Origin of the sequence: Bacteroides togonis, assembly GCF_900130135.1 — a bacterium.
Lineage (GTDB): Bacteria > Bacteroidota > Bacteroidia > Bacteroidales > Bacteroidaceae > Bacteroides > Bacteroides pullorum.
Window position 1 is genome coordinate 984,473 of record NZ_LT670820.1, and the last position, 57,671, is coordinate 1,042,143.

A 57,671-nucleotide genomic window follows, 5' to 3' on the forward strand; every position below is an offset into this window, starting at 1 on the left:
GTAGCGGGCGCACGCCCCAATTTTATGAAAATAGCCCCCCTGTGCCGTGCCATCGATGCCGCACGCGAAGCCGGTCAGGACATCAGTTACCGCGTAGTATATACCGGCCCGGAGAACGATCCGGCACTGGAAGCCTCCCTCTTCTCCGACCTCGCCATGAAGAAGCCCGACTCCTATCTGGGTGTCACTGGCAACGACCATTCGCAAGTGACGGCCGACATCATGCTGGCCTTTGAAAAAGAGTTGAACGCCCACCCGGCACAGACAGTGCTGGTAGTGGACGATATGACCGCCACCATGAGCTGCGCCATTGTAGCCAAGAAGCGCGGACTGAAGGTGGCACATGTCATTGCAGGTACCCGTTCGTTCGACATGAACATGCCGCGTGAAGTGAACCGCACCATCGTCGACGCCATCTCCGACTACCTGTTTGCAGCCAGCATGGCCGCCAACCGCAACCTGAACCAGGAAGGCATGATACCGGAGTACATCCACTACGTTGGCAATATCCTGATGGACACTATCCGCTACAACCGCCACCGCCTGCTCCAGCCCTTGTGGTTCTCTACGCTCGGTCTGAAGAAAGGCTGCTACCTGCTGCTCACTCTGAACCGACACGAGCTGCTGCAACAGCGCCAGGTCCTCCAGTCCCTGCTACAAACAATTCTCGACAGAGCCGGCGGGGTTCCCGTCGTAGCCCCCCTGCACCCATACGTACAGCAAGCCATTCAAGCCACTGGCATCAGTGCCCCCAACCTGCACATCCTGCCGCCGCAAAGCTATCTGCACTTCGGATTCCTCATCAACCAGGCACAGGGCATTGTGACCGACTCGGGCAACATCGCCGAAGAAGCCACCTTCCTCGACGTACCCTGCATCACGCTGAATACGTATGCCGAACACCCTGAAACTTGGCGTATCGGAACCAACGAACTGGTAGGTGAAAACACGTTTGCCCTTTCGGCCTCACTGGAAAAAATGCTAAAAGGTGACTGGAAGCACAGTACCCTACCCGAACGTTGGGACGGCCGTACGGCAGAACGTATCGTACAAGTCCTGCTTACAAAATAACAGACTATACCTGTCCGGAATTGAGGACTAAGAAGAGGATGAAAACTAAATAATAGTTTTCAATTTTTCCATATTTTTAGTTCTCAATTCCCAAATAATCAAAATTTGCTTCTTATTTGCTTGCAAATTACTAACTTTGCAGTTCGATTATGATAGATATGAAGCAATTATATACAACTCTCATTCTTCTGACAGTGCTCCTTTTCGTTCATTCAGCCGGAGCATCCGCCCAAATCAGAGGTACCGTTACAGACTCAATCACCAACGAACCCTTGTTGTATGTCACTGTCCAGTACGAAGGCAAAGGCGTGGGAGCCATTACCAACGGAGACGGAGAATACAAGGTAGAGACCCGCAAGGGATGGGACGAACTGACTTTCTCTACAATCGGTTACGTCACCAAGAAAGTCAAGATCAAACCCGGACAGAAAGTACTGAATGTCAAAATGTCGCCCGACGACATCATGTTGTCCGAAGTAGTAGTCAAACCCAAAAGAGAGAAATACTCCCGTAAGAACAATCCGGCTGTGGACTTTATGCGTAAAGTCATCGAACACAAGAAACAGCTGAAACTGGAAGAAAACGACTTCTACCAATACCAGAAGTACGAAAAGATGAAGATGTCGCTAAACGACGTCACCCCCGAAAAGATGGAAAAAGGACTGTACAAGAAATTCTCCTTTTTCAAGGATCAGGTAGAAACATCGCCTAAAACCGGCAAGCAGATATTGCCCATCTCCATCAAGGAGACAGCTTCGCGAACCATCTACCGCAAGGATCCACGCAGCGAGAAAACCATCATCGAAGGTATGAACTCGACGGGTATTGAAGAATTCTTCAGTACGGGCGACATGCTGGGTACGATCCTGAACGATGTTTTCTCGGACGTCAACATCTACGACGACGACATCCGCCTGCTGCAACGCCGCTTCGTAAGCCCCATCGGGCGAGGAGCCATCTCGTTCTACAGATATTACCTGATGGATACACTCATGGTAGATCAGCATGAATGTGTACACTTGACGTTCGTCCCCAACAATTCGCAGGACTTCGGCTTTACAGGCCATTTGTATGTAGTGAAAGACTCGACCTATGCCGTAAAAAAATGTACCATGAACCTGCCTAAAAAAACAGGTGTAAACTTCGTTGAAAGTCTGGACATCGTACAACAGTTCGAACAGCTGCCCGACAGCAACTGGGTACTGACCGACGACGATATGACCGTAGAACTGGCCTTGATGAAAGGTGTTCAGGGACTGGAAGTGCAACGCACGACCAAATATTCGAAATACAACTTTGACGAAATAGAACCCCGCCTCTTCCGCCTGAAAGGAAAAGTCATCAAGGAAGCCAACATGCTGGCCAAGAGCGACGAATATTGGGCTGAAGTACGTCAGGTCCCCCTCACCAAGAAAGAGAGTACCATGGACCTCTTCATGAACCGTATCGAACAGATACCGGGATTCAAAATCATCATCTTCGGCGCCAAGGCACTGATCGAGAACTTCGTGGAAACCGGTAGTAAAGACCATCCCAGTAAGTTCGACTTCGGCCCCATCAACACCATCATCACCAGCAACTACGTGAACGGAGCCCGTTTCCGTCTCAGTGGTATGACAACCGGTAATCTGCATCCCCACTGGAACTTCAGCGGATATGGTGCGTATGGTACACGTGACAAGAAGTGGTTCTACTCCGGCCAGGTGGCTTATTCGTTCAACAAACGCGAATATGTGTTGTGGGAGTTTCCTAAACACTATCTGTCTTTCAAATACACCTACGATGTCATGTCGCCTATGGACAAATACCTGGAGACAGACAAGGATAACATGTTCGTAGGCTGGAAATGGACAACCGTCGACCAGATGTCCTATATCCGTGACGCTACCCTCAACTACGAATTGGAAACAAATTCCGGTTTTTCCGTCAAAGCCATGCTGCGCCACCGCAACGACCAGCCGGCCGGCATCCTGCAATACTGGCGCAACGACGGTGAAACTCCCGGTGTATTGGGCGAAAACAATACGCTGGTCCATGATATCACCACTACCGAACTGGGTGTAACCCTGCGTTATGCCCCGGGCGAAACATTTGTCAATACCAAGCAGCGTCGTGTACCCGTATCGCTGGATGCTCCTCAGTTCACCCTCTCGCACACAATCGGCTTCAAAGGCATATTGGGAGGTGAATACAACTTCAACCTCACGGAGATAGGACTGCGCAAGCGTTTCTGGTTCGGTTCCTGGGGAAAGATAGATATCACAGCCCGTGCGGGTGCCCAGTGGAACAAGGTACCATTTCCGTTCCTGAACCTGCCCATGGCCAACCTGTCATACATCACCCAGCACAACGAATCATTCTCGCTCATCAACAATATGGAGTTCCTGAACGACCGTTACGGTTCGCTGGCCCTGAGTTACGACATGAACGGCAAGCTCTTCAACCGCATCCCCTTGCTGAAGAAACTGAAATGGCGTGAGATGTTCCGCATCCGTGGCTTGTGGGGTACACTGACCGATAAGAACAATCCGTACAAAAGCAACGATCCCGACCTCTTCCTCTTCCCGACCCGCAACGGTATGCCTACCAGCTACGTCATGGGAAAGACGCCCTACGTGGAGGCCAGTGTAGGTATCTATAATATCTTCAAGTTGCTGCACATCGAATACGTGCGGCGTCTCACCTACACCGACATTCCCGGCGTGAAGAAAGACGGTATCCGCTTCATGATCATGATGATATTTTAATCTATAGAACAAACGTGCAACCACTGGCAGAAAGGCTTCGGCCCAAGACATTAGACGAATACATCGGCCAGAAACATCTGGTCGGACCGGGAGCAGTGCTCCGCAAGATGATCGATGCAGGACGCATCTCCTCCTTCATCCTGTGGGGACCTCCGGGAGTGGGTAAAACGACGCTGGCACAAATCATTGCCAACAAGCTGGAAACCCCGTTCTATACGCTGAGCGCCGTGACCAGCGGTGTGAAAGACGTGCGCGACGTGATCGACCGTGCCAAGAACAACCGGTTCTTTTCCCAGGCCAACCCCATCCTTTTCATTGACGAAATCCACCGTTTCAGCAAGTCGCAGCAGGACTCGCTGCTGGGTGCTGTCGAACAGGGCATCGTGACACTGATCGGCGCCACCACAGAAAATCCCTCGTTCGAAGTCATCCGCCCTTTGCTGTCGCGCTGCCAGATTTATGTATTGAAGTCTCTCGAAAAGGAAGACCTGCTGGAACTGCTTCAGCGGGCACTGACAACCGACCATATCCTGCGTGAACGTCACATCGAGCTGAAGGAAACTACCGCCATGTTGCGCTACAGCGGAGGAGACGCCCGTAAGTTGCTCAACATATTGGAACTGGTTGTCGAGTCGGAGACAGACGACACAGTCGTCATCACCGACGACATGGTGACCGAACGCCTGCAACAAAACCCGCTGGCTTACGACAAGGACGGCGAGATGCACTACGACATCATCTCCGCCTTTATCAAATCCATCCGTGGCAGCGACCCCGACGGAGCCATCTACTGGCTGGCCCGCATGGTGGAAGGCGGCGAAGACCCCGCTTTCATTGCTCGCCGCCTGGTCATCTCCGCTTCGGAAGACATCGGACTGGCCAACCCCAACGCCCTGCTCTTGGCCAACGCCTGCTTCGACGCCGTGATGAAGGTAGGATGGCCCGAAGGCCGTATTCCCTTGGCCGAAACCACCATTTATCTTGCCACCAGCCCCAAGAGCAACTCAGCCTACATGGCCATCAACGACGCCCTGGAGCTGGTTCGACAGACCGGCAACCTGCCTGTTCCCCTTCATCTGCGCAATGCCCCCACCAAACTGATGAAGCAGTTGGGCTATGGCGAAGACTACAAGTACGCCCACGACTATCCGGGCCACTTCGTCCGCCAGCAGTTCCTGCCCGACGAACTGAAAGACCACAGCATCTGGCATCCACAGGAGAATGCAGCGGAAGCCAAACATAAGGAACGGATGCAGGCGCTTTGGGGAAAAGAACGCTTTTAATTATTAAGTATAAAGCTGAAAGATTTTATTGAATACCTATGTTAAATATAAAAAATATCATATGAAAATTGTAGCACTCGACGGCTATGCCGCCAATCCCGGAGATCTCTCCTGGGATGAAATGAAAACCTTGGGCGAATGCACTGTCTACGACCGCACTGCTCCCTCGGAACTATTGGAACGTGCCAAAGAGGCCGACATACTCCTGACGAATAAAGTCGTCATAACAGGTGAACACATGGCTGCCCTGCCCCGGTTGAAATACATCGGTGTCATGGCTACCGGATACAACATCGTTGATACGGCAGCTGCCAAAGAACGCGGCATCATCGTCACCAACATTCCCGCTTACAGCACCGACTCTGTCGCTCAAATGGTCTTTGCCCATCTGTTGAATATCGCCCAACAGGTACAACATCACTCGGAAGAAGTGCACAAAGGCCGCTGGACCAATAGTCCCGACTTCTGTTTCTGGGACACACCGCTCATCGAACTGGCCGGCAAAAAGATAGGTCTTGTCGGCTTAGGCAACACCGGCATGCGGACCGCCCGCATTGCCATCAGCTTTGGTATGGAAGTTCATGCCTTTACCTCCAAATCACACTTCCAATTGCCACCCGAAATCAAGAAGATGGAATTGGATGAACTGTTTGCCGAATGTGACATCGTCAGCCTGCACTGTCCTCTCACCGAGCAGACCCGTGAAATGGTCAATGTCCGCCGCCTCAGCCTGATGAAACCCAATGCGATCCTCATCAATACGGGTCGCGGTCCGCTAATCAACGAGCAAGATCTGGCCGACGCACTGAACAGCGGACGTATCTATGCTGCTGGAGTGGATGTCCTTTCACAAGAACCTCCTCGTGCCTACAATCCGCTGCTCACCGCTCGCAACTGTTATATCACCCCGCACATTGCCTGGGCAAGTACAGCTGCCCGCCAACGCCTGATGCAAATTGCGCTGGACAATCTGAAAGCTTATCAGGCAGGCAATCCCATTAATGTAGTAAACAAATAAGCAATTGTATAAAATAATAATCCCTGGCATCCTTTCTTATTCAAGAATGCCAGGGTATTTCAATAAATACAATTGTTTCTATTACCAAGCCCAGTCTGCTTCCTTCCATATACTTTCGACAACATTCTCCACATTGTCAGGTAGGTTACAGAAGAAATCAAGACCTGTATTCTTTTCCAAATCGTCGATGCTAAGGGCATATCCCTTCATAACATCCGAAGGAGCAAAGTTATTATATTCATAACCATAGTCATCACGGTGTTCCATCCAAAAACCTACAGCATGGTATTCACCTCCTTTTTCACTAAGAATGGCCATAAAATAGTATTTTGGACAAGCCAATCCTTTTTTAGTAAAGCCATTGGCATCGGTCTGAGGGAGCACACCATCATTTCCCCTGCGTGTACCCGTAAAGTTCACAAGCAGTTGATCCACTGTCCCCCCTTTCACTACATAAACCTTATCGTATTCTCCCGAACGTGCCCATTTCTGCACAAGAATCTCGAATGAAGCCCAAAATCCGCCATTAAACGAACTCATCTGTGGACTCATATTACTATAAAAGAAAGTCTGCTCATTAGCTTCCTTCGAATATACACGATCTTCAGATGCACACAAATGTCCTTTGTCGAACCCGTCACTTTTGTGGTTGCTTTCTTCGGGACACCAGCCTCCTGGCAGTTCCAAGTCTGTGGCCCATGCATCCGAACGGCTCACATTCTTCTGTGAAGTCGTTTCATCAAAGCTGAAAGCAACCCACGCTGTATGTTTCTTGCTCTCTACCCATTCATAAGCATAATTCAAGATCCTCTTGCCTCCATAAGTTACCGTATGCTCCACATAATAGTTCTCAGGATTCAAATAGGGCATGGAATAATCTGTCACAAACGATTTTCCTTCTATCGGATCATTAGCATTGGCATTTTGAATCTCTTCCTGAATATCTAATTTATATTCGACACCGACTTTATCCATATCCACAAAAGCAATCCTTAATCTCAGGAAAGTACGGGAAGTTGGAAGAGTATAAGATACCCAATATACAGCTCCATCCTTCAACTCAGCTTTAGAATCCCAACCAGACATACTCTCCCATGCAGGCATAGCCGATAAACTGCTAACTCCTTCACAAACAGCAAATGAATAATTTTCACCAGAAAGAAAATTGTCCATCTTTATAATTGGAGACGAAATGGTTTGAATACTCAACTGAGACACATCTGACGTAAACAAAAAAGCAGAGCTCCCTTCCAACGTCTGTTCAATATCCTCAGCTCCCAGTCTCTCAATAACATCTGAAACTTTATACTCTACTCCAACTTCATCTCCAGAAATATAAGCAATCCGAAGTTTCAAATAACGATACTCCGCATCAGTTGTATAACGTATCCAACACGTCGTACCCTCTACGATCGATAATGTATTTTTCCAATCATGCATCGTATCATAATTAGGCATATCCACCAATTTCCGGGCAGCTGACGAGGCAAATACACATGAAGTTCCTTGCAAACTCTTATCCTTTATACCGATTGCAACAGGAAAACCTTCCGGTTGTAAAGCTCCTCCATCAGTTGCCTCGGTCTCATAACCTTTCATTACATAAGTCAAGGAACCCTCTTCCGTCAGTTCAATCTCAGGTTTTACCGGCTGTTCTGGATCTTCAGGCTGTTCCGGCTCAGGAACTTCTGGTTCTGGAAGAATACTCCCACTATCATCTCTACCACATGAAACGACAGTCAAACATACAAACAGAAACAGTATTTTCCAATATTTTTTCATAAGCATAATTCAAATTAAAGCCAAGAAAGGGTGACGAGTTACGTCACCCTTTCTTCTCAGATTAAAACAATCGCAATTTTATTGAGCAACTACAGTACCTGTCCATACATACTTAGCTGTTTCATCATCATATGTAAAAGACATCGCATAATCACCAGCACCGCGGCCTTGATATACAGTATAAACCACAATATAACTCAAGCCTGAATTAGGAACTTCTACGCGTCTTGGCAAAACAATCTCGGCAATACCAAATGCCAAACGCTCATCCATAATAGCTTGTAATTGTTCATCAGTTAAACCGTCATATTCACCACCAACATTATAATACTTTCTCCAAGTATTATACGCATTGTTAATGTTAGGATAATATGTAGAAACACCAAAATAGTATTCCTCTGTATCATACTGTGTACTCTTATATTCCGGCTTATTCTCTAATGACCACTGAAGCAAAGCTTCATAATCACCCTGTTCGAAGTTCAAGGTCAAACTACCGCCAACCAAACGATCCAATACCCAAACAGAACCGTCAAAGGTCATTTCTGCAATCTTTGTTTCAACAGTTACAACATCTTCATACGGATTATAAGGCGCCCAAATTGTTCCATTAAATTTATAGAAAGCATCTTTATCTGACGTACCTCCACTATAAAATTTATATGTAACTTTGCATGTTGTTCCTTCAGCTGCCCAATACGGGAAATTCTCTTTCAAGAATATCGGAAGATAAAAGTCAACATCCATATTCGCATCAAAATTGTCATACTTTCCAGGTTGTCCACTTTCTGTTCCCATACTGTCATAATCTTCCTTAGCCAAGGTGTATTCCTTATCAGCTACAAACGAAGCAATTTCAACAGATTCCCAACCATTCTCTACGCGTTTATAAGATTTCGTTTGATTAGTTGTACTGCCAGAATAATATTTATACGTAACAGAAATAGTTTTCCCAACAGTCATATCAGCATATTTCCCATCCAAAAACGCACGAAGATAAGCATCAACATCCATTCCCGAATCAAAATTATTATACTTTCCGGGTTCACCGTCTCCAGTTCCCATACTATCATAATCATCGTTTGTCAACGTATAATTCACGTCAGCACTTTCAAAACCAGGAGTAACAGTACCACAAAGCACTGATATTTTAGCAGCAGAGCCTTTGTCTGAACTGTAAAACAATTCTGACAGCATGGTATTCAAAGCAGAAGTTAACTCAGCTTTACCTGCATCATCAGTCAGAAAATAGCCATCTGACGGATAGGTACCAGTAAACTCTCCTTCATATTGAGTAACATTTCCGATAGGATTATCATCAAATCCCTCAAAGTTATCTTCATTATAGTCGCAACCTGTAAAAAATAACAGAGAAGCACACAATGTATATAATAAATTCTTTTTCATATTTCAACTATTAAACGTTTAATACGATTAGAAAGCAACTTTCAATCTCAAAGAATAGGTTCTGCCAAATGCATAAAAGACTTCATATGCATTTTCCCATTTACCAGTACCACCATCAGTAGCGTCAACAATATAACGCTGATTGAACACATTTTCCACGTTACCATATAAAGTAGCCTTACATTTACCCAAGGGGAAAGTGTAACTTGCGTTCAAATCCAATTGTCCACCTGACGGTATTTCCCACGGCTGATTTACTGTAACATTGCCACTTGGAGACAACATACTTCCATCCAAATCATAATCAGAATAGTTCTTTGCAAACCATGTATAAGTCAAACCACCACGAAACCCAGAGAAATGAACTTGGGCTCCCAATGCTGCAGTCAACTGAGCAGAACCACCGACCTTTACACCTTTTAAGTTTACAGTAGACTTAGCATGATCTTCAGCCTGAATACCTGAAGCTAAATCACCTTGAAGGTTCTTCAACGGTTGTCCCAAGCTATTATAATAGTAACCGGTAGAATTACTATCCCATTGCCAATCACCCAAAGAGAACATTCCATTGATATCCAACCAGCGAGTAGGATTTGCAGTCAAGTCAAGTTCTACACCCATATGACGTGCATCCACACCCTGCATATTAATACTATAACGATCCACAACTTCATTGTTCTTCACAATATCACCACCTTTGGTCATTGTCTTATCCATCCAACGTGTGTAATAAGCATTCAAATTCACTGCCATAAAACGAGAACGATAACCATAACCAAGTTCTGCCGAGAAGATCTTTTCATTTACAGCATCCGGGTTTGTTGCATTACTTGTTGCTGCCGAAAGGAAAGCTCCATAAGAGAAATAAGGAGCACGACTAATATAACCAATATTTGCAAATACATTATGATTGTCGGTTATGTTAAAATTGGCACCACCCTTAGCTGTGTAACCAAGGAAGTTCACCTTTTCAGACTTGGCATGAGCTGCATCATAATAGAAACGGTCATAACGCCAATATGTTGTATTTGAAAGAGAACCGGCAACAAAGGCACTTAGTTTGTCGCGGTTGTATTCAGCCTGCGCAAAAGCACCTTCTGACACCGTATATCCATCATAATCGCGATAAACAACATCACCGACCGTCAGCTTCTGATGAACGAAATTAGGATCTGAAGCAGCAGCATTATTCGCAACCTTCACACTCTCACGAGAGTCTACATCCATAAAGAACTTACCACCAAACAAATCGCTGATTTCGTTTGTGTGAGTACCTTTATAGTAACGGAAGTCAACTCCACCATAAAAATCAACATATTCACCAAATTTAGTTGTATATGTAGAAACTAAGCCATACCAATTATGATAATTCTTAGAGATAGACATCGCATACAATGAACCATTCATGCTTTGTTCATTCAATTCTTCCATCTGATCGTACGCAAACGTGCCATCCGCATTACGGAATTTGGTAGACAAAATACCTTTATTGGCGGCGTACCAATCTGAACGACTTGCACCAAGCTCTGTATTAGCTTGACCACTCGTACCGTAACCACGGCCAATAGACACATAAGCTACAGTACTCAAAGAAGACTTATGGTCAATCTGCCATTGGTGATTTAATGAAATCTGAGGTTTATTATATTTGTTTTGGTTCTGATTAAAAGCTACTCCATTTTTTCTATATCCAAAAGAAGGGTTGTATTGATAAATATCTTCAGGATCTTCAACATATTGTTTCACTTGCTGCCAACCACTAATAGTCAAACCATTCGCATTGTTTCGCTGATTATGCCATTGTGGAGCTCCAAAAGCTGTCAAACTCAACTGATGATTTTCATTGAAACGTTTGGTCAAATTAACGAACCAGTTATAAGCTTCAAAATCGGTGCTCTGAACATATCCGTCACCCCAAGTCTTGGCACCCAGCAAAGTCAAAGCCCAGCCCGATTTACTCATACCCGTAGAAAGAGAGAACAACATCTTATTGTAACCGTTATTACCCATCGCGTATGAAACCGTACCACCTTTTTCAGCATCAGCACCTTTTGTTACAATATTAATAGAACCACCGACAGAAGGAGCAGAAACTTTAGAAGCACCTAAACCACGCTGAGTCTGCGTACTACGAGTCACATCAGACAAACCAGCCCAGTTAGACCAATATAAACCACCCCATTCCATATCATTCATGGGAACACCATTAATAAGCACGGCAACGTTCTCGCTCTTGAAACCACGCATTCTTAATTCTGAGTCACCAAAAGCACCTCCTTTTTTTGTAGCATAGACACCCGGTGTCGTTTTCAATATTTCCGGAAACTCTTGTGTACCTAAACGTTCTTCGATAAAGGCTGGAGTCACCGTCGACACAGCTACTGGAGTCTTGCGGGCAATAGCTACAGATGAAGTGATAACCACATCGTTTAGCATCACAGCATCCGGCTCCATCTTGATAACGCCCAAATCTACAGAAGCACCCTTACGAGTAACTTTCTGTTTCAGGTCCTTGTAACCCACATACTTGAAAACCAAAGTCGCATTGGGAGCAACCGCTTGCTTGAAATAACCGTCAATGTCGGTCACTGAACCTTGCGTGGTACCTTCTACCATAACGGCAGCACCAACCAACGGCTCGCCTGTCTCAGAGTCTACAAGCTGACCTTTCACTGTAGTGGTCTGAGCAAAAGCAGACATACTGCACACAGACATTACTGCAATCAACAGGAAATGAATTAGATTTCTTTTCATAATTCCGTTTTTAGTTAATAGATCATGTTAATTAAACATTAATTTATGTTTCTTCCTGCAAATATAATGAATATAATCCATATAAATATTACATCTACACTACATTTTTTCAAGAAGAGAAAGACTTTTTTAAAGAAACATGGCTACAAACATCTACAACTAAAAACGAAACGGCACGAACCCCCAAATAGAAAATCTATTTATCAGGGCTTCGTGCCATTCAAATTCGAATATAATACTGCAAACAGACGATTATAATCAGTCTTCCATCAGCTTACGATAGCGCACGCGCTTAGGTTCTTCCTTACCAAGGCGCTTCTGCTTATTCTCCTCGTACTCCGAATAGGAACCTTCGAAGAAGAACACATTCGAATCGCCTTCAAAGGCCAGGATATGCGTACAGATACGGTCGAGGAACCAACGGTCGTGACTGATGACCACGGCACAGCCGGCAAAGTCCTCCAAACCTTCTTCGAGCGCACGAAGGGTGTTGACATCGATATCATTGGTGGGCTCGTCGAGAAGCAACACATTACCTTCTTCCTTCAGTGCCATAGCCAGATGCAGACGGTTACGTTCACCACCAGAGAGCACACCACAAAGCTTTTCCTGATCGGCTCCCGAGAAGTTGAAACGAGAGAGGTAGGCACGGGCATTGATATCGCGACCACCCATGCGGATCAGCTCGTTACCACCCGAAATAACCTGATAAACACTCTTGTTGGGATCGATATCCTTGTGCTGCTGATCCACGTAGGCTACCTTCACGGTCTCGCCTACCTCGAATTCGCCCTTGTCTGGCTTCTCCAATCCCATGATAAGGCGGAAGAGCGTAGTCTTACCTGCACCGTTCGGACCTATGATACCCACAATGCCATTAGGTGGAAGCATGAAGTTGAGATCGTCGAAGAGCAGTTTATCGCCAAAGGCCTTGGCCACGTGCTTGGCCTCAATAACCTTATTACCCAGTCGCGGACCGTTTGGGATGAAGATTTCCAGCTTTTCTTCCTTCTCCTTCACATCCTCGTTCAGCAATTTATCGTAAGAATTCAAACGGGCTTTACCCTTAGCCTGACGGGCCTTGGGCGCCATACGCACCCATTCCAACTCGCGCTCCAGCGTCTTGCGGCGCTTGCTGGCCGTCTTCTCTTCCATTTCCATGCGTTTGGTTTTCTGTTCCAACCAGCTGGAGTAGTTGCCCTTCCAAGGAATACCTTCACCACGGTCGAGTTCCAAAATCCATCCGGCCACGTGGTCGAGGAAGTAGCGGTCGTGCGTCACGGCAATCACCGTACCCTCGTACTGCTGCAAGTGTTGCTCCAGCCAGTCGATAGACTCGGCATCGAGGTGGTTGGTCGGCTCGTCCAGCAACAGGATGTCCGGCTTCTGCAGAAGCAGACGGCAGAGAGCCACACGACGACGTTCGCCTCCTGACAGATGTTCCACCGACTGGTCTTCGGGCGGGCAGCGCAAGGCGTCCATGGCACGCTCCAGCTTGCTGTCCAAGTTCCACGCATCTGTCGCATCGATGATATCCTGCAGTTCCGCCTGGCGAGCAAAGAGCTTGTCCATCTTCTCCTGATCCTCGTAATACTCGGGCAAGCCGAACTTCTGGTTGATTTCCTCATACTCTGTCAGCGCATCAACAATGGGCTGAACACCTTCCATCACCACTTCCTTCACAGTTTTGGCAGGATCCAAATAGGGCTCCTGTGCCAGATACCCGACGGAATATCCGGGTGAGAACACCACTTCGCCCTGATAGGATTTATCCAACCCGGCGATAATCTTCAGCAAGGTAGATTTACCCGAACCGTTCAGACCGATAATACCTATCTTCGCTCCATAAAAAAACGAAAGATAAATGTTCTTCAGCACCTGCTTGTTGTTCTGCTGAATAGTCTTGTTCAGACCTACCATTGAAAAAATAATCTTCTTATCGTCAACTGTTGCCATAGAATGATATGTATATATTAAATAAGTATAACTATCCAAGCTACTCCGCTCCATAATAGGCAACGGAAGAAAACTCCTGTGCAAAGATAAGAAAAAAAGAGAAAAAAACTTTGTTTCTTCAAAAAAACTCCCTATCTTTGCACCCGCTTAACAGCAATAAGGTTTGATTCGCTAGCTCAGCAGGTAGAGCACAACACTTTTAATGTTGGGGTCTTGGGTTCGAGCCCCAAGCGGATCACTGAAAGAAGGGACTTGAAAAAGTCCCTTTCTTTTTCCAAACTCCTCATCGCCTTTGACTATCAAAGGGTTAGAAATCAGAATCAGGTTTTTCACTTAGAGTGTGGCACCAATAAAAAAAAGAGAAAAGGTGACACCGTTGGACATAAAAAGCCACTTTAGGACGGTTTTTGTGTTACAGCAGTTGTGTTACACTTCTCACAAATGTGTTACACTATGAACAATAGAGTTCGAACAGTTTTCAACAGACGAAAACAAGCAAGTGATACCACTTGTGCAGCCGTAGAAATCGTTGTCTGTCTGGGTCGTGAACGTTTCTACTTTTCAATCGGTATCTTTCTGAATGCCACTCAATGGCTGGATGGTAAGGTAATCAACCATCCCAAGGCAGCCATTTTCAACGAACAGATTCAAAAGAAGGTAACGGAGTTTGAACGTATCATCATTGCTATGGAAGTAAATGGTGACGATATGACCACCCAACAATTCAAAACCTATCTGTCATCAGATGGCAGCAACCGACGCAACTTCATGGCATGGATGCGCGAACGTATTCAATCCCGCAAAATGAGAGAAGGAACGCGCAAGGGACATTTGACCACTTATAAAGCCCTTCAGCGTTTCGGCAAATTCAAGACATTCGATGATGTAACCCTTACTCACATCTATGAATTTGATATGTTCATTCGTGAAGAAGAGACTTACACATCTACAGGCAAGCTCATTGAACGTAGTCAGGCAGCCATCCACAATTATCACAAACGATTCAAGAGTTACGTCAGCGAAGCCTTCCGTTTGGGGCTTATCAAAGAGAATCCATACAACCGCTTCCAAGACAAACGTGGTGAGAAGGGCAAACGCCCACATCTCACCAAAGACCAGATAAAACGGTTGATTGCCATTCGTGAAGAGTCTGCAGACAGAGTAGCCAATAAATACCTTGACTTCTTCCTCTTCCAAATTTTTACGGGCATGGCGTATAGCGATGCCAAGTCGTTCGACTATACCCAGCACATCATCACGGTAGATGGGCATGCTTACATTGATGGGCATCGAATGAAAACAGGAGAGGAATTCATCACCCCAATCCTTCCCTATACCCAAAAGATTTTGGAACGGAACGACTACAAACTTCACATCACTTCCAACCAAAAGTACAACCAATTCCTGAAAGGTGTCGGTTTGGCTCTCGGTTGCAGTTTTCTTTTGACCACCCATGTGGCCCGCCACACCTTTGCCTGTACCATCAGTTTAGGCGAAGGAATCCCTAAGGAAGTTTTGCAGGTAATGATGGGACATTCTTCCATCAGAACAACCGAACTCTATGCCAAGCTTCCCATGGAGTTCGTCACCCGTAATCTTGACAAAAAGCTTTTCCATATTTGGGGATAACACTTCCTATTAAGCGTAAGAAAAGCCGCATTGCACCACCTGAAACGAGAGGTCAATGCGGTATCTCTTTTTCCATCCCATTTCTACGTTCGGGCTTGCCCGTTATCCACACAAAAACATAGTTGGGTAGCCTAATTCCCCGAAGTGATAAATCACACGGGTGGAGTGTACACTGGAATCAGCAAGCTGAGTAGAGGATTATGTAGACAAACCATCTATAAACATCGAAAAGAAGGTCATAAAAAAGGTCATCACTGTGACCTTTTTTTGTGACCTTTTTTAATCTTGCTTATTTTCAGCAATCACTCATTACCATTTACAATTTTCCAATGTCCACCTTTGGCAGCACCCTCACGTTGTATAAGTCCTAATTTCTTTAAGCGATCAAGATTATACTTGATACCATCCTCTGTTGAATTATCTATATGTAAGGCCAAATCTTTACGAGATGCAGCAGGATTTATCGCCAAGTAAGCCAAAATATCTTTCTGCATCTTGGAAAGTTTCTGGGTAGTTTTCTGGGTAGTGTCTAAGTTGGTGTCTGAGTTAGTGCCTAAGTTGGTGACTAAGTTAGCAGATGCATTAGGTCGTTTGAATGTAATCTAAACAAGTAAACCATCCGTTCTATATTCAAGTTCTGAAATCTTTTCATGTAAAATCGATGTGTGTTATTACGCAAAGAAATGTTTCTTGAAAAAGGCAGATATTTTGTGATTAGCTCTAAATAAAATAAAAAACGAAAAGAAATTTACCATATTATTTGTTGTGTTGAAAAATATATCTATCTTTGCACAAACTTAAAATAAGTGAAGCATGAAACTCAATAAAATAAAAATTTCGGGTATTTTCAATCTGAAGGATGTCGAAATATCTTTGGATGATTTAAGTGCATTGATTGCGCCTAACAATTATGGCAAAAGTAATGTGCTTCGTGCCATTGATTTCGGTGTCTTTTTTATGGAGGCTTCTTTAAAGAGAAAGTTATCATTGATGCGCAATCGTTCTCTCATACCCATTAATACAGCTTTGGAAGGTACTCCGTTTTCTTTTGAATTGGAAGGAGAATTTTCTAATGGAGAGAAAACATTCAGCTTTGTTTACGGCTATTCTTTTGAGTGGTGGAAGACCTCAAAAGATGATGGCGCCAGAATTATAGGTGAATACTTAAGAATGAAATCAGATGATGACTTGAAGTTCAGAAGTTATATCAATCGTGAAGATACGAATGTTGCTTATTATTTGGCTTCACCAACTGGCCGTTGTTCCAAACAACTTCTTGTCGATAACAATATATTGGCATTAAATAAATTGGCTAATTTTGATGACCTTTTCTATATTGACTCTATTCGTCAATTGAACAGATTGGATGTTCGGGAAATAGGCACTTTGCAACATCCGGATAGCTTGTTTAACATGATAGCACCGGACGATGATGTGAATGAGTTAAGTTTGGATTATCCTCGTGAGTCCAAAGTTGGCTATTATCTAAATAGTTTGAAAAAACTTGCTCCCAATAAATACGAATTACTGAAAGATGTAGTAACGGGACTATTGGTAACAATTGAGGATTTTGAACCTGTACAAATAGATTTACGTAAAGATGTAGAAGAGGAGGAAACGAAAGATTTGCCTTTCCGTTTACCGGAAACCTTTTACGATGTTCGTGTAAAGGAAAGATACAATAACCAATATACTTCCATCAGTCGCATTTCTTCAGGGTCAAAGAAAATATTCTTTATCCTAACTTTGGTGATAGCTGCGGAAATAAATAAGATTCCATTGCTTTTGTTGGAAGAGTTGGAGAATTCCGTACATCCAAGACTATTGCAGAACCTGTTAACGGCAATTGTGCAATTAGCGGGCGATACCAAAGTGCTGATTACAAGCCATTCACCTTATTTGATTAAGTATTTGGAGCCGACTAAGATGAAATTTGGTATTCCTACCGAATTGGGGGTTGCCGATTTTCGAAGCCTCAAACCCAATAAGGTAGCCAAGGTATTGAAGAATGCATCAGCGGAAGAAGTCTCTGTGGGTGAATATATGTTTGAGATGTTACTTGACATGGATTGTAACGATGAGTTGATTAACGAATATTTCAAGTAATGGGAAAAGGACAATCAAAATCACATATAGTTATATTCGTCGAAGGAGACACGGACCAGATATTCTTCGAAGGCCTGTTGGAATACTATCGGAATCATTCTTCTACTCCCGTTCATTCATGTGAAGTGAAGAATTTAAAAGGTGTGTCCCGATATACAAGCAAGGTTATAGGCAAGCTTAAAAATGAGATTTGTCCTAAGGCTCGCAAGAAAGGTATGGAAGTGAAAGCAGTTTGTTGCAGCTACGACACCGATGTCTTTGAATTTGCAGAACGCCCCATCGTTGATTGGAAGAAGGTGGAACGTGAAGTAAAAGCATTGAAGATACAGAACTTCTGCCAGATTAAAGTGGAACGTATGATAGAGGACTGGATTTTGGATGACATAGCAGGACTTTCCAGATATTTGAAACTGAATGAAGTTCCAAAGTTATCAGGTGATAATGCCTTTAACAAAATCCAAACTCTGTTCAAACGGGCTAACAAAGTTTACTTGAAAGGCATAAGTATAAAAGGATTTGTTGGAGAAATGGATTTTACACCAATCCGCAAATGCCGCAAATCAGCATTGAGTGAACTTGAAACATTGTTGAACGTAAATATAGATTAGGCCGATGAAATAGTAGTACTGTGACTATAAAAAAGAAGGAGAAAGCACCGCCAAGTAACCTCTCCTTCCAGAAAATTTAATATGGTTGTAATATTTTCCGACAGAATAGTCACCTGTCGTTCTTACAAATACGCTGCAAAGGTAAGGCTTTTATTTGGTTTTTACAAATTTCAGCCTCCTTTGTTGCCTATCTACAACCCTCCGGCAAGTTCTTGTCGCCGTATTTCATTAACAATTTATTAATGCTAAAAGTTTTCTTATGATAAAGAAAAATCAGCATGTTGTCCCCGTTGGTACTAAATGGGGAGTGAAAGGGGAGGGTAATTCTCGATATACAAAGGTTACCGATACTCAGAGAGAAGCTATGGTTGTAGCCCGTACGATTGCACGGAATATGCAATCAGAGTTAGTAATTCATGGAAAAGATGGTCGTATTCGCCAAAAGGATTCTTATGGCAATGATCCGTTTCCACCAAGAGGGTAAATATATGAAATTAGTAGTATTTAATGTCGGAAGCGCACTTTGTGTTTATGCGGAACATCAAACAACTCGAATAGTATTTGATATTGGGAAAGGAAATAACTTTTCACCAGTTAATGATTTTCTTTTACCTTTATATGAAAAAAGAGGAGAGCATAGATTGAAAAATAGAAATAATAGATATGGTATTAGTCAATTAATTGTTAGTCATCCACACAAAGATCATATTTCTGATATACAGGAATTTGATAAAAATTTTTATGCACATTTGTTGACAACGCCCAATTCTAAATCACCGAATGGAAATCCTCAAAATATTAATTGGAGAAAAATTACAACTCCTGACGATCCTGATGTGAAATATTTAAAACGAATGAAGATAGGAAGAAATTTACCGTTAAGAAGTTTTGATAGTGAACATCTTAAAATAGGTTATTTATGGCCATTAGATGTTGAAAACAACTCAGAACTTCTCAATGAGAGTTATACAAATAACGTAAGTATAGTATCCTTCTTGTCATTCGGGAATTATCGTGTTTTCTTACCTGGAGATTTGCAGAAGTTGGCAATGGGTGAATTTCTTAATAAAAAAACATCCATAAGAAATTCTTATGCAGAATCCATTAGAACAGAGTTAGCAAATGGAGTAGATTTTCTTATTTGCCCTCATCATGGTTTGAAATCATCCTTTTCTGTTGATTTGTTTTCATCGATGAAGGATGGAAAAACAAATAAATTGAATATCATCCCCGAAAAGTCTCTGTCAAGCGATGATGTAAGAACAGTTGATAGTCGCTATAGTACTTCTGAATATTGTAAAGGTAACAATAATCTATCTACTAAAGATAAACCTGTTTATCAAAGAAAGACTAGTAATGGTCATATTTACATAAACGAGAATGGTGATGTTGAGGTGCTAACTGATATAACTGATGTTATAAATCGTTTTTTATCGTAATTTGTAAAGCCGCTCTAAACTATGCAGAGCGGCTTTTATCTATTCGGTCACTAATTTGTCGAATTTTCTTTTTATAGGAAAAAATACAAATGAAAAAAGCTATGACATAAAACAAACATTCTGCAACTATCATAGATATATATATTGAAACGTATTTATCATATAAGAGACATATGAAAAACACGAATATGGCCATAGCAATATTTCTACAAACATTAGCTTCCTCCAAAAGAATAGGTATTTTTGCATCTTTAAATGATGCTTCCAAATATTCATTTTTATTTCTCCATTTTAAGAACTTCTTATTATTCCAATGAAGCCGAATAAGAAGTGGTTCCAAAAAAAGAGATGCTAATTTGGCAATAAATAATCCCATCACATAGCACACAATGAGAGTCTTTAAAATACTCTCGTCCACATATCCAAGTTGGGTATAATGGCATAATAACATATTGTATACAAAACCTACAAGAAGATAATTGTATAAATTATAAGACGATATTTTAGACAATAGTTCGCTCATTTTATTAACGTTTTTATTCCTCCTCCAACTTCAACCCCAATTGTTGGGCAGATTCCTTCACTACTTTATAAATCTGTGCAGATTCATCGAGCGGTTTGGATGAAGTTGATTTTGCTTTAAATGAAACTTCTATTTCCAAATTATTTTGGCTTAATGGAACAACAAAACTAGAGAATAGCTGCGTCCATTGCTCAACAGGTACTTTACCGGAAACTTTGATAGATTTGAACTTGCGAACAATAGGAACTGGCGTCTCGCCTGATTGTCCTTCCGCAGTATCAGTTGCGGGTATTTCACTACCCGTAGAAGTGTCAGCCTCAGTGTTAGATAATTCTTCATGCTTAGGCATAACGGATTTATCCACCAACCAATATTGACGGTCTTCAATATTCAATCCAAAGACATCTTCACGATGATAGATGCGTGAATAGTTTCCTTCTTCACCGAATGCTACGTTGAATTCCCCATTGTAACAATACTTTTGAATCGTGTTGACAACAGCATCACGACTTGTTATCATTGGTTTATCATCGTATTGCAGGAATGCTTCGTACAATGCTGTTACATTGATTGGGCTGTCGATAGTCGGATACAGACGATTCGTTTTCAGTGTTCCTATACCTATAGAACGTATCAGCCATTCTTCTTCAATAATGGCATCCAGCAATTTTTCAGTGATTTGCGTTTGCATATCGCGAGCAAAGTCACGCAATTCAACAGCTTCCAATCCGTCTGTCACTGAGTAGCGCATGGCTATGTTATAGACAGAGATGAGCTGTGCATTGGCTTGTGCATTGGCTTCGTTCTTCTTATCTGCAATGTCCCGTTTCTGATCTGTATCCAACTGACCACTGTATTCGTGTTGCACCCGTTCACAAGCCAAATACTCTGTCAGCTTGGATTGCAACAATCCAAGTTGGCTTTCCGAACAAGTCAAATAGAAAATGGTGTTGCGGAAAATACGTTGACTTGTACCTTTCTTCGTAGCTATCTGCTCTACATGGTTTTCAACCTTCTTGCTGATGGAAGTCGCTTGTGTGGCATAGTCAGGACTCAATATGACCAATGTCAACGTCTTCTGTTCAGGAACATCACTGGACGGATTTATCAATACTCGAAGTTGACTGTTTCCATTGATTTGGCTATTCAAGCGTTTCAGTATTTCGGCCTTTACATCGTTGGCAGAAACTTCTGACTTGGCACTATTAATTAATATATTAATGTTAGGCTTGGCTTGGAACCAATAGCTCTTAGTGCCAACGTTTGTGGCATATAAATAATAAGCGACTCGCTCCAATTTGTTGAGTGCATTATTAATTTCACTATGCTGGAATGCTGATGGACGAAGCATACAAAGTTTTAATTGTTCGATGCTTAATCCTTTGCTTTGTGAGCCACCGATGCTGCCCATTAATAGTGTTGTTGCGATACCTTGTGCTAAATTGTATTTGAAAGTATTGCTTTGTGGATCTTCATTGTCAATTTTATACGCATTGCTTGATGTTCCGATGATATCAGCATGCATCACCGTTTCCCACTGGCTTCCCATCAAGCTGGTAATTGTACTCGTCAATGTAGGCAGATTGGTCAAGTTGACATCAGAAGTATGTATCAATGCTTGTGAACCACTCAATGAACCTCTGCGATTCCAAAGGTCTTTGATGATAGACGCCAACAAGCGCAACACACCACGAGTTCGTTGGAAGCGCGAGTCGTTACCCCATTTCAAGCGGAACATATCTATCAGTTCGGGATGGAACGGGTATGCCTTGCGCATTTTGTTGATGTAATCCGTGCGGTCTGCTTCGACTGGTAAGTCCGAACGTCTGTTATGATACGTATTCTTATATCGTGTCAATACCTGTTCTATCACCTCTGGATTACCAACGTTTTCAAATAGGCGACGGCGAACCACTTCAAAGATTTCTTCGTCATCTACAGGTTTTATACCAGTACCCACACGTACAATGCGGTTTTCAAGGGACGAAAGAATTTGTTGTCCGATTTCTGATGATGCCACTTCAGTTGCACTGGCTGGCAGGGTTGCTATTAATACACATTTGGGAACTGCTGCAACCGATTCGGTCAATGTCTGCAAGAAACTTACAGTCTGTGTATAAAGTGTTCCTTTGCCCACAATCGTTCCATTGGCTTTGTTGCAATAGTCGGCCAGCTCATCCACCAATATCAGCGAAGGAGTATGCTGTTCTAGGATAGGTTTGAAAATGGAAGATGTCGGAGCCGTCCTGCTTTCATCATTGGCACGTACCTTATTATATCCTTCCACTCCTCCCAACTGATAGGCGAGTTCTCCCCATAGGGTATAGATGGTGATACCTTCGTTGGTAGTGCGCCCTTGTACTACGTCGGTTGTATTGTTCGTGAATACAGCAACCTTGGCGTTATCAAAATTGGGAACTACACCCTCTTGCAACAAATTGGCAGTATAGGCCGAATTCAGCAATGAACGTCCTGCATTGGCTATATGAAAGAGTGAAATCAAGGTATGTGTCTTACCACCACCAAAACCCGTTTGGAGTGATACAACCCGGTTTTCACTTTCTTCACCATTCAAAGCGCGAATAACCCGGTTTGCAATATCGCGAAGTCCGGCTGTAACGTAAGTCTTTTCAAAGAACATAGTAGGATTGCTATAGACTTCCTGACCGATTCCCAAGGCCACTTCGCTCAGGTTTGCTGCAAATACCGATTCATCCAAAGCACTGTTACGAATATCATAGTGAGGATATACGTTGGTAAACCAGGCTGGGATAGGTGCATCCTCACGCAATGCATTTACCTGTATGTTGGTGACAGGTTGAGGTATAGTCGCGGTTGGTTGGACTATCGTTTGTGTCTGTCCCTTGATGTTATCTATCTCCGTCACCAGTTCGTCCATCTTCATTAACTTGGCGGCTTGTTTGATGTAGAGATAGGCACCTTCTATCTCTTCGTTGTCCAAGGCTTGGTAATGGTTACACTTGTTACGGATGTCCTTTAGTTCTTGCAAATAGCTGATGAACTTGTTGGCTTTGTCGAGATTTTCAAATTCCAATCCTAATTCCCGTTTGAATCCAATGGCGAAATCCGGCAAGTTGTTGTAGTCAATGAAATACATGCACGATTGGTTTTCGCCTTGTGCTCTCATGGCTTGGTTCCAAGTAGTTTGTCTTGCCGGTTTTAATCTGGCAAAAAACAATCCTTCCCATGGTTCATTAGGGAAATGTTGCTGTAAGAAACTTACCACAAATGGACGCATGGCATCCAAAAATATGCCTAATGCTTTATGTATCTTGTCATTCATAACTTTCAGGTATTAACGGGTTATTCAAATAATGTTCCTTGGGTATAGGTTATTTCGTCACTACAATGCTGTATCAAGTCGGCAGAGTTGGAAATCAATCCTTGTACTTGTGTCAAATCATCACCTTCGGGAAGCAGTTCTTTCAATGATGCCAATACTCGCCAGAAAGGACTGCTTGCTTCGCTGCCAACTATCTTGATGTGTCGTAATATTTTGCCTCGGTCACCACTATGCCAATTGTCCATAGCCCGGTGTACTTGGTCAATCAATGGGTCGCTGGCTTCTATACCGAGTTTGTCTTTCACTACACGCTCTTTGTAGGTTGCTAAATGTTGCTTGTTGCCTGTACGGATAAGTAGATGCTTGTCAAAGATGTCGCTGATATTTACGCTCATTCCCACACGAGCAAATTTGGCGGCATCGTCAAAATCTGTATCGCCCATGCCATTCATCTGTAGCCAACCGATGTAGAAACGGGTGTATTCATCCAAACCTTCGAAACCTCGCAAAAGAGCATTGAAAGCGGATAATTTAGCAAGTTCTAATAACTCACCCACTGTAACTTCACTGCCGTCAGCTTTTTCTACTGTTTCATATTTACCAAATTCGCTTACAGCTTGACCAAAGCAAGCGGTAAGCAAGTCTGCACCACGGAAACCAAGTTCATAAAGTGCATTTACTTCTTCGGTAACTTTGGCTTCAATAGCTTTTTTTACTCGTTTAAAACTTTCAAAGCCATTGCGTTCAGAAGGACGACATGAAACCGTGACAGAACTTTCCAGATAAGCCATTTGCGATTTTAATGCTCCTGTCATTTCTGTGTCCATAGGCCAACTTCCCGTTATATTCATCTGAGAACCAATGATGGAATTACATAAAGTTGTCCATGCTTCCGTACTTTGATGAGCAAACATAATGCTCACAATATCATTCGTTTGATATTCTATAGTTCTAAATATATCCGTCAGTTTCCTTTCAAAATGTTCTTTTGCCTTGTCAATGCTATTACCGTGATGATGCTTTAAGGCCGTACATTCATCGGTTTTGGGAGTCTGAGGAGTTGCAAAATTTAAAGGATACAAAGTTCCTAATGTTCTTTTAAGCCATACATAGAAAAATTCTGATATATCAGCGTATGCTATCGCATCGTAATAAGGCGGATCAGTTACGACTGCATTTAATGATTTTTTCTCAAATTGTGATTTCTCTCCACTAGATGCATTTTTCAAAATAGCGGCAAAAGGATAATCACACTCAGATTCAATATAACGTGTTAACCATTCTAATTGATTCAATGCACTTCCAGAACTAGAACAAAAAGGATTTGATTCTGGATAATCAAAAACCATTGGAATAGCTTGTCTTCCCATTGGACGTTCTAATTTTTCACCTCCTATATGCCACACACCAAAAGATGTGTTGGCTATAGCTATTCTATCTACAAAAATTGCTAATAGAGTGGCTAAAGCTTTATCGTAAGATGTGTTTCTCTGTATGGATAATAGTTTTATTTGACGAACTAAATTGTTCAAGAAAAATATTTGTCTTTCAGAAAACATTTCACCATACAATTCAATTCCCCAACCAGGAGTATTAAAGTTTCGATTATTACCAACCTCCATACGTTCTGTTGGCCGTTCTTGGTTCTTAGGAACGTACTCTAGAGATTCAAATTCCGCTCTGTTAGGCAAACGATAATCTTTTCCTATTGGTGATTCAGTTATAACGGCAAGAAGTCTTTCACGTGTCTTTTTTGCCTTGAACTGTTCTTTCAATTGTTCCGTTGTAGTAACACTTCCACAGCAAGGACAAGTTAAAACACAACGATTATTCCATCCAGGTAAATTTTTCTCATCATATTTCCCATGCTTTATTTCAAATTGAATGTCCGTTCCATTGATAATAGGATTCAGATATACCTTTTTTGACTTGGTATTGGCCAAATAGAATTGTTTCAAAAGAGGCACCTCTGCCCTACAAGATGGATTGGAGCAAGTAGCAGTACGTGCCCAATAATAAGCGACAGGTTTATTACCCTTTTCATCTGCAGGATAAAGATGACCTACTTCAGCCTCTGTCGTAGCCAATAATTTCTTGGCATAAAATTCCACATCAAACGAAAGGCGGTTTGGTATTTCCACATTACCTGTAGGCATAACGCCAAACTTCTCTGTATAAAGCTTTACTCCTTCCTTACCGTAAAGAGCCATAAACTCTTCGTGGGTATAAGTGATGGGCTTGCCATACTTTTGCGGGAATTCTACAGAACCTTTCTCTATGATATGTGCCACCGGATTAATGTCGTTACCATACGAACAACATCCCAGTCGGGCTGCTTCCAATGGGATGGCACCACCGCCAGCAAAGGGGTCGAATACGCTTGGCATCCGATTTTGGAAACTCTCTATAGCGGCTTGCAAGGCCGTTTCTTTAACTTCTACATCTGCCGAAGCAAGATGACGGTTAGGGGTGTTATACAAATTATTTTCAGCTTCTTTGATAGCATTGAAAGCCAAATCAAACTCTGTGGCCAGTTCTTTGTAAGATGCCTCCGGATGACGCTCGGCATTATAAGCCACCCATATCAGCAAACGGGCCAAGCGAAGCACAACTGGGTCGTTCTTGCTTTCCCATTTGATCAAACAGCCTTCTTGTATTTGGTCTTTGGATGGTGTTGATTTTCCAGCCAACATATTCAGTTGACACTGGTGTGAGAACTTACCAATAAACATCAATAGACGGTTGCGAAGTGTATCCGGCATCGGGTCATAGATGGCAGTATAAGGAATATCAGGATAAGGTGCATAGAGCAAATTGTTTGCCAACATATCTTGTACGGCATCACAAAAAGCTTTCGGACAGTTGGCGTCCAAAGGGTCGGGTACCAAGCTGGCAAATATGACCGCACGACATACAGGCAGTGGACGGCGTGCCCACCACAGGTGCAAAGTTGATATATGTCCGTGACGGATAGATTTGTCTCGCACGCTCTCTGCCGAGATTTCCTTAATCGGCAAGGCAACTTCTATGAGTTTTTTGGCTTTTGTCATAGTATGATGTTTTTCTTTTATTCCTTTATGTATTTTTGTTGCCACTCTTCCAATGGCAAGTAATATTGAACTCCCTTCGACATCTTTTCAAACGATAGACGTTCGGCCGGGTTCTGTATGCGATATAGTGTAGGAGTGGTTTTGCAATTCACGACAATGTAGAGCCATGCTTTGTTTCCCAATTGAGCCAAACGGTTCCATTCATTTTCAGAAAGTATGACACCATCGGTAGTTGCACGACCTTTCACCTCGATGTAGCGTTTCATTTCGTAAGCATCGATGCTCTTGATGTCGTAGCCCAAATTCTGTTCCGACACATCTTCGGGAGTACGTCCTTGACTCGTTTCATATTCCATCGCAAATTGCATGGCAATAGCTTCTACCTCTTCATCACGCTTCATGTGGAAATGTTGTTCGTATTCCACTTGCGAAAGCGGCACCACGTAGGCACATCCAATAATTTCAGGTTCTTTGGGTGATACCTCGGTCATCTGACCCATTTCCGCAATACGCTCTTCCCGTTTGTGCATCAACTCCTTTTTCCGCTCAATCTTATGCTGTAACTTTTCTTGCAACTTCATATCCCCCATGAATGCCTTCATCTGCATTTCATTGATGGCAATATCCAAGTCCATGATGATTTGACTGAAAGCCGTTCGGAGGTATTCCTGACGTTTGGCTGAGTCTTCCCCAACCTTCACTTTCGTTTCTTCAAACAAAGGTAAGGTAATATTCTCGAACGCCCAACTCATCACTTCATGACTTTGTACTGTTTCGGGTGGCAATATCTCCTTGGCAAATTGCGATGGAGCATGCAAATCGAGGAACTTGGCCGGAGAAGTGCTATGGTAAGAACCGTCAGTCGTCTGATAAATGAAGCTTAACAGTTCGTTGGCAATACTGTCGTCTCCCTTGTTGGGACGATTGTCTGTAATCTGGTTCTTGACAAAGAAGGCAAAATACTCTTCGGTGTCTTCCGGTGACACCAATATGGTACCTTTCAGCATCTCTTCCTTGAATTCCTTACGCACACAATCCACCAAAGCATCAAATAGAGCATTACCTGGATTGATGTAATGTACTTTGCCCAAGATGGCAGCCGTATTCTGATAGTCAAGGAATATCTGTTTGTCGAAACAGAATAGCAGCTGGCTGAGATTATCGGCCAATATATTGTAACTTTCCTTCAACTGTTTGCTCAAGATGTCAGGAATGGATGTTATCTTGTAGATTCCTTTTTGCACAGCTTCGTATTGACCACCTAAATAGCAGAATGCCCGTTCAAAGAACAATTGGATGTAGATAGGTTGCAACCGTTTTTCATCAGAATCCTCTTTCAGTATGCGGGCATCCTTGTAATCGACTTCACTATGTGCTATGGCATTCTGTTGCTCTTCGATGCGATTCTTGAACTCAGATTCCAATTGTTGATTGTTCTGATTCAGGAATAGGTCGAGGTCGGACTCCTTACCATCGAATACAGAAGAAATGATAGCTTCAAGGCTTACATCTTTCAATACATCTTGAATCACATCATACACACGGTCATCTCCCATACTCTCACGGATAACATCCAGCTTGGTAAGCAACTTGGAGAGCACTTGACCTTCGCGTGTATTGTCTGCAACCATATTGAATACAAGCACATCCTCCTTTTGTCCATAACGATGGATACGTCCCATACGCTGCTCCAAACGGTTGGGATTCCATGGTATATCCCAGTTGATAAGCAATCGACAGAATTGCAAGTTGATACCTTCGCCGGCAGCATCGGTTGCAATCAATATCTGAGTATCGGGTGCCATGAACTGCCATTGTGCGGCACGGCGGTCATCGACCGACAAACCTCCATGAATGACTGCCACCTTGTAGCCGTTATTGGTGAGGCGTTCTTGCAAATAGAGTAGCGTATCTTTATGCTCTGTAAAGATAACGAGTTTCTGTCCGTCAATGACACCTTGACTTTTCAGCAACTCTTTGAGTTGAATATATTTCTTTTCTTCTTGATTCTGATTGTAAAGTTGGTTGGCAATATCATACAGACGTTTAACCTCTTGGGCTTCATTGGCTATCTCAATCAAACTCTTTGATGTCGTAAAGAGTTTGAACTTCTTCGGATCAGAAAGAATGTTGTCAAGTGCATCCTTTTCATCATCTTCCAAGTCATCGTACTGGTCCATGTTATCCACATCCACCAATTCCAACTTCTGACGCTGCTTCCAAATGTTCGGATTCTTGTTGACTTCATCCACAATACCCTGCAACGCATTCCAACGTTTGAAAAGTGTGTTTTTGATGGCAAAGATGGAACTGACCAAACGGCGTTGCATCACGGCCAAGGCCAAAGTTACATGAATATTCTTTTCCTCGGTGGCTTCTTCCTTGCGTTGTGTCAAGTAATTGGTCACTTGGTCATACAGGTATTTCTCTTCGGGAGTCAGTTGGTAAGAAATGGTTTTGGTAAAACGATTCTTATAAAGCGGATTACCATTCCAGTCTTTCATATCCTCCTTCAAACGACGAATGAAGAACTTGTTCAGTCCATCCTTGCTAAGTTCCTTTACACGTTCTGTTGCCACATCGTCTGTAGCAAATATATCTTCATCCAATAACTGAAGTAACTTTTTGAACGTATCGGTACGTCCTCGGTGTGGAGTAGCAGTCAGCAACAACATGTGCTCGCATTGTTGAGAAAGTACGTAAGCAGCTTCGTAGCGTTTGGATTTATAGGTTTTCTGTCCATATTCGTAAGCCGACAATTTGTGCGACTCATCAAAGATAACCATATCCCAACTGGTATTGCTTACTACAGAAAGTACATCCTCCCGACTGATAAAGTCGATAGAAGTAACGATTTTGTTGGCTGTACGGAAAATATTAGGATCAGCAGTAAACAGACTGCGATTGACAAGTGTGAAAGGTATATTGAACTTGACACCCATTTCGTCTTCCTGCCATTGTTTGGTCAAGCCACCAGGAGTAATAATCAGAATACGTTCAACAATACCACGCATGATAAGTTCCTTCAAAAGAAGGCCTGTCATAATCGTTTTTCCTGCACCGGTATCGTCAGCCAACAGGAAACGAATCTTAGGCTGGGGTAACAAGAACTTGTAAACAGCTTCCACCTGATGGGGAAGAGGGTCAACCACACTACAGTTGATGGCAAACAACGGGTCGAACTGATATGCTGAATGTATACGCTCGGCCTCAGCAAACATCACAAATTTTTCAGGATTACCCTTAAAGTTAAATTCCCCTTCGGATGTCAATACTTCCAAATACTCGAACTGCTCTTTGGTAATCACTTTGGTACTAGTCTTGTTGGTAGTAACACCCGTGTATTTGATAGAATACATGTTTCCCAGTGCCTGTACTTTAATGACAGTTACAGGCTCAGTTGGTATCAGATTCTTAATGATTTGGTTGACTTCTATCATAATTATTTCTTCAATTCAATATTATCAACCAATAAATCCTTCGCTTCAACCCCTAAAAGGGAAGCAATCTCATACAATAATTCAATACTTGGCTGTCTGCGATTACAGACATAGGCATTGGTCTGGCTAAAACTTTTGCCTATCTTTTCTGCCAGCCAAGTTTGTTTAATGCCTTTTTCTTCAAGTACTTCTTTTATCCGATTCATATTTATTACTTATTTGTGAATGCAAAAATATGAAAAATAATGCGATAAAAAGAAGAAATGAGAGAATATGTTATATTTGAAGTATCATTTTATTGAATATCTATGTTTATATCCTTCTCATACTTCCCCCTCAACGACTTCTCTCGAATAACCACAACATGCATGTTGGCTCTTAGACGGTCAAAGGTGCGAAGTCCGTATTTGGTTTTGATTTCTTCCAAAGTCAGGTTGGTATTGGTAACAAGTAGAGTCCCGTGTTTCTCTATGCCATCGACAATTTCGGAAAAAACGATGTGAGAATTTCCATAATCGTAGAATGTTCCTTCAATACCGAAATCGTCTATGGCAATGAATCGTTGACGCAAAGAACTACGATATGTCGCTTCGTTGCAAAGTTCTGTTGCTTGGTATCGTGAAAAGACTTTGTGTAATGCCATTCGGAATATTAAAGGGATAACTTTCATACAGATTTCGGATTTCCCGACTCCTGGTGGACCAATCAGCAATAGACCTTTTCCTTGATTGTCAGTTAGCCAATTTACTATTTGGTCATAATCAGCAAGCCATTCCACTTTGTGGTGCATGACTTCTTCAAGTCCAGCAATTAAAGCTTCTTTGGCATTAGGGATTCCAAAACGAAAAGGTATTGATGCATAGTCATCATCATTCTTCCGTGCCTCTGAAATAGCATGTTGAAAATCTTCTCTTGTCAATCTCATCATTGCCATTGTTCGATAGGTTTGTATTTATCTAATGAATCATCTGCAAGTATAAGTCCCTGTTGCGACGTGTTTTTACGCAGCGACATAGACGGCTTACAGTTTCCTTGTTTGCATACCCAATTAACGAAATGCCGTTTGGTGTCTTCCTCTGTTTTTCGATTGACACCACTTGCGTGAAGATAACGAAAGAATTGTGCCAACAAGGTTGCCATATCGGTTGATGATGCAACCATATTTTTACCAGACAAGTATTCTTTTACTTTTCCCTTCCATTCCATATCAAGCGAAAGCACTTCTTCCAATTCTTCAATAGAAAGCATAGAATGTTCTTCGTGTGTGCGTTGACTTATAACTTCTTTGTCTATATCTACTTCTTTATTATTGAGGGTCAAGTCTTCCGTCAAGTGTACAGACAAGTCCTCCGTCAATTCAAGTAGCAAATATTTGGACGGTTGAAAGCGAGTTGTTCCATTGGTAAAACTTATCAGTTTTCTTTTCGCCAATCGTTCTCTGGCTGTTACCAATGTTTGTTTCGACATCCGAAGTCGGTTGCAAACATGAAAGGTAGGGCAAGAAAAAGGCATTTTCCAATGAAACTTGTTGCACTCGTTGACAAGAAAGGCATAAAGAGCGACTTCGCTTGCAGCAAAGGATTCGTAGGCCGCCAGTCGCCAAAATTGGTTCATGTAGTCAATATACGTCATAAGCAGACCCTCTTTTATGCAAACTTTGTCAACAGTTCACGGTCAAGAATTGTATCGTCAATCTCCATCCGACTAAAGTACAACCGACTGGCACTTCTATGAAATGGAAGCTGTCCCCGTTGACATCGCTTGCGCACGGCATCTGTAGATATGCCAAGATAATCGGCAACCTGTTTTATATTCATCACGTAATCTGCCTTCCGTTGTAAAAGGATGGCAGCATCATCTACAATGCGAGAGAAATTCTCTCCATTCGCTTCTTTTTGTTTCTTCGTCAATGTCTTCATACGCTTAATTTTTGAAATTTTGTGTTGCGAAGTTACAGACGAAGACACAAATGGACGAAAGTACAAAAGAAAATCAGTCAGAATTTAGGTTTTATTGTGTTTGGGCGAAAAATCATACTCTTATTTCATACTCGTAAAACAATGAACCAACCCCAAACAGCCGTTTGAGATTGGTTCGATTATTACTTTTAATATGCAATTCAATTATTGCAAGGGTCTCTATAAAAATAGGTTTCCCCATTTTGATTTTCGACAATTTTAGAATAAGAGTATTTATCTATCATAATCGTATAACAACTATGAAGACTCAAAACTGCATCGTTTAATGAAGGGAAGTCTTCCAAATCAATAATATTTAAACCGACTTCTTTACAATCATCTTTTGATAATCGTCTTGCATGAGAGCAGGTCGTTTTATGATTTAAAAACTTGTCTCTAATTTTTTCTATATCTATATTTGGATATACCTTGGGAATCCATTTATCCATTAATTCATTAGACCACCTAATCGCATTTTCACATTCATGAATAATCGTAGCACCTGGATATTTTGCAATGAGAGTTTGCCACAAACCTATGGTATTTGGATTTTCTGCAATTTCTTCTTTTGCTTTTTCAAACTCATCAATAATGGCTTGGCATGCGACACCGTTATATTGAGGATCAACAGGCCCCAAGCAAGATTGTTCTCCCATTAGTATTGCTTTAGAAAATAATGCAATCATAGTTCCTGCAGACATTGCAATTTGTGGAATAATAACACGAATATCTCCATTAAAAATTTTATGTAGATAATTAATTAAATTTTCCATTACAGCCAAATCACCTCCGGGTGTATGTATTATTATGTCTAAACCCATACCTTTGTCTAATGAATGAGTTATAGACATAAAAGCATTTTTATCCAATTCATCAATCATGGTATGAACTGTAGGTTGTTTCAGCCACCCAGAATAATAAGAAATCACATTACGGCCAGTCTCACGATGAATAATCTCGAAATACTCTTTACGCATTCTATCAAGGGCATTTACTTGGTTTGAGGCTTCAACCTCTGTTAAGATTTTGTTCCAGTTTGGCATATCTATTCTTTTTAAAAGTTAATATTATATCTGGTTAACAGAATAATTACTAAAATGTTCATCAAATAAAACATTTATTGCATTTGTAGATGTTTTATTCCATTTGTTGCTCATGAGTAGAATTTATTTTGTACCTTTGCATTGTGGTTAGGAATAACATCGAAACCACATGCGAGTTAATTAATGTGTTACACTTTTTGTGTTACATCCTAATAATGAACCCTTTTATGACAGGGCATAGGGCCTTGGAAAAGAAACAGATAACGCAAGGAAATAACCGAAAGGTACAAAATCCAAGCGGATCACTCAAACAAAAGCGATTATCTCAAAAAAGATAATCGCTTTTTTCGTATTAACACGCAGCTCTGCACTTCTAATGTAAGCCAAAATGCAAACCCATAAGCCAACCTCTACACTACAACGCTAAACCTCAACTCCAGCTTCGTAAAGTACCACTTGGGCAACAGAGAATAGAGCTCTGTGGCAAGCAAAATGAAAAGTACCGTTTTCCAATGCGTAAAACACTGCTTTCTGCATCGGAAAACAGTGCTTTACATAAGAGAACTTCCCCTGTGCCTCACAGAAACAGAGAAACCCTCAGACAAACAGTGAAAAAATCTGCTTGGCCCGAACTCTGATTTCCGCAAAAATCAATATCTTTACCCTGAAAATAATAAAAAGACAAACCATGGCAAAGAAAGATTACATACAGGCCAACAAAGACTGGCTTGCGGCCAAAGCAACGGAAGAGGGCGTCAAGCCCCTACCCAAAGGCATCTATTACAAAGTATTGGCAACAGGAGCTTCAGACGGCAAGCACCCTACTCCGCGCAGCATTGTCACGGCCCACTACACAGGGTGGACCATCAACGGCAAGAAATTCGACAGCAGTCGTGGCGGCACACCTGCCGCTTTCCGCCTGAGCGACCTGATAGAAGGATGGATAATAGCCATGCAACAAATGTGCGTGGGTGACAAATGGGAAATCTACCTTCCTGCCGAAATGGGATATGGCAAGTTCTCGCAACCAGGCATACCCGGCGGTTCCACACTGATATTCGAAATCGAACTGCTGGGCATCGGCTGACACTCCCCCTGACAGGCATGGTTATCACCACACTTCTCATTATAAATATTTTCACTACTATAAAAACATTTGTCGCAAGAAGTTGCTACATTTGTAGCGACAATCATTTTATATTTTATATTAAACCTCTAAAAACAGAAAAAAACGATGCTTACACAGATTATAAACGGACGCATATTCACGCCACAAGGATGGCTGAACGAAGGTTCCGTACTGATGCGTGACGGAAAGATATTGGAAGTGACAAATTGCGACCTGGCCCTCATCGGTGCCAAGCTGATTGATGCCAAGGGAATGTACATCGTCCCCGGCTTTGTATGCATGCACATACACGGAGGCGGCGGACACGACTTTACCGAATGCACGGAGGAAGCTTTCCGTACAGCTACCCATGCCCACCTGCTCCATGGAGCCACGACCATCTTCCCCACCCTGTCCGCATCGCCTTTCGACAAGCTGCATCAGGCAGCCGCCCTCTGCGAAAAGATGATGCAGGAGCCGGGCAGCCCGGTAGAAGGCCTCCACATCGAAGGTCCCTACCTGAACCCCAAGATGGCAGGCGAACAATTTGCCGGACAGGTGAAAGCCATTGACGAAAAAGAATACAAGGAATTGCTGGAAAGCACAAACTGCATCCGCCGTTGGGACGCCTCACCCGAGCTGCCTGGCGCACTGGAGTTTGCCAAATATCTACGCGAAAAAGGAATTCTGGTAGCCGTATCACACACCGAAGCCGAATACGATGAGATCAAAGCTGCCTACGAAGCTGGATTCACACATGCCGCCCACTTCTACAATGCCATGCCCGGTTTCCACAAACGCCGCGAGTACAAATATGAAGGTACTGTAGAAAGCGTCTACCTGACCGACGGCATGACCATCGAACTGATAGCTGACGGCATTCACCTGCCTTCTACCATCCTGCGCCTGGCCTATAAGCTGAAAGGAGTGGACCACACTTGCCTCGTCACCGATGCCATGTCCTGTTCGGCAACTGCCGGCAAGGAAATCAACGATCCTCGCTACATCATCGAAGACGGTGTATGCAAGCTGGCCGACCGTTCTTCCCTGGCAGGTAGTATCGCTACAGGCGACGTATTGGTACGTACCATGGTGAAGGCAGGTATTCCGCTGGGCGATGCCTTACGCATGGCCAGTGAGACTCCGGCACGTATCATGAACATATTCGACCGCAAAGGCTCTCTGCAGAAAGACAAGGATGCCGACATCCTCGTCATGGACAAGGACCTGAACATACGTGCCGTATGGCAAAACGGTCAACTCATTGAAGAGACCAATACGTTATTCTGAGAAAGAAAAACCTAATCCTAACTTTTAAAACAGAGAAAAATGAAGAATGTTAAGTTAATGAGTGTAGTGCTCAGCATGGCCATTTTGGCCGGCAGTTGTGGAACAATGAACAACACAACCAAAGGGGGCATCATCGGCGGCGGCGGTGGCGCCGTAGCAGGTGCAGCCATTGGAGGTCTGATCGGTAAAGGGAAAGGAGCCGCCATCGGTGCAGCTGTAGGAGCTGTAGTAGGTACCGGCACTGGCGTTGTCATTGGTAAGAAGATGGACAAGAAGGCAGAAGAAGCAGCAAAAATTGAAGGTGCAGAAGTCGAAAAAGTAACAGATACCAACGGACTGGCCGCTGTCAAAGTGTCGTTCGCATCGGGCATCCTTTTCGGGTTCAACTCTTCCACACTGAGCAACGAAGCCAAAGCTTCTCTGCGCGATCTGGCACAGATATTGAGAGACGATCCGACCACAGACATCGCCATCATTGGTCATACAGACAAAGTAGGCACGTATGAAGCCAATGTCAAAGTATCCAAAGATCGTGCCTATGCGGTAGAGAACTATTTACAGGATTGTAATGTATCTCCTGCGCAATTCAAAGTCGTCAAAGGTGTAGCCTACGATGAATACGACGAGAGCAAGTCGGCAGATGAAAACCGACGCGTAGAAATCTACATGTATGCCAGCGAACAGATGATTCAGGAAGCTGCACAACAGTAAGAAAAGATACATGCGAATACAAAAGAGGCGCGGATGCTATGCGATCTGCGCCTCTTCTTTTTTATATTCACAGAAGATTATTTGACCAACTGCTCGTATTCAACAGAAGCTAGAATAAAGGTACCGACCGCTTTCCCTTCGTTCTCCACTACCGTCACATCCTTACCTGCCAGGTAGTAATTGACAGTTCCCGTACGAGACGGATCTTTGGCCGGTCCCAGACCAGCCGATGCACACGTCTGCACCACGTCCAACTTACCGTCTTCTCGCTCACGAATAAAGGTCTTAAGCAAACCTTGATACGCCTTTTCAGCTACTGGAAGATAAATCTCGCGATCAAGCAACCCTAAGCGGATTCCCTTCAGATAAGCATACGTAAAAATGCCGGATGCAGATGCCTCCAGATAATTGGCCTCCGTTCCTACATTATATACTTTCCCATTAATTGTATCTCCTTTGCCATCGGCAGCCGTTTGTGCATCGTATTGAAGCAACTGATACCACACACCAGAAACCGGATCTTGCCAACGTTTCAGTCCAGCTGCCACCTGATTGAAGATAGCCAACACGTCAGGATAGTCTACATGATCTTTTGGCATATACTCGAGCACATCGGCCAAAGCCGCAAAATACCAGCCCATGCCACGCGCCCAAAACTCTTTACTACATCCTTTGAAAGGTTCTTCCTGATTGGCCCAGAAAGAATTTTCATCCTCGGGAGTAGCCGACCATGCGTGATAGTTCAACTGCTTGCCTTCGTCATAGGTATATTTATTGATAGTCTTGAACTGTAAAGCAATGTCAGCCCAACTCTGTGCATTGTCCTCAGCATCATCTTGTCCGAACACATGTTGCCACTGAGCATAAATCGTAGAACCCATATATAACCCATCAAGCCACATCTGATTGGGATATACAGCCTTGTGGAAAAATCCACCTGCCCCAGGGAGTCCTTCTGGTATACGGGAATGATCATACTTCAATTTGTTACGGATAAGCGAAGCTGCGTTCTTATACCGATTGGCATCTTTCGTATTTCCTTTCTTCAATTCCTCCTTATAAAGAGTAAAGAAAACATTACCCGCAGGCAAATCATCAATATTGCTTGGACGAAGTGCCGACTCTCCCTTGGCATTCAGGATAACAGAACCATCGGGCGTCGTGCTGTTGTCAGCAAAAGCTTTTACTACATCGTAATATTCCGTTTTTTCGGGATAAAGTGTCCATGCTTTCAGCACAGCATTCGCAACCAAACCAGACACATAATCCCAAGATGCACTGTCCAATTCCGTCTGATGATGACGGTTGCAATAGAAATCTACCAGGCCGTGAGATTCCACCATCCGTTGCGAATACTTTTCCGATTGGGAAACCTTCTGCCCAGAACCACAGCTTACCATCAAACACATGGAAGCTGCCAATAAAAGATAATTTTTCATGCTATTATAATTTTACATTCAAAAAACATTCGTCAATAAAGAAACAGCATTCACCTATCAGAAAGAGATACCGTGTTCGCTAACGGTGCAAATATAGCATTCCCCATCCAAAATAAAAACTTTTAGAACACATCTTTACAGGCACAATCCCCCACATATCGAGAAAAAACCTATTTTTGCACTATCATTAAACAAAAAAGACAACTCAACCATGAAATTCAAGAACAAAGTTTGCATCATTACCGGAGGAGCGGCAGGTATCGGCAGATGTCTGGCCGAAAGTTTCAGCGCTGAAGGAGCCCGTGTATATGTCATAGACAAGGAACAGGCCACAATAAAAAATGATCTGATCCATTTTTTCCAAGGTGACATTGCCGAACAGACTGTAATAGATACTTTCGTCGACTGGATACTTGCACACGAGCAACAAATAGATATCCTGATAAACAACGCATGCCTAATGAAGGGCGGTATCCTGTCCGGCTGTACATACGATGACTTCCTGTATGTGCAACGTGTAGGCGTAGCAGCCCCCTTTTGGCTGACCAGCCGGCTAAAGCCCCATTTTGCACTGGGAGCCAGTATCGTCAACCTGTCATCTACCCGTGCTTTCCAATCGCAAGCAAATACAGAAAGTTATTCGGCTGCCAAAGGTGGCATTACGGCCCTGACCCACGCACTGGCTATCAGTCTGGCGGGTATTGCACGCGTCAATTCCATCGCACCAGGATGGATCGAGACAGCCCGTTTTCACGAAGGAACAGACGTACCTCATTATACAGAAAGCGACCTTCTACAACATCCGTCAAGACGTGTAGGCGAGCCGGAAGACATCGTACAGGCAGCATTCTTCCTGTGCGACGAACGGAACAGCTTCATCAATGGTACCAATTTAACCGTAGACGGCGGCATGAGCAAACTGATGGTTTACCACAACGATGAAGGTTGGACCCTGGACAAGTGACATCTTTGCCGATAAAACGTCATTCTGACAGACAGGACACTTTCTGTCAGAAGCCCCAAAAGCCAACAAAGTATGCAAAGTTTTAAAAGAAAGAGATTGTTGATTAAAATTCTTTTCACAAGTTAAAAAGCGCCGAAACCTAAACTGACATTTCGGCAACCGGCACAAAGTTTGCAACTCCTTATGCGAACAACGAAACCGAAAGGTGGAGGAGTTCAGAGAAAAATGATAATAAACAACTTAAAAATAGGAGATTACAACTATGATGCCGATTAGAAAGTACAACAATCAGAACTGGTTACCGAGTATCTTTAACGATTTCTTTGATAACGATTGGATGGTAAAAGCCAACGCTACTGCTCCTGCCATCAATGTAATAGAAAACGAAAAAGATTACAAAGTAGAAGTTGCTGCTCCGGGCATGACGAAGGAAGACTTCAACATCCATCTGGGCGAAGACAATGAATTGGTCATCACAATGGAGAAAAAGAACGAAACCAAGGAAGAAGACAAGGAAAACAAGAAGTACTTGCGTCGTGAGTTCTCTTACTCAAAATTCCAACAAGCTTTTGTTCTGCCTGAAGATGTCGAGAAAGACAAAATCAGCGCCAACGTCACAGACGGTGTGTTGACCATTGAGTTACCTAAACGCACACCCGAAGAAAAGGCTAAAATCAACCGTGTAATTGAAATCCATTAATTGCACAATACCTTGTAGTAATTTGTCCAAGGCTGCTTTCCCCGCGAGGGAAGAGCAGCCTTTTTTTATGTTTTATTCCGGTTGCAACTCGTTGGCAGACGAAGGCAATTGCTTCCACCCTTCGCCAAAAGCATCGTAAGCATCGGTCACTACTACAAAAGCACGAGGATCCACTTCCTTTATCTTCAGCTTCACGCCCGCCACTTCTTTATAGCTCACCACGAGGAAAAGCATTTCTTTATCAGTGCCCGTATACAGTCCACTGCTCTTGATACACGTAGCAGTACGATCCAGATCCTCAAGGATGTATTTGTGCAAGTCAGTCATCTTGATATCGCTGATGACGAATATCAGCTTGTCATTCTTCGACCCGTTTATCATATAAGCAATGACACGCGAATAAATGAAAATGGAAATCAATGAATAGAAAGAAAGAAACAAGGCCGGTTGCACCATATCTTCAGCACTTCCGATGCCAAAACCGATCACAACAAGACCGAAACACACCACCACCCCGTCGGCCAACAGAATGGCTCTCGAAAAACGGATGTGGCAATACTTCTGCAACAACATCCCCACAATGTCTGTTCCTCCCGTAGTAGCCTGATTACGAACCACAATACCACCACCGATACCGATAAGCGTAGCACCGATAACTGTCGTCAGCATCAGATGATCGGACAAGTCCATACAGCCTCCCAGCAGTTGCGTAGGGTCAAGTGCCTCTAGCGCTTCCTGTGTAGGATAGGCCACCCGCGACAGCATATTCATTATAAAAGGTGTAACCAAGGCAGCCGCTATGGTACGCGACCCCAGCTTGGCTCCGAGCAAAACGACTGAAAGGATAAGCAGCGGGATGTCGAACATATAACCGAACGTACCCACCTGAATGGAAGGGAAAAGATTGTGAAGCACAATACTCGCTCCATACACTCCTCCCGGAATGATATTATAGGGGTTGATAAAAAACACAAAACCGGCTGCAAGAATGGTACATCCTAACAGGATGCTAATCCATGAATAGATTGTTTTCTTCATATAGTATTATTTTTATGCAGCAAAAATACAGAATTCCTACGGATAAACCGCAACAACCCCTGAGAAAAATCTCATTTCTCCATTACCTGGCTCCACATCTTCCGGCTACTTCAATCCACGGGCCTTATAGATGCGTTCCTTCGCTTCGTTGATTTCCTGGAATTTCATTTCGGCAGCCTTACGGATATCCTCACCCAGTGCCGCCACCTTGTCCGGATGATGCTTCAAGGCCAGACGACGATAAGCCGCACGAACTTCGGCATCCGTAGCTTCGGGAGAAATTTCAAGCACCTTGTAGGCATCTTCCAGCGAACTGCCACGCAGGTTGAGCATTGACTCTACCTCTTTTACCGACAGTCCCATGGCTACAGCTACCTCCTTCAGCGCTTCGATCTCGGCTTGGCAGACATTTCCATCGCTCTGCGCTATCTTCACCAGAAAATCCAGCATTTGCAAACGCTGTTCGTAGGTCAGGTTGACAGCTATCTGCGCACCACAGTCGTGGATCGTATTCTTGAATGCCATCGGATCGGTCCGCTCCATCTGCTTCCGCCGTTCAAACAGGTTCAGCAGAATCTGTTCACCTTCAGCCACGGCACCTTCACCAAAGTTTACCCGCAGGAAACGGCGCACAAACTCCATCTCGCTGTGCATGATACGCCCGTCGGCCCGGATAATGTACGAAGCCATGACAAGCATAGCAAAAAGGAAACTGTTGCGCTGCCCAATGTCTTCGCACCCCGATGAAGTCGGCCCATAATATTCACGTCCTGTCGCACCCTGTGCTTCCACGTCCGTCGCCTTATCGAACAGTGCTCCTATCGCATAACCGGCCAGCGCCCCCAATGGTCCCATGGCCATAAATCCAACGACACCGCCAATCCATTTTCCGTATCCCATGACTCTATAATTTTATCCTATATAAAAAACAAATTTTCACAAAGGAACGCATTTTTCAGCTGTTTGCCAAAATCGGAAACAACAATTAAAACAAAATCATATTTTTGTAACAAATCGAAATAAACAAAACCAGCCTTATTTGCGATTATAATATGCTATTAACCAATAATAAACAAAAAACGATTGTATGAAACATCCTAAAGATGATTTTATCACCTACATGGCTGCCGTAACAGACCGACTCCAAAGTCAGGAGCGCTTGGGTACGGCACATGTCTATCGGAGTACACTCAACCGTATCAATGAATTTATGGAAGGAAAGCATTTACCATTTGAGGACATTACCCCTTCATGGCTACAGACCTTCCAGAATTACCTGCTGAAGCAGATGCTCAATTGGAATACGGTTTCCACCTACATGCGCATGCTTCGCGCAGTCTACTACCGTGCCGTCGACGAAGGCCTTGCCCCCTTCCGTCCGCGGCTGTTCAAAGGAGTCTACACCGGTACACGCGTCACGGTGAAGCGTGCGCTCGACGAGCAGGCTCTCCGTCAACTGGAGAAGCCTCGCCCTCTGCCCGACCGTCTGGAACGTACCCGCCTCCTTTTCATGTTGCTCTTCATGCTGCGCGGCATTCCTTTTGTCGACATCGCCTACATGCGCCGCTGCGACCTGAATGGCGACGTGCTGACCTACCGCCGTCGGAAGACCGGTGCCTGGCTGACGGTACGTATCGAACCCGCAGCCATGGAACTGATTGAAAAGCTGAAAAGCCACGATCCGGATTCTCCCTATCTTTTTCCCTTCATCAAGTCGACCGGTGCCGAAGGGTATAGAGAATACTGCAATGCACTACGCCGGTTCAACTACCAGCTGAGGCGACTAACGTCGCAAATAACAAGCGATGTGAAACTGAGCAGCTACAGCGCCCGTCACAGCTGGGCCACTCTGGCCAACTACTGCAACTTCCAGCCCGAGCTGATCAGCAACGCCATGGGGCATTCGTCGGTCAAAGTCACCGAAACTTACTTCAAACGCCACACCGACGACCGCATCAACGAGATGAACCGAAGCATTCTCGCGTACTTATTTATATAAATAAGGGAATAAGAAAAAGAAAAACACATCCGTTACTTTGTAGGTAACGGGAAGTTGGTCGTTTATGGTTGCAAAGAACGTTTTTTTTTACATAAAAACCAAATATCTTTATAAATTTAACGCTAAAAGAAGAGATTTTTTTTATTGTACTTTTTCTTTCGCTTGCCCGAAAGAAAAAGATACCAAAAAGAAAGGGCCCCGTCTGCACTTCCGGGGCTGCTCCAGACGACTTTCAGTCTAAAGGACAGAAACTCGCTACGCTCAAACAGTCTGTCCTTCTTCACGCCTGAAATTCGCCTTCCACTTCACGCCCCTACAGTGAGGCCGGATAGCCATGCGGACTATGTACGCAGATATCTAAAATTCAGACACATACAGATTCTCCTTTCAATGCGCAGCTCGGGCCTAATCGGAGGGGCGTAAAGCGAAGCCACGCTGTTTGCGTAAAAAAAGGCAGGCTGTCTGAGCGTAGCGAGTTCCTGCCTTTTAGCAAACAACGGGAGCGAAGTAGCCCCAGAGGTTCAGCCCTTGATTTTTTCTTTTGGTATCTTTTCTTTTGTATCAAGGCAAAAGAAAAGTACATCCGTTACCTACAAAGTAACGGAGTAAAAAAAATAAAAACCATCGACATCAATCAATATGCATCGGATTCGACACTTTTCGCTACTCTGCCTGCTCGCCTGCTGCCTCTCTGCGGGGATGCAAGCCCAAACAAAAGGGGCCAACGAAACCGCTCCCTGGTCTATCAAAAGCAACCTGCTGTATGACGTCGCGCTCATGCCCTCGCTCGAAGTGGAATACCGCTTCAGTGAACACTGGTCCGCAGCCGTCGAAGGAAACATGGCATGGTGGACCAACGACAGCAAACACCGCTACTACCAGCTGGCCACCATCATTCCCGAAGCCCGCTGGTGGTTCCGTCCGCAAGGCGAACGCAAGGGACACTATCTAGGTCTCTTCGGTGGAGGCGGTTGGTACGACCTGGAAGATGGCGATAAAGGCTACCGCGGCGAAGGCGGTATGGTGGGCCTCAGCTATGGCTACCAGTTCCCCGTCGGACGCCACTGCGCCTTCGAAGCAGGCATCGGCGTAGGCTTCATGACCACCAAATACGACGAATACCTGCCCATCGACGGCCACTACGTCTACCAGCAGACCAGCCGTTTCAACTATTTCGGCCCCCTAAAACTGAAATTTGCTTTTGTATGGAACATCGGCCGCGGCGCGGAGAAAGGAGGAAACAGATAATGAAGAATGAAGAACGAAAAATGAAGAATATCGCACTGGCCGGAACCATGCTGTTGGCGGCAGTGCTAACCACCGGTTGCCGCAAAGACCTGTGCTTCGACCACGACGAACATGCCCCGGCCGTCCGGACCGACGTCCAGCCCGACTGGATGCAAGAATGGGAGAACCCCTATCTGGGAGGAGAAATCCAGTTGGACTGGGAAGCCATCTGGGAAGAACAAGGCTGGCCCCGCAGCTACGACGAATTCCGCCCCGAAGTGGCCGACGGCATACGCTCCATCGTCTACAACACCGACGAACAACCGTCCGTCAGCAACCTCGAAAGCGACGGCGGCATCATCTCCATGAGCCAGGGAACCCACTCCATCCTGTTCTATAACAACGACACGGAGTACATCATCTTCGACGGGACAGATAACTCCGCCTCGGCCACGGCCAGCACCCGTACCCGCACCCGAGCTGGCTACCAGGCACCCGAGCCGCATCAGGACGAGCGTACCATCACCACGCCCGACAATCTGTATGCCTCCTATGTGCCCAGCTACGAGGCCCACAAGTCAATCACGCCCGACGTCCTGCCCGTCACCATGTTCCCCCGCACCTATACCTACCTGATACGCTACCGCTTCAAGTCCGGCTTGCAATACGTGGCCCAGGCCAAGGGCGCCCTGGCCGGCATGGCCGAACGTGTGTTCCTGAACGACGGCCACACCGACGCCGAAGCCGCCACCCTGCTCTTCGACTGCAAGGTGGACGAAAAGGGTTGCACAGCCGAAGTAAGCTGCTTCGGCGTACCCAACTTTGCCTACAAGACCAACGAGTACACCGACGACCCTGCCAAGCTGCACTGCGTGCTCAACCTCGAAGTGCTGCTCAACAACGGCAAGCGCCTCACGTTCGACCGCGACGTCAGCGAAGCCATGCGCTTGCAGCCCCGCGGCGGCATCCTGCTCTTCGACGATATCGAGATTTCCGATGAAGACGGACTGGAAGGCTCAGGCGGCTTCGACCCCGACGTCGAGGACTGGGGCGACGTGATAGAAGTTCCCCTGCCCATTGATTGAGAATGGAAAATTGATAATGAACAAATAGATTAACCAACTTTATTTTTTAACCCTTTAATTATTTACGATTATGAAGAAAGGTTTAATGATGCTGGGCATAGCAACCATGATGCTGGCCAGCTGTACAAACGAGGATGTGCTGAATGTATCGGACAGCCGCGCTATTGGATTTAATACTTTTGTAGGCAATACCACAAAAGCAATTATGACAGATGATGGATTCAGAGAATTTTCTGTTTTCGGCGGTTATGATGGTGATTTAATGAATGTATTCGGCGAAAATAAAGAAGGAGACAATGTTGGCCAATCTGTAACCTCCACTGATGGAACGACTTGGACATACTCTCCTACCAAGTACTGGACAGAAGGGAAGCAATACACATTCCAGGCCTATTCACCTTCTACTGCAAATGGTGAACCTTCAGCAACAGGTGTAAATATTAACGGCTTTACAGCTGACGGTGGAACTGACCTGCTCGTATCCAACGTTGTTTCTATGAATGGTTCATCTCCTTCTGAAATTTCACTGACATTCCGCCACATCTTGTCATTGATTCAATTCAAATTCAGCACAACTATCAGTGGTGCGAACGTTACGATCAACGATTTACAGGTAAATGCCCTGCCTAACACAGGTAATTATACTAATGCAGGAGAAAATGGAACTTGGGCAACAAGTGGAAATGCCAACTATTCCCTGACTGTTGCAAATGCTGTAACTACTGATGCAGCACAGACAAGTACATATGCCATGATATTGCCACAAAATCCTAAAGACATTACAGTGACATTCAAAGTAAGTGCTAGTGGAAGTATTGAAATTAACAACGCTGAGCACACCGTTAAATTACCAGACTTGACTTTGACTGAAGGCAACCAATATACGTACACTGCTGAAATTACAGCGCAGAACATCGACCCAGAAAATCCGTTGGAAGAGATTGTATTCGGCGACCCGACTGTAAAGGATTGGGAAGAAGATACAACTGGACATCCAGTTGTAGAATAAGAAATAAAACTATAACAAACTTTATCCCTCAGCCCGGGCAGGCCTGACCGCCTACCCGGGCACAACGCAGCCCCGCGCTGCACAAGCAAACCTGAACATTGACCCATTAAAAACCGAACGATCATGGCACAGAACCAATTCTCAATGGACCTCAACCTGAAGGCCTACCCCAACCAACTGACACCCGACGTCGACGATGACTACACCGTCCGCGTCGACACACAAAGCACCCCGCTCAATCTCGACGACATCGCCCGTGCCGCCGCCGGACGCCTCGGCGACGAAGAAGTGAAGGTGAAAGCCGCCCTTCAGGTGGGCATGGAAGTCATAGCCCAGGCCGTGGCCAGTGGATTCTGCGTCTCCACCCCCCTGTGCTACGCCCAGCCCATGGCTAGCGGCGTGGTGATGGAACACGAACTCTCCCTGCCCGTCGACCGCGAAAAGATCCGCGTCTACGCCTCCTTCCGCCAGGGCACTGCCATGACCGAAGCCCTGAAAAGCACCAAACTCCGCCTCTACCTCCAGCCCGCCGCCACCGGCCCCTACATCGCCGGCATGACCAGCGCCTACACCGAACAGAAGGAGAAGAACGGCGTCCTGACCGACGTCCCCCTGCCCATGGCCGCAGGCGACATGGCCGTCATCACGGGCGACAACCTCAAAGTAGTGGGCACCGACCCGTCCGTGGGCATCACCCTGACGAGCGTCGACAACCCCGACACCTCGTTCCACATCCCCGCCGCCAAGATTTCGCCCAACACGCCCAAGAAGCTCCAGTTCAACCTGCCCACCGGCATCACCGACGGCGCCTGGACGCTGACCGTCACCACCCAGTTTGCCGGCGGCAACTACCGGACCAACGAACCCCGCAGCTTCACCCTGAACAAACCCGTCTACATAGGCGCCGCCCCCGAAACCGGAAGCGAAACCGGCGATGGCGGTGACGACGGCGAAGGAGGCAGCCCGCTGTAACAAGCCCCGCTTAACGGACCATTAACCGTCCACTTAACAGGCCATTAAGCGTCCACTTAATAGGCTATTAAGCGGCTATTTAATAGCCTATTAAATAAAAATCTTGACAAACTAACCAACGAACAGATATGAGACTCATTTCAGCAAAAACAATCCTCGGCCTTTCCGCCCTGCTGCTTACGGCGGCCTGTACCGACGAGCTGGCCGAAAATCCGGCCGATGGTGCCCGCCCCATCTCCTTCACGCCTGCGGCGGAGACGCGCGCGGCGGTGGAGGGAACTACACTACATGCCGATTTCAACGTGTGGGGCGGATATGACAACAATGCCACCAATGTATTCAACGGTGTGACCGTCCAATTCCCCAACTGGACCTATACCGGCGGCACCCAGTACTGGATTCCGGGGAAAACATATAATTTCTATGGAGTGTATCCGACCGGTGTCAATGCTTCATGCGCCACGGACGGCACGCTGACCGTCAGCAGCTTTGACTGCTCCAAGACGGGCAGCGAGGCGGTAGACCTGATGACAGCCAGCCGGACGGGAATTTCTTATACAGCAGAGCAGACGCCGCAGCCGGTGGATATGCAGTTTGGGCATGAGCTGGCGAGGGTGAATGTGGTGGCTACCGTGGAAGGTGGCGATGCCACAGTCACCAACATCACTTTTGCAGGTATGGCAACCAAGGGTGATTACAGCAGTACCGGCGGATGGAGCAATACGGCGGCGGGTAGCTTTGCCAATTCAACACACCAGACCTTGAACACGGAAGGAGTTGATTTGCTGGGCGACATGCTGCTCATCCCGCAAGCGGTGTCGGGTTTTACCCTTACGGTAGATTATACTGTGGGGGGGATAGCCCAACCTCAGAGAGTGATTACTTTGCCAACCACCATTTCCCAATGGGACAAGGGAAAAAGCTATAAATATACGCTGTCCTTTAAGCGCAACACGCTGACAGTCACCGTAAAGGTAGTGGACTGGAATGAAGAGGATACCTCCGTGTCGTGGGGATAATAGAAAGGGAACAATGAAAAGAAACAACGATATGAAACACTTATCTTACCATTACATCGTGGCCTTGCTGGCCGCCTGCCTGCTGTCGGCAACCTTTGCCGGTTGCACCCGCGAGGCCGACGAGCCGGTGGCCGACGGATGCACGGCCACCATCAGGCTGGACATCCCCATGCTCGAAGCGACTACGCGCATCACGACGCCCACCAAGGAGCAGGAATCGCAAATCAATCTCCTGCGCATCATCATCCTGTCGCAAGGGGCAACCAGTATCAACCAAACATTTACCGCTAATGACCTTACGGGCGGCAGCATTACGATAGACAACGTACCCGTGGGACCGGTGCAGATGTATGTTATAGCTAACGAGGCGAGCTTGGGCAAGGACTACAGCGACCTGAAGACATTGCAGGCCGATATTGAACAGGAAACCGGAAAGGTGCACATCCATGACGACAAGCGCGAACACTTCCCCAAGCGCGGCTCGGCAACGGAATTTCCCGCGAAGGGACTGCCTATGAGTTGGATGGACAAGAACCTGACCATTGAGCCGCCTACAGCCGGTACGCCGCAGACTGTTTCGGTGAATTTGGTGCGCACGGTGGCCAAGCTGAACATACTGATGAGCAATGCCTTGACCGACGCAATCACTATCGACCAGATGTTGTTCGGTCCGTTTTTTGGCAATTGCCTCTACCTCTTTGCCGAGCAAAACCTCGATGTGCCCGACGATACGGGCTATGACTCCAAGCAATACACAGGCTTGAGCATCGAGATACCGGGTGGCGAGACCGCGCAACTGACGCTCTACATCTATCCGTCGTTTGCATGGACCGACCCAGAGGCTGTTTCGCCCTACACCATTGGGTTTCATACGAAGGCAGGAAAAGAATATTTGCCCCAATCTTTTGTGGACAAAAACGGTGCTATCAACTCCATAGCCCGCAACACGCAGGTCAACATACATGCCACGCTCAGCACGCCGGCCAATGTGGAGATAAGTTTTGAGGTAGTGCCTTGGGCAGAGAAGAACGTGGAGGTTCCACCGTTCAATTGATAAATGTACAGTGATTAATATACAGATATGAAAGCAAGCAAGTATTTACAGATGATAGGCCTGATGCTGTCATTGGTGGCGGTGTCGTGTGTGGACGATACGTTCGTAGACAACCGTACTCGCGTGGAAGAGGGACTTCCGGCCAGCGTGCAGCTCGGTTTCCAGGCCGAGGAAAGCTCGGTCATCACCCGTGCCGAGCAGGATGCTGAATATGAAAACCGGGTGGATAATATATATGTATTGGTGTTCGACGGAGCGGGCGACCGTCATTTTGGCAAGTTCTGTACCGATGGTGACGGGTTGAGCTATGCCGACGGCACTACCGGGCACAATTCGGGAACCGTCTTCTTTGAGACTACCTCGCTGAACGATGCCCGCATCGTGGGCATTGCCAACCTGACGACTGCCACTACTTCGACGGCATACAGCATCACGAAAGAAACACTCGATGCCATCCAGAACTTGACCGAGCTGAAGGCACTTGTCATGAAGATGAAGAGCGAGTCGGTCTACCGCGGCGCCCTGTTCATGATGACCGGTTATGCCAAGGACAAGGACAACCCCGACAGCGAAGTGGTGACCATTCCCGGCGGCGAAGGCAGCACGCAAACCCTGAATGCTACCCTCAAGCTGGAACGCACCGATGCCAAGGTGAAGTTTGTAATCAAGACCAGCCCCAATCCTCCCGACGGAAAACAGTGGACAGAGTTTTCTTTCCTGCCCAAGACATGGACGGTGAAGCGGGTGCCCATGCAGTCGTATGTGTTGAAGGCCGAGACCGGCGACTATGACGATGCTGCGGATGCCACCTATTTCAGCACCCCGGCCATACCGTTCGAGGAAATCACCCGCAACGCGACCGATGCCAACCTGTACGACGGCGGCAGCTTCGTGTTCTACATGCCCGAGAACAAAAAGGCGCCCCTGAAAGAAATAGCCTCCACCGGCGACGCTAACGCCGATTATGCCGCACGTGAAGCCTGGAGCGGTGAAGATGAGAAGGGCGACAAGAAGTTTACGAATGCCAATGCCAACTCTGCCTACGTGGAAATGACCGGAACGCTTTCCTACAAGGACAACGACGGGCAGCAGGTGAGTGCCGACGTGCGCTTCACGGTGCACCTGGGCTATGCTTCGGGCAATGCCAACGACTACGACACCGAGCGCAACGGATATTATACCTATACGATAACGGTAAGGGGAATAGATGATATTATTTTCGAGGTGACTTATCACAATGACCGCCGCCCGGGCTACGAGGGAGACGTGGTATATAGCAGCGACCAGATATTTGAGTTTGACTCGCACTACGACCGCCGCCTCATTACGCTGAACAAATCGGACATCAAGAACGACATGAAGTGGAGTGTCAACACTCCCTTCAGTCGCGGCATACACGAAATGAAAGATGAAATCCCAAAGGAGATGCGTGACTATCGCTGGATTAAGTTTGCCGTAAATGCCGATTATGGGGTAGGTGCAGGCAGTTACGTGAAGTATCCGGGCGACCAGAACTATAATGACCCGTACCCGATGGATGCTTCGAATAATAATTTGCCGTCGCCTTATTATCAGGCCTTGGGTTATGGGGATGCCCGCCTGCGCGACATTGACCAGCTGATAAAATACCTGCAAGAGGAAGCAGCCAAGTCCAACTCTCCCATCTTTGACACCCAAGGCAATGTGGCTATTACAGTCTTTGTAGATGAGAACCTGTACTTCAATCACCCGCTTACGAACGAGCCGGGCGAGAATAACCGCTCGTTGTGGAAGCTGACAGCCGACAAGGAAGACCGGCAGATGCACATCATAGCAGGCGGTTCGGAGTATAGCGATGACGGCAATTCGAGCATTGTTCACTCCAAGTTCTCATTCAAACAGCGCACCATCCGCACCATCTTCAACGTGGACAAGGAAGGCCTGACCACAGCCTGGGGACTGGAATCGACCATGGAAACGGGACGCTTGGCAACCGGCGATGTGTCGCAAGGTACAGACACCCGCAACGGACGTGCCAACTGCCTGAAGTGGCTGGTAGGGAAGCAATGGACACAGGTGCTCAGTACAGCCGACCATTATAAACTGAACAGTGGTTATGACAATGCTGCATACGCATGTATGTTGCGAAACCGCGACTTGAACGGAGACAACATCATAGACGCCAACGAAGTCCGTTGGTATCTGGCCAGCATCGACCAGCTGACCGACATCTATCTGGGTGAATATGCCTTGGACGAACAGTCGCGCCTGTATCCCAGCAATGCGGCTGACAGGGAAGGTAAGGTACGTTGGCATTATACCAGCTCGTCGGCTTATGACAATAACTCGTGGATACTCTGGGCCGAAGAAGGGGCATCGCGAGGTGGTTCGGGCGGCTCTATTGATGATGATGGAAAAACAAATACATTATTCTCTTATCGCTGTGCCCGCAACTTGGGTCTTCCGCTTGATAAACCGGAGGAACTGCCTGCCGACTTGGTTTCTGTAACAGAGGAGGCCGATGGTAGTTATCTGATTGATATGACCAATATGAGTGTAAAGGCACGTCGCCCTAATTATGAGGTGAATCGTCTGCCTGCACACAACGAACGCGATGCTGATAACAGGCCGTATGCCAAATTCCGGGTGCATAAGGATTGTTATGCTTATCCGTTGGAGGTAGTAAATGGTGACCATACAGGTCCTTATTCAGCAGCATCAACAGAATATCAAGCAGGTTATAATTGGATAGATAAGCAGAATTGGCTCTATTATCAAACAGTAGACCCCAGCCCGGAAGGCTATCGCATACCGAACCAGCGCGAGTTGCTGATTATGTCTTCTCGCTTGACGGCTGATCAATGGCCTGTATATTCGGTTACTGCAACATATTGGGTAAGAGACTCTGGTTGGGGTAATTGGAATCATAAGGAACATCAGGAAACAAAGACATTTTCCGATTTAAAGCCCGACCGTTATGTGTGCCAGACAGCTTTTTCCTTGAATGGAAATTCACCCTACACTTCATTGCGTGAAGGTTTTCTTTGGGAACCAATAACTGGGGTGTTCTTTTTGCAGAATAAGCGGGATGAGACCGGCTGGATTCGCCCTGTTCAAGACGTGCAGTAACCCATACATATATCCCCGCCGCGAGGCGGGTCATCCTCTTCCGCTTGGCGAAGCAGAGTGGATCTTAAGCTTATTATCGCAATAAGCAATTGTTTGTTTTGTTTGTCAAGCCATGCGGCCACGGGTCGTATGGCTTGTTTTTTTACAGGCCCCAATTGTTCATACGAATAGCTTTTGCTATATTTGCGGGCTTTAAATTCAAATTTTCCATTATCAATTATCCATTCTCAATTCTATGGCCGACAACTATCTGGAACGCCAGCGCGATGCCTACGAGGCCCGCAAGGCGGCATGGGAAAAGAAGAAGAAACACGCGGCGGGGCTGAGGAAAGCCGCCACACGCACCACCGACGACGGGGCGGAGATGCTCCACCCGTTCGCCTCGCCTACCGAGGGCATCGAGCCGCCCCGGCGGTTCACCTATCCCTTTGCCTACACGCCCCACCCGCTCTGCCTGCTGGCCGCGCACGAGGTGCAGCAATACCTGGCGGCGCAGACGCAGTGGCACGACGAGCTGGAGCGCGGCAAGATGTTCGGCGTGCTGGTGGTGCGCACCCGCGAGGGGAAGCTGGGCTACCTGGCCGCCTTCTCGGGCATCCTGGCGGGGCAGAACCGCCTGCCCTTCTTCGTGCCGCCCGTCTACGACCTGCTCCGGCCCGACGGCTTCTTCAAGCAGGAGGAAGAACAGATTTCCGCCCTGAACCGCCGCATCGCCGCGCTCGAGGCCGACGAGAACATGCGTCTGCTGAAGGAAGAGCTGGACGATATTCAGCGCCAGGCAGACGAAAACCTGGCCGAAATGCGGCGTCTGATGAAGGAGGCCCGCGACGCACGCCACCGCCTGCGCCAATCGGCCAACCTGACGCCCGATGAGGAAGCCGCCCTGACACGCGAAAGCCAGCACCAGAAGGCCGAATACAAGCGCACCGAACGCGCCTGGCAGGCCCGCAAGGCGGCCTTGCAAACCCTCTTCGACAGCCTGCAGGATCCAATCCGCAAGCTGAAAGCCGAACGCCACCGCCGCTCCGCCGCTCTGCAGATGCGCCTCTTCTGGCACTTCAAGATGCTCAACGCCCGCGGCGAGGCGAAGGACCTCTGCACCATCTTCGCCCCCACCCGCCAGGGCACCCCGCCCGCCGGTGCCGGCGAATGTGCCGCGCCCAAGCTGCTCCAGCAGGCCTACCTCCACAAGTGGAAGCCCCTCTGCATGGCCGAATTCTGGTGGGGCCGCTCGCCGGCGAACGAGATACGCGAGCACGGCCGCTTCTACCCCGCCTGCACGGGCAAGTGCGGCCCCATCCTGAAGCACATGCTCCAGGGCCTCGACGTAGACGACAACCCGCTGCNGCTGGCCGACGGCCTGGCTGTAGGCGGGCTCCAGCGCCTCGATGTGGAGTTCGGCAGGCGTGGTTTTGGTGATAAGGTCGAGTGCGTTGTTGTGGAACTCGCTGCAAGAGCCGATGGTCATGCGGCTCATGCCAAATGATTTGATTTGTGTTGCCATAACGTTAAAATTTTAAGGATTAATAGTGTATTTGATTGGTTTCAGTTTGCCGACAGCTTTCCGCGGCTCGCCGAAGGGCTTCAGAACCTTGCCGACAGCTTTCCGCGGACTTCCGTAGGGCTTCGGAACCCTGCCGACAGCTTTCCGCGGACCTCCGAAGGGCTTCGGAACCTTGCCGACAGCTTTCCGCGAACTTCCGTAGGGCTTCGGAACCTTGCCGACAGCTTTCCGCAGACTTCCGTAGGGCTACGGCGACTTGCCGAAAGCTGTCGGCTGATTCCGGTTTACTGCAATACGGGTTCTCCGCCGTCATCTTCGTAGCCGTTATGTCCGGCTTCGACAGGACTCGGTTTAACAATGGTTGTGACATTACTGTTTTCATCTGAATACATGTTTAACATCCTGTCCCAAAACTCCTTCTTGGTGTCCCACAATGTCAGGGTCAGTTGCTGATTATCTTGCTGGTTCCCGCACTTCAAATCCCCCAAATATGCGTTATTGGTTATATCGAGAGCCGTCATCTTGTTGCCATGACACCACAAAATTTTAAGCTCTTCCAAAGTACTGACATCCAACGAGACAAGTTGATTATCGCTGCACTCCAAATCCGTCAGACTGGTCAGCCCGGTTACATCAAGGGTAGTCAGTTGATTACCGCTGCACAACAAATTCTTCAGACTGGTCAGCCCGGTTACATCAAGGGCAGTCAGTTGATTATCGTTGCACACCAAAAACATCAGTTTGGTCAGCTTGGTTACATCAAGGGTAGTCAATTGATTACCCATGCAATCCAAAGTCTCCAGATCGGTGAAGTACTCAATGCCGGCAAGGCTGGTAATGTTTTTATTTTGCAAAGGCAAGAAAGGTCCCCCATTCCTTATTATTTGCAATTTGTTATACTCATCCAGGGATACGGTGCCATCGGGGTTCGCCCTCCATTGGATATTTGAGTTGAATTCTTCCACGGCATTGGCAAACGCCGCATTGAGGGCCTCGGTGAAATTGGCGATATCCAGTACGCCCAGGTTGGTAATCCTTCCGGCGGTGAAGGTCACCTGTTTTGTGGTGGTCTTGACGTATGTCTTGCCGCCTTCACCCATATAGTTCAGGGTAATGCCGCCCGTCAGCGTGCCGGGAGCCACGACGAAGTAGTACTCCTCGCCTTTCGTGAAGGTTCCCGTCAGCGTTACCGACCGGGAAGCGCTTCCCGTGGCGGTCAGCGTACCATCGGCGATGGTATAGGTCAGTTCGCCTGACAGTGCGTCGCTTTCTTGGTTGGCGGTCAGGGTAACTTCCGTCACACCCTCTGCGTCCACGGTGAACTTGGCCAGGGCGCAGAGGTTCTGGAACGTCAGATTTTTGCTGCCGTCAGTCGCCTGTGCCCACGAGGGGTTCAGCCCTTCGGCAAAGCCGCCTGCCGTGGCTGTCTGCGTGGCGGGCAGGGTGAAGGTGATGGCAGTGTTGTCGAGGGTCAGCGTCCCGTCGTCGGTGTAGGGATAGAAGGCGGTGTAGGTATCGGTCACTTTGGCCTCGCCTTCCAGGGTGGCGGTGCTGCCGCTGACTTCGGTTGCTTCAAACTTGCAGATGGTTTCCGTTCCGTCGTAGATGGCTACCAGGTCGCCCTGCGTCCAGTTGACGGCATGGCCGTCCTCGCCCAGCGAGGTACGTGTCTGCGGCATTCCGGCGGTGAAGGTCATGTGTACCTTCCCCGTGCTGCCGCTTTCGTTGTTCTCAATGATTTCTTCGTTGCCGCAGGCTGCCAACAGCAGGGCCAGTGCGGCGATGGTCATGTTTTTTGCTTTCATTGTTATATTTATTTGTTCAGAATTTACCAAATCTCTTCGTCGCTGTCTTCAAAACCACGGTGTGTGGCTCTGTAATCGCTGCCGCACAGCACGCCTTCATTCTGTATTTCAATAATCTCACATTTGGGAGCTTCGTAGGCCTCGCGGCCATTCGCCGCCTGTTGTTTTTCGTTCATTGTCTTCATGTTTTCGTTCATTTTAACGGTTTATAATATGGATGTAATCTCGTCGGAAGTCAGTTTCCGGTAGCGGCGGATGAGGCAGTCTATCGTCGAGGCCGACAGGCTTTGGAGCATCAGCTTGTGGGCCAGGGCGTCGAAGGTGTTGTCGAAGCGGCGGCGGTACACCAGTCGCTCGCCCCGCTCCAGCCGCGGACGCAACAGGGCGTCGCGCTCGTCGTCGGTGCAGAACAGGATGCGGCGTCGGCGGCCGTCGTCGGTGATGTACACCCAGCAGATGTCAGTGTCGAAAAGATTCATGCGTCGTTACTCGGTTTGAATGACGGCGCGAAAGTAAATAAACGGGGAGAAAAGGAATTTCGTATGCGCAATTTTTAATTTCGTATGCGCAAAACGTTGTTTTTCAATGGGCTACAAAGGCTTTTTTTTTCTTTTCATTGTCTTGAAGACGAGAATTTGCGGTATTCGCCGGGCGTTATACCGTAATGGTCGCGGTAGCAACGGATGAAACTGCTCTGCGACTGGAAGCCGCAGGCATGGCCAATTTCGCCCAGCGACAGTTCGGGGTGGTTGTCTATCAGGTAGCGGGCACGACGGACACGGACGGCTGCGACGTACTGCGACACACTACAGTGTTGCTCGGTGCAGGCGGCCACGGCATCGGCCACGTAGGTACGGTTGGTGCCCAACAGGTCGGCCAGCTCGTCGCGGCCCAGGCGGGGGCGGCGCAGCACTTCTTCGTCGGCCAGCAACGCTTGCAGGCGACGGAAGAGCTGCATCTCGCGCGACAGTTCCGCAGGACGTCGGCCAGCGAACGGTAGTAGCGCGCCATGCGGGCCTGGTTGCCCCGGCTGCGGCTGTAGTCGGCCAGCAGGCGCAGGATGCGTTCGGCCTCGGCGTTGTTACCGGCCAGGCGTTCGTAGCGGGCCAGCGTATATTGCAGCTCCTCCTGTTGCGAGGGGTCGGCATACATCTTATTATATAGCAGCATCGTGTCGCGCCAGGCGGTGGCGGCGGGCAGGTCGGCACGGCTGATGAGCACCTTGAGGCGGTACATGGCGTTCTGCACCCGCAGCACGGGATTGACAGCGATGCCTTTCATCACCTCCCACTGGCGGATGTAAGCGGGCAGCGAGTCGCTCAGGGCCAGGGCCTCATCGTAGCGTCCCCAGTCTTGCAGGATGTTGACAAGGTTGAAGCCGCTGCGGGCTGCCAGTCCGGGCGAACCGTAGCGGATAGCCCCGTCGAGGGCCTGGCGGTAGTGGCGGGCGGCCACGGAGTCCTGGCCGTTGCTCAGGTAGCACTGGCCGAAGTAGAAGTCGGCGTTTATCTGACCGAAGGGATGATGATGGTGGCGGGCATAGTCGGCCATGCCGCGCAGGGAAAGGACGGCATCCACGTAGTCGCCCCACACGAGCAGGCGGTCGGCACGGCGCGCCCAGGTGGAATAGAGCAGGGAGTCGTCGGCCTGTGCCTGGTAGTAGGCTATCAGTTCGTCGGCGGCGCGCAGGAAGCCCGGCTTGTCGCCCATCGCCTCGTAGCGCGAGAGCATGGCCGAACGGAACACGTAGTCGAAGTGGGCATTGCCGGTGGCCACGGCGCGTTCCAGTCCGCGCCGCTGCATGTCGAAGAAGGCAGGCGACCGGAGGCTGTCGAACATCTGCATGGACAGGGCATAGAGGGCGCTGTCGCCGAAGTAGCCGTCCTGCTTCTGCGCCCGCAGGCTGCCCGCGGCGAGCAGCAGGACGAAGGCCAGGAGCCAGACGGCCGGGCGGCCCTGCCACAGGGAGTGTGTATGGGAATGGTTCATCATTTCTGTATCGTGTTTTCGCCGTCACCGGCCGTTCCGTCGGCAAAGGTACGCTTTTTCGGGCAAAGGCCGGTCTTCTGCTGTCCGGAATTTTTCCTCTCTGCCTCCACGGCTCAGAATTCCACCGTCAGGCCGATGGTGGGCAGCAGAGTGCCGCTCTCCTGCTTCAGGCGTTTCATGACGTAACGCTGCTCGGAGGCGGGGGCTTCGGGATTCTCGACGACGCCGGTGCTCATCAGCACGTCCTGCTGGCGGAGAACGCTCTTCGTGACGTTCTGCAGGTCGAGGTAGATGCCCGGCGCCACGTGCTCGATGCGGAACTGCCCCAGGCTGTCGGTCGAAGCGCCCTGGCCGGGATTACCGTAAAGCGACACGTTGGCGTAGGGCACAGGCTGGCGCGAGAGTTTGTCCACTACCCTGCCCCGGACGGTGAAGCCCTGGGCCATCAGCTGCAAAGGCAGCCACATGCATAAGATGGTAAGAAGAATGCGAGACATATCAGTTTGAATAGATTTTGCATTACACATTTCAA

At 46.5% G+C, this 57,671-nt stretch carries 43 protein-coding genes, 1 tRNA gene and 3 pseudogenes (2 of these 47 running past the window's edge); 24 read left to right on the forward strand and 23 right to left on the reverse strand.

Translation table 11 applies throughout. The annotated features are described in order from the left end of the window. The 4 genes from BQ8005_RS04305 to BQ8005_RS04320 form a co-directional block, all read left to right on the forward strand. On the forward strand, window positions 1-1,071 hold the 3' portion of the coding sequence (locus BQ8005_RS04305; protein WP_021847733.1) for a UDP-N-acetyl glucosamine 2-epimerase. It extends 15 nt beyond the left edge of the window; 1,071 of the gene's 1,086 nt are visible here — the last part of the coding sequence; the start codon falls outside the window, past its left edge; its stop codon occupies window positions 1,069-1,071. A gap of 158 nt (window positions 1,072-1,229) precedes the next feature. Next, a complete protein-coding gene (locus tag BQ8005_RS04310; RefSeq protein WP_075318930.1) occupies window positions 1,230-3,818 on the forward strand; it encodes a DUF5686 and carboxypeptidase-like regulatory domain-containing protein in 2,589 nt (862 codons plus the stop codon). A gap of 14 nt (window positions 3,819-3,832) precedes the next feature. Then, complete coding sequence (locus BQ8005_RS04315) at window positions 3,833-5,101, forward strand: replication-associated recombination protein A (protein WP_021847735.1); 1,269 nt, start codon at window positions 3,833-3,835, stop codon at window positions 5,099-5,101. A 61-nt stretch (window positions 5,102-5,162) separates the two neighbouring features. Continuing rightward, window positions 5,163-6,119 carry a D-2-hydroxyacid dehydrogenase gene (locus BQ8005_RS04320; RefSeq protein ID WP_075317180.1) on the forward strand — a complete coding sequence of 319 codons (957 nt, stop codon included), beginning with the start codon at window positions 5,163-5,165 and terminating at the stop codon, window positions 6,117-6,119. Between the two features lie 81 nt (window positions 6,120-6,200). Here BQ8005_RS04320 and BQ8005_RS17625 read toward each other — a convergent pair whose 3' ends face one another. From BQ8005_RS17625 to ettA, 4 genes are all read right to left on the reverse strand, one after another. Next, window positions 6,201-7,901 (reverse strand): DNA/RNA non-specific endonuclease, encoded by a 1,701-nt coding sequence (locus BQ8005_RS17625; RefSeq protein ID WP_234983995.1) that lies wholly within the window; start codon window positions 7,899-7,901, stop codon window positions 6,201-6,203. A gap of 78 nt (window positions 7,902-7,979) precedes the next feature. Next, a complete protein-coding gene (locus tag BQ8005_RS04330; protein WP_075317181.1) occupies window positions 7,980-9,308 on the reverse strand; it encodes a hypothetical protein in 1,329 nt (442 codons plus the stop codon). 27 nt (window positions 9,309-9,335) lie between these two features. Further along, entirely contained in the window at window positions 9,336-12,062 is a 2,727-nt protein-coding gene (locus BQ8005_RS04335) for a TonB-dependent receptor (protein ID WP_075317182.1), read from the reverse strand. 258 nt (window positions 12,063-12,320) lie between these two features. Then, a complete protein-coding gene (gene ettA / locus BQ8005_RS04345; protein WP_075317184.1) occupies window positions 12,321-14,018 on the reverse strand; it encodes an energy-dependent translational throttle protein EttA in 1,698 nt (565 codons plus the stop codon). Between the two features lie 165 nt (window positions 14,019-14,183). Here ettA and BQ8005_RS04350 point away from each other — a divergent pair. Together BQ8005_RS04350 and BQ8005_RS04355 are read left to right on the forward strand one after the other, a co-directional pair. After that, window positions 14,184-14,256, forward strand: a tRNA-Lys gene (locus BQ8005_RS04350). Window positions 14,257-14,471: 215 nt separating this feature from the next. Beyond that, on the forward strand, window positions 14,472-15,647 hold the full coding sequence (locus tag BQ8005_RS04355) for a site-specific integrase (RefSeq protein ID WP_075318934.1): 1,176 nt from the start codon (window positions 14,472-14,474) through the stop codon (window positions 15,645-15,647). A 302-nt stretch (window positions 15,648-15,949) separates the two neighbouring features. Here BQ8005_RS04355 and BQ8005_RS04360 read toward each other — a convergent pair whose 3' ends face one another. Further along, window positions 15,950-16,141, reverse strand: coding sequence for a putative DNA binding domain-containing protein (locus BQ8005_RS04360; protein ID WP_050505491.1), 192 nt, complete (start codon window positions 16,139-16,141; stop codon window positions 15,950-15,952). A gap of 319 nt (window positions 16,142-16,460) precedes the next feature. Here BQ8005_RS04360 and BQ8005_RS04365 point away from each other — a divergent pair, with 319 nt between their 5' ends. From BQ8005_RS04365 to BQ8005_RS04380, 4 genes are all read left to right on the forward strand, one after another. Next, window positions 16,461-17,753 (forward strand): AAA family ATPase, encoded by a 1,293-nt coding sequence (locus BQ8005_RS04365; protein ID WP_032953485.1) that lies wholly within the window; start codon window positions 16,461-16,463, stop codon window positions 17,751-17,753. Next, complete coding sequence (locus BQ8005_RS04370) at window positions 17,753-18,361, forward strand: hypothetical protein (RefSeq protein ID WP_032953486.1); 609 nt, start codon at window positions 17,753-17,755, stop codon at window positions 18,359-18,361. Before BQ8005_RS04365 ends, BQ8005_RS04370 begins: the two co-directional genes overlap by 1 nt. Window positions 18,362-18,620: 259 nt before the next feature. Beyond that, window positions 18,621-18,845 (forward strand): DUF2188 domain-containing protein, encoded by a 225-nt coding sequence (locus BQ8005_RS04375; protein ID WP_227195500.1) that lies wholly within the window; start codon window positions 18,621-18,623, stop codon window positions 18,843-18,845. Window positions 18,846-18,849: 4 nt separating this feature from the next. Then, a complete protein-coding gene (locus BQ8005_RS04380; protein ID WP_081028108.1) occupies window positions 18,850-19,800 on the forward strand; it encodes a ComEC/Rec2 family competence protein in 951 nt (316 codons plus the stop codon). Window positions 19,801-20,336: 536 nt separating this feature from the next. Here BQ8005_RS04380 and BQ8005_RS04390 read toward each other — a convergent pair. The 8 genes from BQ8005_RS04390 to BQ8005_RS04425 all read right to left on the reverse strand — a co-directional run bounded on the left by BQ8005_RS04390 (window position 20,337) and on the right by BQ8005_RS04425 (window position 33,118). Beyond that, a complete protein-coding gene (locus tag BQ8005_RS04390; protein WP_032953489.1) occupies window positions 20,337-23,627 on the reverse strand; it encodes an ATP-binding protein in 3,291 nt (1,096 codons plus the stop codon). 20 nt (window positions 23,628-23,647) lie between these two features. Continuing rightward, a complete protein-coding gene (locus tag BQ8005_RS04395) occupies window positions 23,648-26,677 on the reverse strand; it encodes a DUF1156 domain-containing protein (RefSeq protein WP_075318936.1) in 3,030 nt (1,009 codons plus the stop codon). A gap of 17 nt (window positions 26,678-26,694) precedes the next feature. Beyond that, the gene (locus tag BQ8005_RS04400) at window positions 26,695-30,117 is read right to left on the reverse strand and encodes a helicase-related protein (protein WP_075317186.1); all 3,423 of its coding nucleotides are present in this window, start codon (window positions 30,115-30,117) and stop codon (window positions 26,695-26,697) included. Window positions 30,118-30,119: 2 nt separating this feature from the next. Then, window positions 30,120-30,323, reverse strand: a complete 204-nt coding sequence (locus tag BQ8005_RS04405; RefSeq protein ID WP_172774463.1) for a helix-turn-helix transcriptional regulator — start codon at window positions 30,321-30,323, stop codon at window positions 30,120-30,122. 89 nt (window positions 30,324-30,412) lie between these two features. Further along, the gene (locus BQ8005_RS04410) at window positions 30,413-31,051 is read right to left on the reverse strand and encodes a P-loop NTPase family protein (RefSeq protein ID WP_075317187.1); all 639 of its coding nucleotides are present in this window, start codon (window positions 31,049-31,051) and stop codon (window positions 30,413-30,415) included. Continuing rightward, entirely contained in the window at window positions 31,042-31,749 is a 708-nt protein-coding gene (locus BQ8005_RS04415) for a DUF7833 domain-containing protein (protein WP_032953495.1), read from the reverse strand. The genes BQ8005_RS04410 and BQ8005_RS04415 overlap by 10 nt, the downstream gene beginning before the upstream one ends. Before the next feature lie 14 nt (window positions 31,750-31,763). After that, window positions 31,764-32,036 carry a helix-turn-helix domain-containing protein gene (locus BQ8005_RS04420; RefSeq protein ID WP_050505498.1) on the reverse strand — a complete coding sequence of 91 codons (273 nt, stop codon included), beginning with the start codon at window positions 32,034-32,036 and terminating at the stop codon, window positions 31,764-31,766. Between the two features lie 200 nt (window positions 32,037-32,236). Beyond that, a complete protein-coding gene (locus BQ8005_RS04425; RefSeq protein WP_032953498.1) occupies window positions 32,237-33,118 on the reverse strand; it encodes an SDH family Clp fold serine proteinase in 882 nt (293 codons plus the stop codon). Window positions 33,119-33,773: 655 nt separating this feature from the next. Here BQ8005_RS04425 and BQ8005_RS04430 point away from each other — a divergent pair. The 3 genes from BQ8005_RS04430 (at window position 33,774) to BQ8005_RS04440 (ending at window position 36,227) form a co-directional block, all read left to right on the forward strand. Beyond that, window positions 33,774-34,205, forward strand: coding sequence for a BamJ family beta-barrel-assembly machinery protein (locus BQ8005_RS04430; protein WP_394334114.1), 432 nt, complete (start codon window positions 33,774-33,776; stop codon window positions 34,203-34,205). Window positions 34,206-34,352: 147 nt separating this feature from the next. Continuing rightward, complete coding sequence (gene nagA / locus BQ8005_RS04435; RefSeq protein ID WP_075317189.1) at window positions 34,353-35,516, forward strand: N-acetylglucosamine-6-phosphate deacetylase; 1,164 nt, start codon at window positions 34,353-34,355, stop codon at window positions 35,514-35,516. Between the two features lie 39 nt (window positions 35,517-35,555). After that, window positions 35,556-36,227 carry an OmpA family protein gene (locus tag BQ8005_RS04440; protein ID WP_075317190.1) on the forward strand — a complete coding sequence of 224 codons (672 nt, stop codon included), beginning with the start codon at window positions 35,556-35,558 and terminating at the stop codon, window positions 36,225-36,227. Window positions 36,228-36,304: 77 nt separating this feature from the next. Here BQ8005_RS04440 and BQ8005_RS04445 read toward each other — a convergent pair whose 3' ends face one another. Then, the gene (locus BQ8005_RS04445) at window positions 36,305-37,666 is read right to left on the reverse strand and encodes a glycoside hydrolase family 88/105 protein (RefSeq protein WP_075317191.1); all 1,362 of its coding nucleotides are present in this window, start codon (window positions 37,664-37,666) and stop codon (window positions 36,305-36,307) included. A gap of 211 nt (window positions 37,667-37,877) precedes the next feature. Between BQ8005_RS04445 and BQ8005_RS04450 the strand changes: the two genes are divergently transcribed. Together BQ8005_RS04450 and BQ8005_RS04455 are read left to right on the forward strand one after the other, a co-directional pair. Then, window positions 37,878-38,630, forward strand: coding sequence for an SDR family oxidoreductase (locus BQ8005_RS04450; protein WP_075317192.1), 753 nt, complete (start codon window positions 37,878-37,880; stop codon window positions 38,628-38,630). A 262-nt stretch (window positions 38,631-38,892) separates the two neighbouring features. Then, complete coding sequence (locus tag BQ8005_RS04455; protein WP_021847336.1) at window positions 38,893-39,330, forward strand: Hsp20/alpha crystallin family protein; 438 nt, start codon at window positions 38,893-38,895, stop codon at window positions 39,328-39,330. Between the two features lie 72 nt (window positions 39,331-39,402). On the opposite strand, the gene BQ8005_RS04460 is transcribed toward BQ8005_RS04455, so the two are convergent. Together BQ8005_RS04460 and BQ8005_RS04465 are read right to left on the reverse strand one after the other, a co-directional pair. Then, window positions 39,403-40,368 carry a YitT family protein gene (locus BQ8005_RS04460; RefSeq protein ID WP_075317193.1) on the reverse strand — a complete coding sequence of 322 codons (966 nt, stop codon included), beginning with the start codon at window positions 40,366-40,368 and terminating at the stop codon, window positions 39,403-39,405. A gap of 105 nt (window positions 40,369-40,473) precedes the next feature. Beyond that, window positions 40,474-41,268 carry a DnaJ domain-containing protein gene (locus BQ8005_RS04465; protein ID WP_075317194.1) on the reverse strand — a complete coding sequence of 265 codons (795 nt, stop codon included), beginning with the start codon at window positions 41,266-41,268 and terminating at the stop codon, window positions 40,474-40,476. A gap of 187 nt (window positions 41,269-41,455) precedes the next feature. Between BQ8005_RS04465 and BQ8005_RS04470 the strand changes: the two genes are divergently transcribed. The 9 genes and pseudogenes from BQ8005_RS04470 to BQ8005_RS17965 all read left to right on the forward strand — a co-directional run. After that, window positions 41,456-42,367: a tyrosine-type recombinase/integrase gene (locus BQ8005_RS04470; RefSeq protein ID WP_075317195.1), complete on the forward strand. Its 912-nt coding sequence runs from the start codon at window positions 41,456-41,458 to the stop codon at window positions 42,365-42,367. Window positions 42,368-43,006: 639 nt separating this feature from the next. Next, complete coding sequence (locus BQ8005_RS04475) at window positions 43,007-43,615, forward strand: DUF3575 domain-containing protein (RefSeq protein ID WP_200806324.1); 609 nt, start codon at window positions 43,007-43,009, stop codon at window positions 43,613-43,615. Continuing rightward, window positions 43,615-44,679 carry a DUF5119 domain-containing protein gene (locus BQ8005_RS04480; RefSeq protein ID WP_075317196.1) on the forward strand — a complete coding sequence of 355 codons (1,065 nt, stop codon included), beginning with the start codon at window positions 43,615-43,617 and terminating at the stop codon, window positions 44,677-44,679. The genes BQ8005_RS04475 and BQ8005_RS04480 overlap by 1 nt, the downstream gene beginning before the upstream one ends. A gap of 70 nt (window positions 44,680-44,749) precedes the next feature. Continuing rightward, on the forward strand, window positions 44,750-45,688 hold the full coding sequence (locus BQ8005_RS04485; protein WP_075317197.1) for a fimbrillin family protein: 939 nt from the start codon (window positions 44,750-44,752) through the stop codon (window positions 45,686-45,688). 123 nt (window positions 45,689-45,811) lie between these two features. Next, the gene (locus BQ8005_RS04490; RefSeq protein ID WP_075317198.1) at window positions 45,812-46,660 is read left to right on the forward strand and encodes a DUF4469 domain-containing protein; all 849 of its coding nucleotides are present in this window, start codon (window positions 45,812-45,814) and stop codon (window positions 46,658-46,660) included. Between the two features lie 128 nt (window positions 46,661-46,788). Beyond that, the gene (locus tag BQ8005_RS04495) at window positions 46,789-47,679 is read left to right on the forward strand and encodes a fimbrillin family protein (RefSeq protein ID WP_075317199.1); all 891 of its coding nucleotides are present in this window, start codon (window positions 46,789-46,791) and stop codon (window positions 47,677-47,679) included. A 31-nt stretch (window positions 47,680-47,710) separates the two neighbouring features. Further along, window positions 47,711-48,733 (forward strand): FimB/Mfa2 family fimbrial subunit, encoded by a 1,023-nt coding sequence (locus tag BQ8005_RS04500; RefSeq protein ID WP_075318938.1) that lies wholly within the window; start codon window positions 47,711-47,713, stop codon window positions 48,731-48,733. A 27-nt stretch (window positions 48,734-48,760) separates the two neighbouring features. Then, a complete protein-coding gene (locus BQ8005_RS04505) occupies window positions 48,761-51,841 on the forward strand; it encodes a DUF4906 domain-containing protein (protein ID WP_075317200.1) in 3,081 nt (1,026 codons plus the stop codon). Window positions 51,842-52,205: 364 nt separating this feature from the next. Further along, a pseudogene (locus tag BQ8005_RS17965) lies at window positions 52,206-53,186 on the forward strand (RNA pseudouridine synthase); the annotation flags it as partial. Window positions 53,187-53,629: 443 nt separating this feature from the next. Here the strand turns inward: BQ8005_RS17965 and BQ8005_RS04515 are convergent. The 7 genes and pseudogenes from BQ8005_RS04515 to BQ8005_RS17855 form a co-directional block, all read right to left on the reverse strand. Further along, window positions 53,630-55,150, reverse strand: coding sequence for a hypothetical protein (locus tag BQ8005_RS04515; RefSeq protein ID WP_075317202.1), 1,521 nt, complete (start codon window positions 55,148-55,150; stop codon window positions 53,630-53,632). Window positions 55,151-55,173: 23 nt separating this feature from the next. After that, window positions 55,174-55,326 (reverse strand): hypothetical protein, encoded by a 153-nt coding sequence (locus BQ8005_RS17345; protein WP_159436209.1) that lies wholly within the window; start codon window positions 55,324-55,326, stop codon window positions 55,174-55,176. Window positions 55,327-55,356: 30 nt separating this feature from the next. Further along, a complete protein-coding gene (locus BQ8005_RS04520; protein WP_075317203.1) occupies window positions 55,357-55,629 on the reverse strand; it encodes a hypothetical protein in 273 nt (90 codons plus the stop codon). A 134-nt stretch (window positions 55,630-55,763) separates the two neighbouring features. Continuing rightward, the gene (locus BQ8005_RS04525; protein ID WP_159436210.1) at window positions 55,764-55,997 is read right to left on the reverse strand and encodes a helix-turn-helix domain-containing protein; all 234 of its coding nucleotides are present in this window, start codon (window positions 55,995-55,997) and stop codon (window positions 55,764-55,766) included. Further along, window positions 55,907-57,142, reverse strand: a complete 1,236-nt coding sequence (locus tag BQ8005_RS17350) for a hypothetical protein (protein ID WP_159436211.1) — start codon at window positions 57,140-57,142, stop codon at window positions 55,907-55,909. The genes BQ8005_RS04525 and BQ8005_RS17350 overlap by 91 nt, the downstream gene beginning before the upstream one ends. Before the next feature lie 110 nt (window positions 57,143-57,252). Beyond that, window positions 57,253-57,438: pseudogene (locus BQ8005_RS17630) on the reverse strand (hypothetical protein); the annotation flags it as partial. Further along, a pseudogene (locus BQ8005_RS17855) lies at window positions 57,439-57,671 on the reverse strand (carboxypeptidase regulatory-like domain-containing protein); its annotated part runs 22 nt beyond the window's last position; the annotation flags it as partial.

What these genes read in the sequence shown, in the direction of transcription:
- BQ8005_RS04370 (WP_032953486.1), top strand. Translation starts at nt 17,753, where the DNA reads ATGGGAAAAGGACAATCAAAATCACATATAGTTATATTCGTCGAAGGA.
- BQ8005_RS17625 (WP_234983995.1), bottom strand. Translation starts at nt 7,901, where the DNA reads ATGAAAAAATATTGGAAAATACTGTTTCTGTTTGTATGTTTGACTGTC.
- BQ8005_RS04310 (WP_075318930.1), top strand. Translation starts at nt 1,230, where the DNA reads ATGAAGCAATTATATACAACTCTCATTCTTCTGACAGTGCTCCTTTTC.
- BQ8005_RS04425 (WP_032953498.1), bottom strand. Translation starts at nt 33,118, where the DNA reads ATGCCAAACTGGAACAAAATCTTAACAGAGGTTGAAGCCTCAAACCAA.
- BQ8005_RS04465 (WP_075317194.1), bottom strand. Translation starts at nt 41,268, where the DNA reads ATGGGATACGGAAAATGGATTGGCGGTGTCGTTGGATTTATGGCCATG.
- BQ8005_RS04445 (WP_075317191.1), bottom strand. Translation starts at nt 37,666, where the DNA reads ATGAAAAATTATCTTTTATTGGCAGCTTCCATGTGTTTGATGGTAAGC.
- BQ8005_RS04335 (WP_075317182.1), bottom strand. Translation starts at nt 12,062, where the DNA reads ATGAAAAGAAATCTAATTCATTTCCTGTTGATTGCAGTAATGTCTGTG.
- BQ8005_RS04520 (WP_075317203.1), bottom strand. Translation starts at nt 55,629, where the DNA reads ATGAATCTTTTCGACACTGACATCTGCTGGGTGTACATCACCGACGAC.
- BQ8005_RS04505 (WP_075317200.1), top strand. Translation starts at nt 48,761, where the DNA reads ATGAAAGCAAGCAAGTATTTACAGATGATAGGCCTGATGCTGTCATTG.
- BQ8005_RS17345 (WP_159436209.1), bottom strand. Translation starts at nt 55,326, where the DNA reads ATGAACGAAAAACAACAGGCGGCGAATGGCCGCGAGGCCTACGAAGCT.
- BQ8005_RS04475 (WP_200806324.1), top strand. Translation starts at nt 43,007, where the DNA reads ATGCATCGGATTCGACACTTTTCGCTACTCTGCCTGCTCGCCTGCTGC.
- BQ8005_RS04420 (WP_050505498.1), bottom strand. Translation starts at nt 32,036, where the DNA reads ATGAAGACATTGACGAAGAAACAAAAAGAAGCGAATGGAGAGAATTTC.
- BQ8005_RS04415 (WP_032953495.1), bottom strand. Translation starts at nt 31,749, where the DNA reads ATGACGTATATTGACTACATGAACCAATTTTGGCGACTGGCGGCCTAC.
- BQ8005_RS04360 (WP_050505491.1), bottom strand. Translation starts at nt 16,141, where the DNA reads ATGCAGAAAGATATTTTGGCTTACTTGGCGATAAATCCTGCTGCATCT.
- BQ8005_RS04495 (WP_075317199.1), top strand. Translation starts at nt 46,789, where the DNA reads ATGAGACTCATTTCAGCAAAAACAATCCTCGGCCTTTCCGCCCTGCTG.
- BQ8005_RS04500 (WP_075318938.1), top strand. Translation starts at nt 47,711, where the DNA reads ATGAAACACTTATCTTACCATTACATCGTGGCCTTGCTGGCCGCCTGC.
- BQ8005_RS04515 (WP_075317202.1), bottom strand. Translation starts at nt 55,150, where the DNA reads ATGAAAGCAAAAAACATGACCATCGCCGCACTGGCCCTGCTGTTGGCA.
- BQ8005_RS04460 (WP_075317193.1), bottom strand. Translation starts at nt 40,368, where the DNA reads ATGAAGAAAACAATCTATTCATGGATTAGCATCCTGTTAGGATGTACC.
- BQ8005_RS04375 (WP_227195500.1), top strand. Translation starts at nt 18,621, where the DNA reads ATGATAAAGAAAAATCAGCATGTTGTCCCCGTTGGTACTAAATGGGGA.
- BQ8005_RS04355 (WP_075318934.1), top strand. Translation starts at nt 14,472, where the DNA reads ATGAACAATAGAGTTCGAACAGTTTTCAACAGACGAAAACAAGCAAGT.
- ettA (WP_075317184.1), bottom strand. Translation starts at nt 14,018, where the DNA reads ATGGCAACAGTTGACGATAAGAAGATTATTTTTTCAATGGTAGGTCTG.
- BQ8005_RS04490 (WP_075317198.1), top strand. Translation starts at nt 45,812, where the DNA reads ATGGCACAGAACCAATTCTCAATGGACCTCAACCTGAAGGCCTACCCC.
- BQ8005_RS04380 (WP_081028108.1), top strand. Translation starts at nt 18,850, where the DNA reads ATGAAATTAGTAGTATTTAATGTCGGAAGCGCACTTTGTGTTTATGCG.
- BQ8005_RS04400 (WP_075317186.1), bottom strand. Translation starts at nt 30,117, where the DNA reads ATGATAGAAGTCAACCAAATCATTAAGAATCTGATACCAACTGAGCCT.
- nagA (WP_075317189.1), top strand. Translation starts at nt 34,353, where the DNA reads ATGCTTACACAGATTATAAACGGACGCATATTCACGCCACAAGGATGG.
- BQ8005_RS04470 (WP_075317195.1), top strand. Translation starts at nt 41,456, where the DNA reads ATGAAACATCCTAAAGATGATTTTATCACCTACATGGCTGCCGTAACA.
- BQ8005_RS04440 (WP_075317190.1), top strand. Translation starts at nt 35,556, where the DNA reads ATGAAGAATGTTAAGTTAATGAGTGTAGTGCTCAGCATGGCCATTTTG.
- BQ8005_RS04405 (WP_172774463.1), bottom strand. Translation starts at nt 30,323, where the DNA reads ATGAATCGGATAAAAGAAGTACTTGAAGAAAAAGGCATTAAACAAACT.
- BQ8005_RS04485 (WP_075317197.1), top strand. Translation starts at nt 44,750, where the DNA reads ATGAAGAAAGGTTTAATGATGCTGGGCATAGCAACCATGATGCTGGCC.
- BQ8005_RS04455 (WP_021847336.1), top strand. Translation starts at nt 38,893, where the DNA reads ATGATGCCGATTAGAAAGTACAACAATCAGAACTGGTTACCGAGTATC.
- BQ8005_RS04365 (WP_032953485.1), top strand. Translation starts at nt 16,461, where the DNA reads ATGAAACTCAATAAAATAAAAATTTCGGGTATTTTCAATCTGAAGGAT.
- BQ8005_RS04480 (WP_075317196.1), top strand. Translation starts at nt 43,615, where the DNA reads ATGAAGAATGAAGAACGAAAAATGAAGAATATCGCACTGGCCGGAACC.
- BQ8005_RS04390 (WP_032953489.1), bottom strand. Translation starts at nt 23,627, where the DNA reads ATGAATGACAAGATACATAAAGCATTAGGCATATTTTTGGATGCCATG.
- BQ8005_RS04320 (WP_075317180.1), top strand. Translation starts at nt 5,163, where the DNA reads ATGAAAATTGTAGCACTCGACGGCTATGCCGCCAATCCCGGAGATCTC.
- BQ8005_RS04410 (WP_075317187.1), bottom strand. Translation starts at nt 31,051, where the DNA reads ATGGCAATGATGAGATTGACAAGAGAAGATTTTCAACATGCTATTTCA.
- BQ8005_RS04450 (WP_075317192.1), top strand. Translation starts at nt 37,878, where the DNA reads ATGAAATTCAAGAACAAAGTTTGCATCATTACCGGAGGAGCGGCAGGT.
- BQ8005_RS17350 (WP_159436211.1), bottom strand. Translation starts at nt 57,142, where the DNA reads ATGATGAACCATTCCCATACACACTCCCTGTGGCAGGGCCGCCCGGCC.
- BQ8005_RS04395 (WP_075318936.1), bottom strand. Translation starts at nt 26,677, where the DNA reads ATGACAAAAGCCAAAAAACTCATAGAAGTTGCCTTGCCGATTAAGGAA.
- BQ8005_RS04330 (WP_075317181.1), bottom strand. Translation starts at nt 9,308, where the DNA reads ATGAAAAAGAATTTATTATATACATTGTGTGCTTCTCTGTTATTTTTT.